This window comes from Nostoc sp. DedSLP03, assembly GCF_034530815.1.
Classification (GTDB): Bacteria; Cyanobacteriota; Cyanobacteriia; order Cyanobacteriales; family Nostocaceae; genus Nostoc.
This window is the reverse complement of sequence record NZ_JAVRCK010000015.1, coordinates 1-57,671: the sequence shown is the minus strand read 5'-3', so window position 1 is coordinate 57,671 and position 57,671 is coordinate 1. Positions and strand designations below refer to the sequence as shown.

The following is a 57,671-nucleotide window of genomic DNA, read 5'->3' as shown; positions in this document are numbered from 1 at the left end:
TCAAACAGTCGTTTGTTGAATTCGGGCGATCGTTTGTTGAATTCGGGCGGTCGTTGATTGAATTCGGGCGATCGTTGATTGAATTGTTCCTCATCTGGTGATTCAGCTAATTTCACTTTCACCATGCCAATCTGCTCGACTCAGGCAATAAACAAAGCACTCATCGTCACCAAACCGTCGATACTCGATAAATTTGAAGCCAAAGCGTTCATAGAAGCGGTGAGCGCGGGTATTACTGGCTAGCGGATCGATAAGTACAGCTGTCACTTGGGGATCGGCAAAACATCGAGCAAGTGCAAGCCGCATCATTTGTGTTCCATAGCCTTTACCCAAATCAGTTTCTTCCCCAATCCAGATATCAATGGCACGAAGATTCGCCGTCACATCACCCCAGTAATGGCTATCCTCATCTGCTGGATCGATAATCTGAATAAATCCGATGGGACGACCATCAATTTCAGCAATCAATTGCTCTCTCCATTCGGGAGTGCATTCAAGTTGTACTTCCCAGCCCCAGTCATCGTTAGGATCGGAGTTAACTACATGAGGTTGCTCATCCCAGTGGCGCAATAAATCCAAATCAGCAAAGCTAGCAGGGCGGAGGTTTATCCTTATCGCAGGTGGTGGGGCATAGTTCATACTGTTTCTCCTATGTTTTCGGCGATTCACGGGATGAGTTGAATCACGACATCGTTGGGGTCTGTGACTTGAAAGAACCTTTCACCCCAAGGTTCACTCTCGATCTCCGTTGTAATTTTCACATCTTACTGATTGAATTCGCGCGTCAAAAATCTCAAAGTAATGAATGGCAGTAAGAAAAGCCTAAAGGCTTGTGTTGTCTTGTTCCCAGCCTGGAGTCTGGGAATGTATCTAAAAAAGGCTCTGCCTCTTGTCAAGCTACTGGAGGCAGAGTCTCCCAGAATGGGTTCCCAGCCTCCAGGCTGGGAATCAGTGATTTAGTAATGGACGTAATTGAGCGCGTACCAAAATTGGGATATAGGGCAGCTTATGTCAAGCAGCATTTGCAAGACAAATTGATCGAACATAAGCAATATATTGATAAGTACGGCGATGATATGCCGGAAATTCGGGACTGGAAGTGGCCGTATTAATAGGAAGACAGGCTTTTTCAGTTGAAGAGAATATACAACTTTGCTAACTCCCTGACTTTGTAGGAAAGGGAGTTTTCGTCTATCATCAGTGAACCAAGTACAGTTCTCAAAACTATAGCAGGTAACAAAGAATAGGCAACAGGCTTAAAAGTCTTTTGCTATCGGGGTTTGACGTTCAGTTTCTCTACTAACCTACCTGGCAACTGCTATAACTACTACTTTCCCCGTGAGGCTTTTTCCCTCTTTCTTCTCTGCTCTATTGTATTTACGTTCTCTTGCTGCTGTTTGCGGTATTCTTTGAATCCATCACTGTTTTCATATTTTTCAATCCATTTGTTACCTTGCATATCCCCCAAATCTCTTGTATGTACCATATAAGTTTTGGGGTTTACACCTAATTTTTCCAAATGTTTTAAAGTCGTATACATCTGATGCATGTTAGGCTTATAGTGACCGCTTTTATCTGCGATCGCTTCTAGTTTGCCATCTATAACCATAATGGCACCAGCACCTTTGATTGGGATGCCAGCTAAAGCACTTGAATGATGATACTCCCCTTCCTTATGGGCATCAGCATAGAACTTTCCATCAGGGCTAAGAACAAAAATCATCCAATCATTTCCATTATTTGGTGCACCAAGAGCTATCATACCTTTTGAGCTAAGGTCATCTCCAAAGGTATCTATCCATTTACCTCCGCTAATCGTGACTCCTCTTGGTCTGCGCTCTGCTTCCGACTCCAGGTATTTGACTCCTGGAATCTCGATTTTTTTTCGATCTAGGTAATCCCAGAAAGACTCTGTAGTGGGAGGTGGTGAAGATTTCCCAGCATACTTTGATTTTGCTTTCCACTCCCAAAAATTTGTTTCGCCATCCTCTAGTTGTTTTTGCTCTTCAAAAGCTGTTCTCATCTGTTTGTCTTTTTCGTCTTGCTCATTCAGCCATTCAATGATTCCAGTCTCTTTCATCCAGTTGTGATAATGTTCTTTTCCTAATTTAAAAGCAGGTCGATGCAGTGCATCCCACGCCTCTAACCAATAATTTTCCTCGTGGTCGAGTCTCATAAAATTTAAACTTTTAGATTTACCTTTTATTTGAGGTAAAGATGAATCTGTTCTTACTATCTTCTTCAGTTTATTCCAGCGTTCCTTCCCGGTTGTCTTTGGTTTAGTTTGCTCTTCTACTTTGCTTTCTGGTATCTCTGGTTTAGTTTGCTCTTCTACTTTGCTTTTTGGTATGTTTATGTTCGTTGACTTCTTGAGATGCTGCGATAGAAACTTTTGCATGAGACCTCGAACCTCATCATCACTCAAGCGAGAGACAACCTTATTAGGGTTTTGCAGCAAATCAGGTATTTTTTTTCGTGCTTCTGTAATATCTCCACGCTCAAGAATATCTTGAGTTTCTTTTAGATGATCTTTTAGAGTTAGTTTAGGAGATTTTTTATCATTATGATATACAGTAAATAAATTAAATTTAATATTGTTTATGAAATTTTCATGATCTTTTCTTAACTGTTCATTTTCTTTTTCTAACTTAATTTTTTCCTTAGTTTCTTCTATAATTTTTATGATTTCTTCATCGCTTAAAGGAGTAATTTTAGTGATTCCATCTTGGATTTTACTTGACAGTAAATCAGTTAATAATTTTCGTGAGAATTGCATTATATCGTCGTACTCAAGTTGAAAATCCTGTTTTGATCTAAAATTATCTGGATTCTCTTCTTTTTCTTTTTTATATTCAGAAAAAAGATAGTCTGCTATTTTATTTAAATTTTTCTCAACCTCTCGATTGATATCGAATAAGGTTGTTTCTGATTCAGAAGAGGTGCTTGGTATTTCATCTTCTGACTTCACCTCTTCCTTCGATTCTTGAGGTCGAAAATCTGAGGCTTGTGAATTTGTATAAATGCTCGATCCAGACTCGGATTCTAACTGTTGCGCCTCTTCCTCTGCTTTGATAGACTTATTCGCTATCCGATCTGTTGTTGGTTTTCTCTTATCACTCAGCCACGGTTGTGAGTCAGTTGAATCTTTATTTTCTTGTGCTATCTGTTCAAACTTTTTAATTATATCTTGAACGCCAAAAAGCTGGATCACATCTCCATCTGTCTGAGTTATCTTACACTGTATCCCATCTACTGTATTCACTACATTACTCGATTCACTTGAAGCTGTTCTCTTATCGCTTACACCAACCTGATGCTTTAGTTTAGAAGCTGTCTGAATGGGAATATCCTTACTCTGCGGTTGATGCATTTGGCTTACGACATCTGTGGCTACCCTATTTGCTTCCTGCTCATACTTATCTCCAGGTTGCCCAATTGTAAGTTGTGGCTGAATTTGTTGTGCTAAACGTGTTTCACGCCTTGTAAATAAATTAGGGATTTCTAACAGGTTAGGCTGACCCTTAGTATTTTCTTTTCTCTGCATCCAGAAGTTATTCATCTTAGCTTGCAATACACCCAAGCGTTCCTGTCCTTCTAGCGTTATCGTGCCATGTTTTGCCTGGATTTCTAATTTTGTAGCCTCCATTTTTTGAATTTGAAAGGCTTGATTATCTATTTGTTCTTGGGTGAGAGGCTTCTTTGATGTCTCTTTACTCTGGATACGAAAGTATTGAGGTGTCAATTTGGATATTTCTTGGGGTCTTGGGTGACTTTGTAAGGTAGCTTTGTGGAGTCTTTGAAATTTCATTTATGATTTTTTTGTCACTCAGATCGAACGTATTGTAACACCAGAAGTGTTTGCATAATTTTTTAACTTTCTACGGATAAGTAATTTTAGCTAACTTAATGCATCGACCGCTACTCATTTTCATGGTTAGCGCTAGGATAGCTATGTATTTTATTAGAGTATAAATATGGCTCAAACTTTTTACGTAAATCCAGTATCAGGTAGCAATACCAACCCAGGTACTCAACAAGCCCCTTTCAAAACTATTACGCAAGCCCTGAAGGTAGCTACTGTTAATACCAAAATTCAACTAGCAGATGGTAATTACAATGCTGCTAGCGGTGAAGTCTTTCCGTTAACGGTTCCATCTGGTGTGACAGTGGTGGGTAATGAAACCAATAAAGGTAATGGCATTTTGATTGAAGGAAGTGGTACCTATCTGAGCCGTACTTTTGCGGGTCAGAATGTCACATTTGTACTGCTGGATAAAGCTGAACTCCGAGGAGTAACTGTAACAAATTTGGCTAGCCGTGGTAGTGGTGTTTGGATTGAATCAACTGCCCCTACTGTTGCTAATAGCACCTTCATCAACAATAAGCGGGAGGGAGTATTTGCTACAGGCGATGCTAACCCAGTAATTCTAGGTAATGTGTTCAGTGAGAATGCAGCTAATGGAATTGCGATCGCTAAAAATTCCAAAGGTCAAATCGAAAATAACACTTACTCTAAAACAGGTTTTGGCATTGCCATTAGTGATACTGCATCACCCATCCTTCGAGATAATAGAATTTATGAAAACCGTTCTGGGATTGTCATCTCTGGTAGCGCTCGTCCCGTATTACGTAATAATGTCTGTGAAAATAACACTGATGATGGGATCACAGTAATTGGAACTGCTCTACCGGATATCGGCAGTAACAATAATCCAGGGGGCAATACTCTACGCAATAACGGTAAATTTGATTTGCAAAATGTTAGTTCCAACAAGCTGATTTCTCTAGGAAATAAAATAGATGCGTCTAAAGTTACCGGAAACATAGAGTTTGCAGATAGTTCAGTTCCAACCCCGACTCCAACGCCAACGCCAACGCCAACACCAACGCCAACGCCAACTCCAACACCAACTCCAACCCCAACGCCAACACCAACGCCAACTCCAACACCTACTCCAACACCTACTCCAACTCCAACACCAACACCAACACCTACTCCAACACCTGCTATTGAATTAACCGATATTGCGAATCATTGGGCAGGTGGGTTTATTCGGGAATTAGTCAAATTGGGGATAGTTAATGGTTTTCCCGATCGCACATTTAAACCCGATGCGACGATGACACGGGCACAATTCGCGGCAATACTGGTAAAAGCTTTCAACCCATCGCCAAACCGTGCAGCGATCAAATTCAAAGATGTACTAGCAGACTTCTGGGCATCCAAGGTAATTCAGCAGGCATATCAGGGTTTATTTCTCTCTGGTTTTCCCGACAATACCTTTAGTCCGAACAAAAATATCCAGCGCGTGCAAGTGATTGTCTCTTTGGTGAATGGATTGGGGTTATCTAGTGATGGTACGGCAACTATCAAAGTTTTCGATGACCAAGCCAAGATTCCTGAATATGCCAAGGATGAAGTAGTAAAAGCTATAGACAAGAAAATTATCGTCAATTACCCAAACCTGAAACAACTCAATCCTACCCGCGATGCTACACGCGGTGAGGTAGCGGCGATAGTGTATCAAGCTTTGGTAGATGCAGGGCGTGTAGCAGCGATCGATTCGTCTTATATAGTGACTGCTTGAGGGGGCAGGGGAGACAAGGGGACAAGGGGGAATTATTGAACAACTCTCTCCCAAGTCTCCCCCCTCTCTTCTTCGTCTACCTTGTCTCTTCTCCATGCCCTCTGCATACCTCTACCTCTGGAGCATCCTTATGCTACCTACCCTTCAGTTTAACAAGCGTGCTATTCAAACTACGGGTGTTGGTGAAAAGTTAAAAGCGAACGCTGGGAAAATCGTTCGCTTAACTCTACTTGCCGAACATAGTGGTTAGTTGCTTGTTACTAGCATACTATAGACTGTGAATTTCAGAGCATTTGATAAAGATTTTGGTGCTAATGCCGATGAATTCGATCTAGTTGCTTCGCCTTCTAATACGCCCCCAGTGGCCCCACTTTCTTGGAAACCTAAATTAAATCAGGCTTTCTTGATTTTGAATTTTGAATTGGTATTATTACCATGTTCCAGTAATAGAATTGAGAGCGAAGGCTTGATAAAGTCTTCAACTATCAAAAGATAGATGCTTTAGTAGCAGATTTTACCTGTAAAAAAACAAAAGTCTGTATTCAAAGTAAGCTTGTAGCATATAAAACGCTTGTAAGATTTTTATGACTTCCCGGATTCGCTTTTTAATGTGCCCTCCTGACCACTACGATGTGGACTATGTGATTAATCCTTGGATGGAAGGGAATATTCACAAGTCATCGCGCGATCGCGCCGTGGAACAGTGGCAGGGACTACATCAAATCCTCAAAGAACACGCCATTGTCGATTTAGTACCACCGGAAAAAGGCTGGCCTGATTTGGTTTTTACCGCCAATGCCGGCTTGGTTCTAGGCGATAATGTTGTCCTCAGTCGCTTTTTGCACAAAGAGCGTCAGGGAGAGGAGCCTTTCTTCAAACAATGGTTTGAGGCAAATGGTTATACAGTCAATGAACTTCCCAAAGATTTGCCCTTTGAGGGAGCAGGAGACGCACTGCTAGATCGGGAAGGACGCTGGTTATGGGCGGGATACGGTTTCCGCTCGGAATTAGATTCTCACCCTTATCTCGCTAAATGGCTGGATATTGAGGTGCTATCCCTACGATTAATAGACGAACGTTTTTATCACTTAGATACCTGTTTTTGTCCTCTAGCAAATGGCTATTTGCTATACTATCCCGGCGCTTTTGATTCTTACTCCAACCGCTTAATTGAAATGCGAGTCGCACCAGAAAAGCGCATCGCAATTGAAGAAGCTGATGCAGTCAACTTCGCTTGTAATGCGGTGAATGTGGATAGCATCGTCATCATGAACAAGACGAGTGATGCTTTGAAAACCCGGCTTCAGGATGCAGGTTTCCAAGTGCTAGAAACACCGCTTACCGAATTTCTCAAAGCTGGTGGGGCGGCTAAATGCTTAACTTTGCGGGTGACTGAACCAGTTAGAGATGAAATTCATGCCACTGTCTCGGTAGAAAGCCGCGTCATTCGCATGGAAGGACATTTGTTAGATGCTGGCTTAATTAACCGCGCTTTGGATTTGATTATAGATGCCGGGGGAAGTTTCAAAGTCCTGAATTTCAACTTGGGAGAACAACGGCAAAGTACTTCAGCCGCCGAGGTGAGAGTATCAGCACCATCCCATGAGGTGATGGAAGAAATCATTTCCCGATTGATTGATTTGGGTGCTGTAGATTTACCCCATGATGAGCGAGATGCCAAACTAGAGCCAGTAATTCAAGATGGCGTTGCGCCTGATGATTTCTACGTCAGTACAATTTATCCCACTGAAGTACGAATTAATGGTCAGTGGGTGAAGGTAGAAAATCAACGGATGGATGGTGCGATCGCCATTACTGAAACTCCCACAGGTTTAGTTGCTCGGTGTAAAATCCTCCGCGATTTAAAAGTTGGCGAACAGGTAATTGTAGATGTTTTAGGTATCCGCACCATCCGCAAAACTGAATCGCGGGAACTCCGCAGCACTCAAGAATTCAGCTTTATGTCGGCGGGAGTTTCCAGCGAACGGCGCGTCGAATTAGTCGTTGAGCAAGTAGCTTGGGAATTGCGTAAAATCCGCGATGCTGGTGGTAAAGTAGTTGTCACGGCTGGGCCTGTGGTAATTCACACTGGTGGCGGCGAACACCTGGCGCAACTGATTCGAGAAGGATATGTACAAGCACTGCTGGGTGGTAATGCGATCGCAGTTCACGACATCGAGCAGAATATCATGGGCACTTCCTTGGGTGTAGATATGAAGCGGGGTGTCGCCGTACATGGAGGACACCGCCATCACCTCAAGGTAATTAATAGTATCCGTCGCTATGGCAGCATTCCCAAAGCTGTGGAGGCAGGAGCAATTAAAAGTGGCGTCATGTATGAGTGCGTCCACAATCATGTACCTTTTGTGCTTGCAGGTTCCATTCGGGATGACGGGCCTTTGCCTGATACCGTAATGGATTTGATTCAAGCACAAGAGCAATATGCCAAACACCTAGAAGGTGCAGAGATGATTTTAATGCTGTCATCGATGCTGCACTCCATTGGCGTGGGTAATATGACTCCGGCTGGTGTGAAAATGGTATGTGTCGATATTAATCCAGCTGTAGTGACTAAGTTAAGCGATCGCGGTTCTGTAGAATCAGTGGGTGTGGTGACAGATGTAGGATTATTCCTCAGTCTGTTGATTCAGCAGTTGGATAAGTTAACAAGTCCTTATGTAAATAAGGTAGGTTAGGAAAACGAACCGCGAAGACGCGAAGGGCGCGAAGAAAGGAAAATGACAAGAGTAGCTTTCAGTGAATTGCAGGTTAATTGGGTCAGTTTTATAGCTGATTTCTTGTTGGTAGGGATGGTTTTTGGCCCGCCTATCGCTCCCTTTTTGGCTGCGTCTGGAGTGTCTTTGCTTCCTGGGATTGCGGACATCATTTATTTCATGGGTAATCATGTTTGTCCGCAACCAGAGATGGGGTTAGATTTAGCACCACCATTTATTATGGCTGTGTGTATGCGCTGCTACGGCACTGTCACGGGTTTGCTAATTACTCGTCTGTTGTATGGGATAACTGGTGGTAAAGGATTTTACTGGTTAAATCAATATGGCTGGAGTGGTGTAGCGATCGCAAGTGTGCTGATGATGGCTTATCCTTTGGAATTGGCAGCACAGATTTTTGGTTTGTGGAGTTTTAATAACTATCTGGTTACGCCTTTTGGGTTAATTACGGGTTTGGCGTGGGGATTGTTTACTATGCCGATTTTGCACGGGTGGCATGGTGCTAAAACTAGCTTGACCAAATTGTAAGTTTTATTGCACAACTTTATAGAGTGGATTAATTTTTGTAAGTTGAAACAATCGCATTGTAATACCAAAAGAATGCGATAAATAGACCATTTGTAGAGACGCGATTCATCGCGTCTTTACCCAAAGATTCAGAACACCCAAAATTGAGGGCGCAAACGGCGTGTTGTATCTTGGGTAGACATATCAGCATACTGTTGTAAGGTACATCTTTAATATATCCATTGCAACCCTAAAGCTATCAGTAAGGTGAAGTTTTTAAATAAAACAAGGTTAAAGAGAAGGTAAGCTCATTTTTGCAGGTCGATGCAACTTAGTTGCAAGCCGATGCAATAAAGGTGCAGGCCAATGCATCTAAGTTCCGAGTCGATGCAACAAAGTTGTTCTTCAATGCAATTAAGGTGCAAGTCGATGCATCTAAGTTCCGAGTCGATGCAATAAAGATGCTCTTCAATGCAACTAAGGTACAAGTCGATGCAATTTTCAATGCAGGGGAGTGGACAAACATTTGCCCACCCAAAAGACTTAAACAGAAATAAAGTGCGTAGGCGTAAGCCTTGTCGTAGACATCGCTTCAGTGTTTTTCAAGCGACTTCCAAAGAAAAAATATTCCTTTGTAGAGGCGCACAGCTAACTGTGCGCCCCTACAGCGTATTGCATCCAAACGAGAATGCTATATCTAAGTGGCTCAATACCGTTTTGGCAAAGGAAATAATTTATCTTTAAACCTTTTACTTTCTCTGCCTTTGTTCGTTCAACAATTAATTAGGTTTGATTTGTTGCCCTGAGAAGTTAAATGTTCCTACAGGCGGGACATTATTTAACAACGGATTGGCATTGAGGTTGAAAAGGCGTAGTGTGATAGTCCCTTGTACTGTTTGAGTTTGGGGATTAAAGCTGGCTTGGTAGTCGGCACGGCCAAAGCCACCGGCTCCTGCACTTCCAGGGAAAGTAAAGGTGATATATCTAGCACTTACCCCTGCTTTGCCATTACACTTCCAAGCGCCTTGTCCGCTACTAAAGGGATTGAAAACGTTAGTAACGCCACCTTGATTGGAATCAGTGACAAAAAAGTTACCGTCTGTGGTCAGTGTAATAACTCCACGAGAAGCAACGCTCTTATCTGCGTTGAAGATTGTTGTCAAATAAGAACCAGTGACGTTAAGGCGACAACGCGCTGTATTTGCTAGAGTTTCGGGTACGGTGAAGTCATTACTCTTAGCAACATTAGGACTAGCAAGTAAGGTACTTGCTAAAACTGAACTAAACAATAAAGTATTGCCAAACCAGATTTTATTCATTGTCAGGTGAGGTAATTACGTAAATTTTTCTATGGCGAGATGAATTATATAGCGATCGCCTCAATCACCGCATCGAACAAAGATCCAAGTTTTGACTAGGATCTTTGTCCTATATAAGTGTTACTTATGGTTATTTGTAGTGTTAAAATTTTGCTGACGGATGACAAGTAATAAAGAGTTTTGCAGGGTTCTCATTTATGCAAGAAAGCGATCGCACAAATAATGTCAAGTGCGATCGCTCAGTTAAAATGCGTTAATTATACTTAATACTTAGCTTATGATGTAACTGACTTTTTGCGGCTAGGACGCTTGTACTCCGATTTTTTCTTCAATCCTACTGCTTGGGCTTGATCGCTATTTAATCCATATTGTCCGCGCACAACTTCTTTCATTGCTAATACCGTATTGTGAAATTCCCATTCTGCTAATCGTGCAGCATCAGCCGCAGCACGGTATAAAGCTTGTTTTTCGGTTTCCGCTTGTTGCTGGGCTAACATAGCTTGATAAGCTTGCTGTAATTTGGTAGCAGAGGCATCACCACGGTTAGTTTCATAGCTAGTGATGGTTTGTAAACCGTGCCATGAAGTCACATCTTCACTAATTAATTGCGGGCGCAAACGGCGTGTTGTATTTTGGGTTGTCATATTACCATACTTTTATCAGTTATGTATTTAATGTACCCATTGCCACTTTAAAGCTATCAGTAAGGTGAAAGATTTAAGTTTGGTAGGGTGCGTTATGGACGGCAGTGCTAACGCACCGTAAATTGATAACAGATGTAGTTCAAATAAAAGAAAACTACTGTAATACAACAAAGATGCAAATCAAAGCATCAAAGTTGCAAGTCGATGCAACAAAGGTGCAAATCAAAATATCAAAGTTGCAAGTCGATGCAACAAAGGTGCAAATCAAAGCATCAAAGTTGCAAGTCGATGCAACAAAGGTGCAAATCAAAGTATCAAAATTGCAAGTCGATGCAACAAAGGTGTAAATCAAAGCATTTTGTATATGTAGTAGCGTGTCAAGACTATTGAAGTGATATTAGTTATTTATCGCCAGATATAAATCTTTAAGAGAATAAGTAATGACTTTGATTCTAACTGTTCTAAGTATAGTTGCTGGCATTAGCCTATATGTTGGTCTTTTACACTTGCTAATTGCCTTTGTGCGATTAAAATCTGCACTAAACTTCTGTTTTGGGTTAAGCTGCTTAGCCATTGCTGGTTCTATTTTGGCTCTTATAGCTGAATATAAAGCCATGAATGTAGACGATTACATAAATGCCAGAAAACTACTAACTTCTGTCGGATATACTTACGGCATAAGTACTGCTTGGTTTGTGTCTCTTTACACAAATTTCAGACCAGTGCGTTTAATTTTAGTAATCAATACCCTGTACTTTCTCTGCCTGTTAATCAACCAAATTTCTCCTACAGGGATTCTCTACTCTCATATCAGCTACCTATCAAGTATTTCTTTGCCTTGGGGCGAATCGATTCCTTACCCACAAGGTACACTCAATCCCCTATTCAGTTTGCAATTATTAGCTTTCCTCTGTAATACTGTTTTCGTTTTTTTTGCCTGTTACTTTCAATATCGGCGCGGTGAGAAGCAAGCAGCACTCACTCTCGGACTAAGTTTGGCAATTTTAATAGCAACTGTTCAACACGATCGCCTAGTAGACTTGGGAAAGATCCAATTTGTATACCTGGCTGAGTTTGGATTTATGTCCTTTGTGATAATAATGAGTCTACGCTTATCCAAAGATTTAATCCAAGCGGTGAAACTACACGAACAATTGCTAGAAAGCGAACGGCTACGAAAAATTGCGGTGGAAGTCGAGCGAAATCGCCTCGCCCGCGACTTACACGATTCAGTCTCGCAGACATTGTTTACTGTAGCGACAATTGCCGAAGCTTTACCTAGAGTTTGGAAACGCAACCCAGAGATAGCCCAACAAGGATTAGAGGAACTCGCCCAACTCACACAAGGGGCATTAGCAGAGATGCGGAATTTACTAATCGAATTGCGTCCCGATGGTTTGGCAGAGAAAGCATTAGGTGAATTAATACAGCAGTTAACCAAGGCAATTTCTGGACGAGCAAGTTTACAGGTAACAACAATTGTAGAAGCCGATTTACCTTTATCTAGTGAAGTAAAGCTTGTCTTCTACCGGATTACTCAAGAAGCACTGAATAATATTATTAAACACGCCCAAGCAACGCTTGTATCAGTCAGCCTTGACGGCGATTCACAAAAGATAGTCTTGCGTATCAGCGATAATGGCTGTGGTTTTGACCCTAGAGAGATACCATCTGGTCATCTAGGGATAGCAATTATGAAAGAACGGGCTGAGTCTATTGGTGCTACTTTCCATTTGTCAAGCTATCCAGGGGAAGGGACTGAGATTGTTCTGAGTTGGTCAAGCGCTGTAAATAAAAGTATTGGGCATAAATAAAGTTAACTACTAAAATTGTCATTTGTCACTTGTCATTTTTCATTGGTAAGGGTTTTAGATATATTGATTTTTGTAATATAGTGATGTTTATTTTCATTGACTCGCTTAAAAAAGACAGATTTTCATACTGACTGGTGGGAAATAAAAAATTAAAGATTAAGAATTTCACGTATAAATACTGAAAATGGAAGAATAATGTAATGTAAATGTATTAAAAATAGCTTTAATATCCCGGATTTATGTATGGAATATATGCAAAAAGATAAATCATTAAAACCGATTCGGGTGATTACTGTTGACGATCATGAAATCCTGCGGGGAGGTATTAAATTTATCTTGCTGGCGTTTGATGACATTGAATTAGTGGGTGAAGCGCGTAATGCAGATGAAGCAGTACATTTGTGCGAACAGTTGCAGCCAGATGTGGTGCTGATGGATTTGATGATGTCGGGGATGAATGGGGCACAAGCAACAAGAGCTATCCGCAAAAAATACCCAGAAATTCAAGTTTTAATTTTGACGAGTTTTCTAGAGAATGATTTGGTACAGCAAGCAATGCAAGCCGGAGCCATTGGCTACCTGCTCAAAGGTATCTCAATTGATGAGTTAGCGGATGCCATACGAGCTGCTGCGATGGGTCGCTCTATGTTGGCAGCAGAAGTGATTCAGGCTTTGCTGCAACCAAGCAAAGCATCATCCCAATTTGTTTACGAACTAAGCAAGCGACAGCAAGAAGTCTTAGCACTACTGGCTTTAGGATTAAGTAATGAAGCGATCGCTCAACAGATGAAACTGAGTCCTTCTACTATTAGGCATCATGTCAGCCAGGTACTAAATAAATTAGGAGTAACCAACCGCACTGAAGCTGCAACTACAGCAGTGCGAGTCGGATGTCTTTAATATTAGTGAATCAACTTAGTTACTTTTGAATCTTTTATATTGCAAAGTTTTAAGAAAATTGATTTTAACAAGAGTAGTAGCGATACCTACGGTGAACTACGCCAGCGCTACTACTCTTGTGCAGGTCGATGCAACTTAGTTGCGGGTCAATGCATTTAAATTGCAGGTCGATGCATTTAAATTGCAAGTCGATGCAACTAAATTGCAGGTCGATGCATCTAAGTTGTATCGACTTGCATCTAAGGTGCAGCGTGGTAAAGAAAGGAAAAATTCAAAGTTTCATTAACTCACAGCTTCTACTAGCTGCAACTAGGAGAATGCAAGTCGAATGTGTTTAATCATCCTAAAACTCGTTGGTGCAAAAAGTTGCAGTGTTAGCGATCGCTAATACTGTAAATACTAGCGATCGCCATATTTCTTATTGCTGTAGTCTTACACTGGTTGTACCTACCTCCACCTTCTGCGCTCCTTCAACGATTTGGTAAAGTTTGTGTTCAAATTTCTGCATACACGCTGACCAATCAAATTCGAGTATAGAGGGGCGAGCGTGTCTAGTCATATCTGCTTTCAAACCGGGATTTTCCAGAATCGCAATTACCTTTTGGGCGAAGTCTGTAGGATTGTTCGGTTGGGCGAGGAAACCGTTACGACCAGGAAATACTTGTTCTGAGGTTGAAGGTGCAACAACAGCAACCAAAGGAGTTCCAGAGGCTAATGCTTCATTATTTGTCGTGCAGAAGTTCTCGGTGACGGAGGGGTTGACAAAAACATCTGCTCTAGCAAACCAACCTAGAAGTTCTGTACCGTGAGACTCACCCCATACAGTAACACCCGCTCCAAACTTTTTAGCACGCTCGCGGATCTCTTCATCTAGCGGGCCACTACCAACAATTACCAGATGGACATCAAGAATTTTCGCAGCTATGACTGGAAAGATATCAAGCAATTGGTTGACATTCTTTTCCGGTGTAATGCGTCCAACAAACAACAAAGTTGGTCGGTTATCGTTAGGAATTGGATCGTAACAGATGTTTCGCGGGTGAAATTTTTCGCAATCGATACCTTGATAAGCGACGTATTCAGCGCGTTGGCATTTCAGTTCTTCGTATTTAGTCAGTTGTTCTTTAGAAGAGAAGTAATTGAAGTCATAAGACTCACTAAATTGCTTGACCAAAAGGGGAATGATGGGACGAACCAAATTGAAGAATCGCTCTCCAAAGTAATATTTGATATACGCAACAATATCTGTATGGAAGAGTGATATTATTGGCGTGCCTGTTCGTTTTGCGTATTGAGTGCCGATTGGGCGACCATAACCTTGTAAGAAAAATGAGTATAAACCTCTCATTTGGGCTGCTTCTTCAACCACGATAATATCGGGCTGAAATTTCTCCAGCAACTTGGTATCGCTCCAATGTCGATAGTTTAATGGTTGAGGAAGAGACTTATAGAATAGTAGTGGTTCTGTGGGAAATGCGTAAGCAGAAAAATTGGGGAAAGATTGAATTTCTTCTAAACCTGGCATGGGGCGATCGCCAACATTTTTGGGGTAGCGATCGTTGATTTGCGGATGGATTAAAAAAACCTCATGTCCCTGCTCTAGCAACCAACGAACTCGTTGGTGTACTGCAACGGAAACACCAGTTAAGAAAGGAGCGTACAACCCTGTAAACAGTGCAATGCGAAGTTTTTGCTTAGTCATAATAAAGGGGAATATTTCACAAAATTGCTGGTTTTTAACTTAGGATTTACGCAGCAAATGTTTGATTAACATCCTGATTATTTGGCTCAGAAATTCCCGTCAATACAGTTAGACTAAGGATTTACGCATTGTTAAATAGCTGAAACTTTCGATTTTGAATTGGATGTTTGTCAATCTGGATTTAAACTATAGCCGTAATCACATAGGTTAGGACATAATGACAAGCGTGAATGCTAGGAAAAATAATAGCTTTACCTCCTGCCTTCTGCCTTCTGCCTCCTGCCTCCTGCCTTCTGCCTCCTGCTATATCAAAACATCCAAAAGGCTAAGTCAAAATTCCCCTTAATATATTTGTCTAAACCCTTGCCAAAACTGTCAATACGTTTTGGTAATCAACAAGTAAAAACGTATATTTTTACAAGGGTTATAGCTAATATAGTTCTACTAAATATAAGATAATATAATTTGAAGACTAGGGAATGTTTAGTGTAAGAACTTTCATGCCCTAGTTTATATCTAGCAATTTATTTCAGAGAGAAACCTTACTATTAATCGGCTGATCCAACCATTGATAAGGGCGATATTCAACTAGCCGAACATTCCAGGGCCCTTGAATTCGATAGCTGACACCGCGCCAGGTGACTGTTGATGTCCACAGGGTTGATAGCATTGCTAACCCATAAACCCACTGTGTCAACGGAATCCCAATTAACATTTTAATGATTGTAGCAGCTGATAATTTAGCGATCGCTTGGTCATTAGAGCGAACTACTCGCTGTATCTCTAATTCCAACACCAGCATTATCAAGAGTAATGCGACAGTATAGACTCCATAGCAGCCTAACAATAGAGCCGCAGCTTCCCATTTTGCCTCTAACAACGACTCTAGAACTAACACGAACAGTAGAGTCGGAAACAAAATGCTAGAAACAGCTTCACTTACAAGAGCCAACCAACGGGGATGATACAGTCGAGAAAAAAGGATAAGGCGCTTGAGATAGTCTATTAAGTTGAATAAATCAGTCTCTTCACGATTGACTATTAGCAGCGAAGGCACAAACTTTACCTGAAAACCATGTTTTTTCAGGATGTCGTGCATCATAAAATCTTCGCCTAAAGCTTGTCCCCACTTATCTAGCAGTTCTGTTTGGCGAAGCACTTCTGTTTTCACAGCCAAAGTTCCACCCCAAGGAATCTGGAAGATAAACATTTGCACTACTGTAGAGACATTGCCGACGTACCGCACTAAAGAACCCCAATACCTACCTGTTGGTACGTACCACCGATTGCCGGTTGTTGCGCCTACTTTCGCATCGCCTAGAGGACTGACTAATTCTCTGAGCCAATTGAGATGAACTATAGTATCAGCATCGACTAAAGCAACCACCTTGTAGGAGTCGTCCAACTCTCGGATAGCTTGGATTAAAGAACTGCATTTGAGACTACAAGTGTTGCGTACTATTCTCAAAGGGCTGATTTGAACGTTGGTTGCTTCTTGCTCAGTGATAGTTTCACTAGCAATTTTCCAAGCGGGATCTTCGTGACTATCAACGATTAATTTTAAATCATACTGTGGATAGTTTTGATTTAGGAGCGATCGCAAACATCTAGGCAAAAACGGATCGGCTCCGCGTAGGCAAAGAATCACTGCGGTTTTAGGTAACTGATCGTCTGGTAATAAATTTTTTTTAGACGAGCGCAGATACCATATAAAGACAAGCGTGAAACACACCTGAATAACCAGCCAACCCGTCAAAGACTTAGACAGAAATATTGCCAAATCTTCCATTAAATTTTTAGTCTCCGACAGAATAATGGATTGGGGACTGGGGATTGGGGATTAGGAACTGGGGATTGAGAATTAGGAATTGGGGATTGGGGATTGAAAATCAGAAGTATTTCCTAAACAAGGAGTCCCCAGTCCCCAGTCCCCAGTACCCAGTACCCAGTCCCCAATCACCTTTACGAATCAAGCGAATATTTCATGATGATGTTAACTGTTGTATTTTTGTTGACAACAAAACTCGCATCACGAAACTTTGGTGTACCTGTTTGTATGGACACAGTTGGATTTTTAGAAATTCCAAAACCTTCTTTGGGAATACCGAAAAAGTCTTTATTGAGTTTGCGATCGCCATTTTGATCGTCAACTACAGCGACAGCATAAGTTCCAGGCTTCAAACCGAAGAATTCTTTTTTTACAGAAGTGCCAGTAATTTTAGCGCAGCCACTTTGAGCTTCACTAGTACTACTCATTGGAAATCCTTTTTCATTTGCATAAACTCGAAAGCAAATCTCACCTTTTTTGTGATGTATTCCATTTACTACAATATTAAGTGTTGCAGTTGGCTCTGCGTTCACTGTTTTAGCAAAACTGATGCTTACTAAAGTAGCAAGCAAAACATGAGATAGTTGAGATAGTTTCAGCATAATTTTGTAATCAAGATAAGTGATTTTGAGGCTGATAGAAAGGCGTGTTAGTCAGCTTTGATTTGTGAACTGATTCTTTCAAAGAACGACTTGCTCTTCTTTAATGAATGCTGTTTTCCAACCTTTCCAAAGTACTTGCAGCGCATTTAGCAAATCTTTCAGCAAAAGATATTCTGTCCCTTTTAACTGCTGATATAGACTTATATGACAACATAGCCGCTCATATAAACTCAGGGGACAACACCAGATAGAGAATATATACTCCCAAATCATTCTCCAATGTGGCAATAAAATTTTTCCTTTCTTTGCTGAATCAAACCACACTGCATACCCATAAAAATCGGGGAGCATACTCAAGAATGATTTTTGGTTTGTATTTGTTAACAACAAATAATTGGGGAAAAACATACTCATTGATTGTTGCGGATGACTTCTGATAAAAAATAAGTATTCAGGAATTTCATAAAACCTACCGAGAATACCAAGTCTTAACAAGAGAATTCCATCTGCATTACCATAACCACCCATAGGCGGTATCTTTTTCAAAACACTAGCGCGAATTACCCCGTAACATTGATAACATAAATGCTTGGTCAGCAATTCGTGAAAACGCTCCTGTGCTTTTAGTGCATCGGCCTTGACTTTGATATCGTAATTTTGGATAAAATTCCCCTGTTCATCAATGAAATATGCCTGGGAGTGACACAAGATTATAGTAGGATCTTGGTCAAGTACCTCAACACACTTCTTGATAAAATCTGGAGAATGTAAATCGTCATGAGCTGCCCATTTAAAATACTCACCCGAAGACAGTTTCAAGACGCGATTAAAGTTACCAGCACAACCGATATTTGTATCATTACGGTAGTAATAAATACGTTGGTCTTGCTCGGCATAAGCTCTACAAATTTCTTCCGTTTTATCTGTCGAGGCGTTATCTGAAATAATAAGTTCAAAATCTTCAAAGTTCTGACCCAAAAGTGAATCTATGGCTTCTTTGAGAAATTTTTCACCATTGTATACAGGTAATCCGATGCTCAATCGTGGCTGATTGCGACTCATAGAAAACAAGTATTCGGAAAATCTGTGGATTATTTTCTGCTTAATCGTAGTTAGGTAGATGCAACGTAATAATTCAGAATTCAGAATTCAGGAATCAGAATTCAGGAGTCAGAATTAACTAAGCTGAATTATTTCAAGTAAATCAAGTGTCTTCTAGCTTCTTCATTTTGTAATTAATTATTCGGAATTCTGATTCTTGACTCCTGAATTCTCAAAAATATGTAAACTATTTCATCAAGCTTTGAATATCTGTTTTTTGCAGCCATTCATGTGTTTGCTGCATTCCTAATTCTAGGTCAATTGTTGGTTTGTAATTTAACAGATTTTGGGCTTTAGCAATGGAACAAGCATAGGGACGAGTCATAAAATCTATAGACTCTGGTAAAATATCAACTTTTTTCCGAAACAGTTTTTGTCCTTGAACGCGTAGCTTTAGAAACAATTTGATTTCATCTTTCGATAATAAAAGGGGTGCTTGTAAATCTTCCATTGCTGCTAAACGCATAAAATACTCTTTCCAGGAAGTTTCTTGTCCATCAGTGATATTAAATATTTCACCGTAAATTTCTTTTTCCATCGCTAAAAAGATGCCATCAATCAGGTTATCTATATATACATGATTGATTACTCCTTTAGCATCATTGGCGCAAGCAAATAATTTTTGGCGCATCATCAGAATTGGTCTAACTATCCAGGGAATACTTCCAGGGCCATAAATATCTCCGGCTCGAATAATGATGATGCCAAAATCTGACGGATTATTCAGTTCTAAAAGTGCTGTTTCGGCTTCAATTTTCGTTTGACAGTAGGGATTATTTTCGCCAGAAAGTGGGCCGGATTCTGTAACACCATCAGGATAGTTAAAACCGTAAACCATCACACTAGATAAATGCACAAATGTTTTGACACCAGCTTGTTTAGCAGCTTTAGCCATGTTGACAGTACCGCCAACATTCACATCACGAAAATGCTTAATTGCACCAGCTTCTTCAGCAATTTGCTCTGTATGTAAAACGATATCTACTCCCTGACAAGCCTTTTGAGCAATAGTAGAATCGGTGATATTACCAATAATTACCTCTACACCTAAATTCTGTAATTGTTTGTTCTGTTCTGTAGAACTTTGTAGTCCACGAACCTTCATCCCTTGCGCTATGGCTAACTCGGCTGTACGCAAACCGACAAATTCATTAATCCCGGTAATTAGGAGAGTTTTGTCTTTGAGGTTCATAAAATCGAAATTATTGTTAAATAGGTGAATTTGATTTGTTAGATAAAAGATTTTAAGTAATACCAAATTTAAATATTGGTAAATACTTTTAATCTCAAATCTAACTTTGTATAAGAAGAATTTTGTGGAGATGCTGCACTAATACTTAGCTATCAGTTTATATCGTGGCAAAATAATTAAATTATTTTGCTACCAAGTAGCTAGAAAATCTCTCCCGGATCTGCGGAGCGAAGTTTATTGATAGCAAGCGCTCCTGATGTTATACACATTAAGACGGTTGAAGTTAAGACAATCACTGCATTATTAGTGGTCATAACTATTGGTAATTTAGTTGCTTCTGCTGCAAAACTATATAACAAAACCGAAGTAAGAAATCCTGGAATATAACCTAAGATTGCCAAAATCAAAGCTTGCTGAAATACCACATTTAATAAATAGCTATTGGCATAACCTATAGCTTTTAAAGTAGCATAAGCAACAAACTGTGTAGCAATATTGCTGTAAAGAATTTGATAAACAATAACCACACCAACCACCGCAGCCATTGTCAACATCAAGTTAAGAATAAAACCAATGGGTGTTCTAACAGCCCAATAGTTTTTTTCAAAATCAATGAAGCCTTGGCGGGTAAAAACTTGGACATCATTAGGCAAACTTGCTTGTAAATTTTTTAGTACTGTTTCTGCATTAGTACCAGGTTTGAGTGAAATCAAACCGATATCTATCATATCTGCCGGACGAGTATTGGGATTTATCCTCAAAAAAGTTGAGTCACTAACAAGTAAATTTCCGTCTACCCCAAAGGAAGGGCCTAATGTGAATAACCCGCCTATTCTCACTTTATAGCCAATTAATGAATTAAAGGGAAATATTTCAACTGTTTGTTTAGTATCTCCCGCATTAAATTTTTCAGCTATTGGGCCAAACTCTGGGCGAGAACCCCGATCGAAAAGCACAACATCGGGAATTTTGAGTTTATCTAAATTTTTCTCAACTTCTGGAAGATTCATCACAGGTCTACCTGGATCGAAACCAATAACATATATTGAATATTTTTCACTAGTAGCCGGATTTTTCAGTTTGGCAAATTGCAAATACATGGGGCTAACTGACTCTACGCCATCAAACCCCAGAGATTGGTATAAACGAGTCCGCGAAAAACTTTGATTTGAGGTCAAAGATTTATATTGCGAACTAACTAAAAATAAATCTCCTTTGAGATTCTGATGAACTGCGGTTGCACTAGAATAGAGGGCATCTTGAAAACCAAGTTGCACAAACATTAGCAGCACAATAAAGCCAATCCCGGCTACAGCTACTAGTAAACGAACTTTTTGCTGGGCTAGCTGTAGCCATGCTAAAGGAATTTTGAAAATCATGGATTTATTTATTATTTGTCATTTGTCATTTGTCATTTGTCATTTGTCATTTGTGAATGACCTATGCTTTATGACTAAATATGAATGGCGACATCGACTTGTAAGTTAGTGAAACGAGCGACCTTTTCACTGTCGGCGGGATTATCGATGGAGATTTTCACTTCCACTATTCTGCGGTCTGTATCTGAACCAGGGTTGAGGCTAAAGATGCTTTGTTTGTCAACTTGCCAACCAATTTCTTTTACAGTTCCTTTTATTGTTCCAAGAAATGCAGTGCTGGTAATGGTAGCTTTTTGTCCTACACGTACTTTTTGAACATCGGTTTGATACACCTCTGCAATCACATACATTTGAGATGTCTTACCTATCTCAGCAAATCCTCTAGTGGTACTAATTACTTCTCCGGTTTTGGCGTGAATTTTCAAAATTTTGCCATTTATGGGAGACTTAATGTAACTTAAATCCAAGTCGGCTTTTGCTTGTTGAACAGCAGTTGTGGCACTATTGACTTCGGTTTGTGCAACTTGAACATCTACGCTACGCACCTCACTAATACTGGTGAGTTGCGCTTGCGCTTGTTTGCGTTGTTCTTGGTATGTATCTTGAGTTCGCTTGAGGGTGGCTTGAGCTTCTGTTAGCTGCTGTTGTGTAGTCTTTAGTTGCAAAGCTTTGCTATCTGCTACAGAAGCCGCGATCGCACCTTGTCTATATAATTGCTGATAGCGATTATTCTCGGCTTGAGCGTTGTCTACTTCCGCTTGGATGCGGTCAATTGTCGCCTGTTGTGTCGCAACGTCTCCTTTATATTGTGGCTCTAACCGGGCAATTACAGCCTTTTGAGCATCAACATCTCCAGTTTTACCTCCAGATTTCACCTGCGCTAATTTCGCTTTGGCAACTTGGAGTTGGTCTAAAGCCTGTTGCAAAGCTGTTTTAGAACGGCCATAATTTTCGAGATAGGCCAATAATTGCCCTGCTTTAACCGCATCTCCTTCTTTCACCAACAGTCTGTCTACTCGTACCCCATTATTAGAAGTGGGAGCAGTCAAAGTAGTAACTTCGCCTTCTGGCTCTAAACGTCCCAAGGCTGTCACAGCAACTTTCGCAGGCGTGGCAGCTTTGGGAGGATTTGCTGGCGATGTCACAACTTTGGGTTTATACCAATAGGGTGTCAAACTATAGAAAGCGATTAATCCAGCCGCTAAAGTCAGAGAAGCTGCTAAAATTACTTGCGATCGGCCTACAGGTTTTCTGAATAATCTACTTTCTTTATTTACTGCCATATTTTCATTCCAATTCTGCTTTTTTAGAGAATATCCTGGTTATATTTAGTCGATTAAAATAGACTCATCCGCAAATTCCCAAGAGGGCTTTTCCTCTAGGTTTTCTACCTCGTTCGAGTGGATGGTTCTAAATTGGTTTTATATGAATTGTTGTACGCTTTTACCGCCCAAACTTAGTATTGTGGCGTGAAAATTAATGGCGTGTTACTTCAAAGCTTCCTAAGTTATATCCTAATTTGTCATCTAATCCCGTAACGTAAAATACAATAGCGCTAGTCAGCAAACTTAACTCTCAAGAACAACCAAGCGCTAATAAAAATGAGATCAAAACCTGGATAAACTTGTTATCAAGTATGGACTAAAAGTTGATTATTGTCAATTAATTTAATTTGCATAAATTCTGATTCTCTCACTAAAATATTTCATCACAATCAAATGAGGTGTTGAAAAAATGTACAAATTGCTAATCTATTGTCTAGCAATTGAATACGTACAAATAGTTCTTTATTAAGCAGATTTGATATTACTAACAGATTCTTATTATCGCGGTTGTGTAATATAAGACATTCTTGTTGCTTTTCATTCTACTAATTCAATGTATGAAGTGATACCTTTGGTGAGTTAACAAACATTAAAAGGGTGGTTATAAACCGCATCTACACGAGGCAAAACCTTTTAATTGATGCAATCATGATTATGTTTATCAAGTAACATACTAAAAATTAATATTTGCTTTATAAATAACCACTTTGCTTCTTAAGTTGACTTATATTAAAAAATAACCAGCAATTTTGACTCAATTATGATATTTCTCTGAAAAATAATACTTATAGTTATTAGCTTTATCTATGTATTCATTGACTTTTTACTTACTAGACAACAGATTTGTAGTGTTAACTTAACCAAGAGAATATTTATGTTTAACCCGTAGATAACAAAATTTTTCACATATTTATTTAGTTATAAATTATACTTTTATGCTAAATTTATTCAAAACTTCTATCAGTAAGAGTATATGGTTGTTTATAAAATAAGTTTAAAGGAATCATTTAGTTTCTGTAAAGTATGCTAGTGTTTTTATTAATTCAATGCTTTAAAGTGGTTATACAAACTAGTTATTTAATTAATATTTTTAAATTAAAAATAACTAAAAATAACTGCGTTGTCATTACCTATAGATCGTTTAATTACTTTTTCAACTTGCATAAACTCGGATTAAAGGTGGTGTCTTTTCTGTAACGAAATTGTCAACTTTACTGGGTCATATACCATAAAATATATTATCCCGGACGTTAAAACTAGCTATGACATTGATTGAGATACAGAACGTTTTTATTAATACCAGCTATGTTGCTGTGTTTAGGCTAGATAATCAAACGATTTCGAGTGAAAAAAACGTTTCTGTTTCCTTAGCTACTCCTCAGTTTTCCTCGCTCCAGTAGGATACCATTGCTCAAAATTTCTACTATTACAAATGGATTGAATTTACTGGTCAAGCAGCTATTACACTCCAAGACTATTTTACCAGTTTTAACAACGTCATCGACCGATTGCCACAATATCAAGAGTCTAGCGTTGGATAACATTTTTTCGCGATATCTACGACGGGCTACGCCTACGCAGTGTGCCAAAATCGCCTATAAATCAAGGCTTTGTCAAGGCAGTATGTGTCGTGTGGTGTCGATTTGGAGAAAAGCATTTAGCACAGATAGGATAGCTAGCTGCTTACAAGACGAGAGATTTTCATTATTTAGTAGGCAACAGAAATTACTGTAGCTACACAATCCACAGTACTAACTATGCCCTATGTCTGCTTATTCAATTGATACTGCCTTAGCGGAGTTAGAGAGCCTTATCAATAATTGTGAAAAGGCTGTGATGAGGTCTATAGAGGAAAAAAACATGAAGTCAGATAAATCAGATAAATCAGTGTCAATTAACAGAATTAACAGACAATTACAACACAATCCTATTGCCATCGTTGGGATGGCTTCTCTATTGCCTCAAGCTAGAAACTTGCAGGAATACTGGCAAAATATAGTAAACAAAATTGACTGTATTACTGATGTTCCTTCGACTCACTGGAGCGTCGAAGATTATTACGATCCCAATCCTAGAACTACTGAAGATAAAACCTATTGTAAAAGAGGCGGGTTTCTTCCAGAGGTTGATTTTAATCCGATGGAATTCGGTATACCACCTAGCATTTTGGAAGTCACAGATGTATCGCAACTATTAAGTTTAGTAGTTGCGAAAGAAGCGATGGAAGATGCTGGCTATAGTGAACAACGCGAATTTAACCGCGAGATGGTTGGGGTAATCTTAGGCGTGGCGATGGCCAAGCAATTAGGAATGCCACTTTCGGCGAGATTGGAATATCCGATTTGGGAAAAAGCACTTAAAAGCAGTGGTTTATCTGATGAAGATACGCAAAAAATCGTTGATAAAATCAAAAGTGCTTACGTGAAATGGGATGAGAACGCTTTCCCTGGAATGTTAGCTAACGTAGTCGCCGGACGAATTGCCAATCGCCTAAATTTTGGCGGGATGAATTGCGTAGTTGATGCTGCTTGCGCTAGTTCCTTTGGTGCTTTAAAAATGGCAATCAGCGAGCTAGTTGAGCATCGTTCTGACATGATGCTAACTGGTGGTGTTGATACCGACAACACTATCATGGCTTACATATCGTTCAGCAAAACACCGGCGGTTTCTCCTAGTGAAAATGTCAAACCTTTCGATGCTAAATCCGATGGGATGATGCTGGGTGAAGGTATCGCCATGATGGTTCTCAAACGGTTGGAAGATGCGGAACGGGACAACGATAAAATATATGCCGTAATTAAAGGTATTGGTACTTCCAGCGATGGACGTTATAAGAGCATTTATGCTCCTCGCAAAGAAGGTCAAGTTAAAGCCTTAGAACGCGCTTATGAAGATGCCGGCTTCTCTCCTGCTACTGTTGGGTTAATGGAAGCACACGGTACTGGCACAATGGCTGGAGATCCGACAGAATTCGGATCTTTAAAAGACTTCTTTGATGTGCATGATGACAAAAAGCAGCACATCGCTTTGGGTAGTGTGAAATCACAAATCGGACACACAAAAGCGGCTGCGGGTGCGGCGAGTTTGATTAAAACTGCTTTGGCTTTACATCACAAAGTATTACCGCCGACAATTAACATTACTGAGCCGAACCCCAAACTCAACATTAAAAATTCATCCTTTTATTTGAATACTGAAACCAGACCTTGGATTCGTCCAGAAGGGGAAGCACCAAGACGCGCAGGTGTAAGTTCCTTTGGATTTGGTGGAACCAACTATCACGTTGTCTTGGAAGAATATGAAGCCGACCAAAACGCCGCTTACCGCTTACACAGTGGTGCTAGTGAAGTGCTGTTGTTTGCTCCTACAGTAGAGCAACTGTTGAGCAAATCGGAAGAGATTTTAGGGAAGCTGCGATCGCCATCAGCTAACGCACATTATGCACAATTAGTCAATGATTGCAAATTACAACAAATTCCCCTCTCTGCTCCCCGATTCGGGTTTGTCGCTGAGAATCTCGAAGAAGCTTGCAAGTTACTGCAAACTAGCATTGACTGGCTGAAACTCAAAGGAACAGCAGCATCTTGGGAGCATCCCCAAGGAATTTATTACCGTTCCTCTGGTATGGAGTTGGGCGGAAAAGTTGTCTCTCTATTTTCTGGTCAAGGTTCGCAATACCTGGAGATGGGACGCGAACTGGTGATGAATTTCCCCTTGATGCGCCGTCTTCATGGTTATATGGATAGCCTGTTGCTCAAAGATAATTTGCAGCCACTTTCAGAAATCGTTTTTCCTCATCCTGTGTTTGGAGAGGCAGAAAAGAATGTCCAAATTGCTGCCTTACAACGCACAGAATACGCTCAACCAGCCATCGGGGTGTTGAGTGCAGGGATGTACAGCATACTGCAACAAGCTGGGTTTAAGTCAGATTTTGTGGCGGGACATAGCTTTGGTGAATTAACCGCACTATGGGCTGCGGGGGTTTTGAGTACCGAAGATTACTTGTTTCTGGTGAAAGCTAGGGGTCAAGCAATGGCTGCACCCGAAGATCCAGATCATGATGCAGGTAGTATGTTGGCTGTTAAAGAAGATATCAGCAAAGTCGAAGCAGTGCTGAGACATTTTCCGCAAGTTGCGATCGCTAATCAAAATTCTCCAACTCAATTTGTCTTAGCTGGCCCTACCGCAGAAATAGCGAGAATCAAAGAAGCTTTACACGAGAAAGGATATACAGCTGTATTGTTACCTGTATCAGCAGCTTTCCATACACCGCTAATCGCCTTTGCTCAGAAATCCTTTGCGATCGCTACCAAGTCTGTCAAGTTCCAAACTCCGAAAATCCCTGTTTACAGCAACGTTACCAGTAAGCAGTATCCCAAGGAAGCCCAAGGTATTCAAAAAATCCTGGAAACGCACCTTTCTAATTCAGTGCTGTTCAAGCAGGAAATTGAAAATATCTATGCAGCCGGTGGTACTTGCTTTGTGGAATTTGGGCCGAGAAGAATTCTTAGCAACTTGGTGAAAGAGATTCTTGGCGATCGCCCACATATTACCGTATCTCTGAACCCCAGCACTCAAAAGAATAGCGATCGCTCTTTGCGAGAAGCAGTTGTGCAGTTGCGGGTGATAGGTATGGCTTTGAATAACCTCGATCCTTACCAACTTCCCCAAACCATCCCCCCAATTGAGACGAAGAAGACATTAAATGTCCGTTTAAACGGGATAAACTACAGATCCGAAAAAACGAAAAATGCCTTCGCTCAAGCTTTGCAGGATGGGCATCAAGTCACATTACCCACCCCTGAAAATTCTGATGCGGTTCCTTTATTTAGCAGCCCAGGTGTAACTCCACCTCTGGCTGTAATTGAGACTAACGGACATAAAAAATCCGCCCCAGCCATGAACGGTGTGACATCTAATATCATCACCCAGCCAGAGCAACAGATGAATCCTGTTACCCTGTCCCAACCAGCCCAGGAATCTAAGATGCAACCAACACCAGAAAAGCTTACAAATTACGAACAACTTTTAGCAAGTTTAGAATATCTCCTGACACAGTTCCAGGAAAATCAAGCTGAGAATTTACAAGTTCACGGTACTTATCTCAATCATCAAATGGAATACGCTAAAGCGTTTTTCCAACTGATGCAGCAGCAGAATTCCTTGTTGAGTGAAAGTAAATCAACAGCCGAAACTGCCAAAATGAAGCTAGTTGTCATGGAAAGCTTAGAGCGTAGCATGATGCAGTTTCATTCCCAACAAGGTGAAACCCTACGCATCCATGAGCAATATCTTCAAGAGCAACTGGAATATACTAAGAGCTTTTTCCAACTCATCCAGCAAGAGTATTCTCAAATCATTTCTGGTGAGGGAGTAACTCAATTAACAGAGATCAGCAATTTCACTCCGTTCACCACAGAAGCACCAGTACCCGCCACTACCAAGATAGTAGAAAGCCAGCCTTTGCCTGTAACTGAGCCTGTAGCTAAAAATGGCTTAAATGTTACCCAAGAACCTCTCGTGCCTGCTCCACAGGTGGTAGAGCCTGTAGTTGAAACTCCTGTATCCCCCACTGCTAAGAAGGATGAAAATTCTTCTTCTTTGCTCCCTAATCTTTTCTCAACAGAGACAGTAGAGCCTGTAGCGGCATCACCGGTTCCTCCAGTAGTAGAACCTCAAGCTGAAGTTGTAGTCAAAATTAGCTCACCTCCAGTTAACGAAGTTGTTGCATTCACCCCAGAACCAGCACCCACAACTGCTGCACCTGTACCTGGCGCAACCATCGATATTGTTGACTTGGATAAAAACCTCTTAGCCATCACCAGCGATAAGACCGGCTACCCAGTCGAGATGCTGGAAATGGACATGGACATGGAGGCGGATTTAGGAATTGACTCTATCAAACGGGTGGAAATCTTAGGGGCGCTACAAGAGATGTACCCCAATCTACCCAAGCCGAATTTAGAAGAACTGTCAGAAAAACGCACCATCGGTCAAATTGTAGAGTATCTGCAATCCCATGCTTCCAAAAGTGTTTCGGTAGAAATTGCAGTTCACGAAGTACAACAAGCAACTGAGATTGCAGTAGAGGCTGCACCCGTAGTTGAGGTAGTCGCTGCACCGGAACCAAGCGTAGTTGTCGCATTCACCCCGGAACCAGAACCCGCTACAAGTTACTCCAACAAAGAGGAGCTAGTGCTGAAGACGGGTTTCCCGTCGCAGGCGACTGGCGTTGGACTGGCGAACCCGGAGGGTGATGAATTTGCAAACTTAGGTGAAACCCTGTTAGCCATCACCAGCGATAAGACCGGCTATCCAGTGGAGATGCTGGAACTGGAAATGGACATGGAAGCCGACTTAGGGATTGACTCGATTAAACGGGTAGAAATCTTAGGGGCGATGCAAGAAATGTACCCCAACTTACCCAAGCCAAATATCGAAGAACTCGGCGATCTTCGCACCATCGGTCAAATAGTCGATTACCTACAGGAGTTAGCTGGAGGTGAAAAAAAAAAGTCTGAGCCTGAGTTTGTCCAACAGCAGCCACCCCAATTAGAACATGAACTAGAGCATACTATCCAGCGCCATCCGGTCAAACTCAGAAGTCTCGCACAGCCCGATTACTTGGATTTCACGTTACCAGAGGGACACATCGGTTTAATCACTGATGATGGTTCCCTCACCACTTATAAATTAACTGAATCCCTAATCGAGAAAGGCTGGAAAGTAGTAGTTATCAGCTTCCCCCAATCGCTGATCGCCCAGCAAGCGCCTTTACCTACAGGAGTAACCCGCGTCACCTTAGCAAATTTGAGTGAAGAACATCTTCAACAACAATTGCAAGCGATCGCATCTCACTGCGGAACGATTGGGGCTTTCATCCACTTACATCCGATGTTTGTAGGAAATCACACCGGCAGTATTTCTTATAACGAATCAGAAAAGGCGATCGTCAAGCACGTATTTTTGATGGCGAAACACCTCAAACCTTCTCTTAACGAAGCCGCAAAGCATGGACGTAGTTGTTTCTGCACAGTTGCTCACCTGGATGGAGCCTTTGGGTTAGAGTACAAAGTCAACTTCGGTGCGATCGGCGCTGGTTTATTTGGATTAACCAAAACTCTGAGATGGGAATGGCCAAAGGTTTTCACTCGTGCGATCGATTTAAGTCCCAGACTTGATGCTAAACAGTCAGTACAAAACATCATCGCCGAGCTTCACGATCCCAACCTTTATATAAGTGAAGTTGGGTATGGTTCACAGGGACGAGTTACCCTCATCGCCGATTAAAAATCTCTTCTCTCTGCGCTTCTGCGCCTCTGCGTGAGATTTTCCTTTAGTGAGCAACATCTAAGTACGAGTTTCGTAAATTTGGGGACAATTGAGGATTTAAGTTTAAACGCAAAGGGGCGCAGAGTAAAGCGCAGAGGAACGCAAAGTAAGTTTTGAGTCGATTCGCTACGAGCGAGCTGAGGCAAAGAACCGCAAAGGACACAGAGAAAGAGATAAGAAACAACTTGTAACCAGCTTTCGAGAGCATCTCTTAATTACGAATTACGAATTACGAATTACGAATTAATACCAGAGGATTTATGACACAAACAGCCCAGCTTAGTCCATCATCTGTCTTTGTCGTGAGCGGCGGTGCAAAAGGGATTACGGCTGAGTGTACTATCAGATTAGCCCAACAGCAACCCTGCAAATTCATCCTCCTCGGTCGCTCCGAACTATTAGAAACCGAGCCAGATTTCGCTCAAAATTCTGATGAATCCGCATTGAAAAAATGCATCATGGAAAATCTTCTTTCTCAAGGAGAGAAGCCCACACCCATGAATGTGCAAAAAATATATAACAAAATTACCTCCAGCCGCGAAATTAAAAAGACTCTAGCAGCAATTGAAAAAACCGGAGCTAAAGCAGAATATATCAGCGTCGATGTCACAGATACGCCAGCTTTACAAGACAAACTTGCCACTGCTGTACAACATCTTGGGCCAATTACCGGAATCATCCACGGCGCGGGAAACTTAGCTGATAAGTTAATTGAAAAGAAAACAGAAGAGGATTTTGAAAAAGTTTACACCGCTAAAGTTCAGGGTTTAGAAAATCTTCTAGCTTGCGTCAACCCTAGTCAACTTCAGCATTTAGTTTTGTTTTCTTCAGTAACAGGATTTTACGGAAATCCCGGACAATCTGATTATGCGATCGCAAATGAAATTCTGAACAAATCAGCCCATATATTTAAGCAAAGTTATCCCTCGTGTCATGTAGTCGCTATCAACTGGGGCGCTTGGGATAGTGGGATGGTGACAGCAGAATTAAAGAAGATTTTTCAAGAGCGAAAAATCGAGATAATTCCCATTGCAGCCGGGGCACAAATGCTTGTTAAAGAAATGGATAATGCCAACCATACAACTGCACAAGTTGTGATTGGTAGCCCATTAGTTCCAATGGCTACAGAGTTAGATTCAGAACTACGAACTTATCGTATCCGTCGCCAAATGACATTGGAGGCTAATCCATTTTTACACGATCATACCATTGCTGGCTCTCCAGTTTTACCAGCAACTTGTGCAATGACCTGGATTATCAATGCTTCTGAACAATTATATCCCGATTATCGGTTGTTTAATTACCAAGATTTTAAAGTTTTGAAGGGGATTACTTTCAATGAAACATTAGCGAAGGAACATATTTTAGAAATAGAAGAAATTTCTAAGGTTAATCTTGAAAAAATCGAACTTAAAGCCAAAATTTCCAGTAAAAACCCTGAAGGAAGAATCCATTTTCATTTTAGCGCTCAACTCAATCTCCAGCGTGAAATCCCAGATGCACCCATTTATGAATCTCTCAATCTCGAACCAGATAATATTATCACCACTACAGGAAAAGCTTTTTACCAAAATGGTGGGGCTACATTATTTCACGGCCCCGGTTTTCAAGAAGTTAAGAGAGTTTTAAACATTAGTCCTGAAAGAATCACAACAGAATGTCTCTGGCCAGAACTCACTGCAAAGGAACAAGGACAATTCCCCGTCCAATGGGTAAATCCTTACACCACTGACTTGAGTATGCACGCTTTATGGATTTGGACACAACACTTTCATCAAGAAGGTTGTTTACCTGGAAAAGTGGAAAAATTTGAACAGTTTGAAGCGATACCACATAACGAAACATTTTACGTTTCTTGTGAAGTACTATCTAAGACACCAAGTAGTGCGATCGCCAACTTTATCATACACGATCGCCAAGGTAAAATCTATTCACGAATGCTCGGCGCTCATGCCATTATTTGGTCAATGAAAATGCTCAGAAGCTAATAATCCTCCTTTACCACTCAACACCTATAGCAGTCCTAAAATCTCTGTAAAATGCTTTCTTTTCTTCGCGCCCTTCGCGCCTTTGCGGTTCGTTAAAAAAAAGTAATTTTCACAACTCAAATAGGATTGCTATAACTTGCCACTTCAAAGTTTGGGGAACAGCGTAAATCCTGCCTTTTAATTATCTCTTGCTAAATACCCAAACTCGGAGCATATAAATCGTGGAAAAAATAGCCATCATCGCATTATCATGCCTATTCCCCGATGCTAAAAACCCTGAAGAATTCTGGCAAAATATCGTTAATCAAAAAGATTCCACATCCTCTGCAACCGTCGAAGAAATCGGAGTAGATCCGACAATATTTCATAATCCAGTTAAAGGGACACCAGACAAAACCTATTCTCTTAAAGGCGGGTACATCCGCAACTTCCAGTTTAATCCATCTGAATACAATCTACCATCAGAATTTATTGCTGGTTTAGATAACACCTTCAAATGGTCATTGTATGCCGCTAAACAAGCAATTGAACAAAGTGGTTATTGGGATAATCAAACTGTTTTGGCAAAATGTGGCGTAATTTTAGGTAATTTATCATTCCCGACAAAATTATCTAATCAATTATTCTCTCCAATTTACCAGAAAGCTATTAATCCTGCTGTCAGAGAACTTTTGCAGTATGAAGACTTCAATTTAGCTGTACCAAGTGCAACTAAAGCATCTTTATACAATGTGATGATATCTGGTTTACCAGCATCTATCGTAGCTCAAGCTCTATCGCTATCCCAGATTAATTTATGTCTGGATGCTGCTTGTTCGTCATCATTTTATGCGATTAAACTAGCATCTCATTACTTATGGTCACACAAAGCTGATGTGATGTTAGCTGGAGCCATCAGTTGTGCAGATTCTTTATTCGTGCGGATGTTATTTTCCGGTGTTCAAGGGTATGCAGAAAATGGCATTAGCCGCCCCTTAGATAAATCCTCTAGAGGGCTAATCCCCGCCGATGGTGTTGGGATGGTGATGCTGAAGAGATATTCTGATGCCGTTAGAGATGGTGATAATATTCTCGCTACTATCTGCGGTAATGGACTCTCCAATGATGGCAAAGGTAAACATTTACTCAGTCCGAATCCGAAAGGGCAAATCCTAGCTTTTGAACGAGCCTATAATGAGGCAAAAGTTAGCCCAAAAACCATCGATTATCTAGAGTGTCACGCCACCGGCACATTACTAGGAGATACAACCGAATTCAATTCCATCGAAACATTCTTTGGTCAAAATCAAGCTGCGCCTTTGGTAGGTTCTGCTAAGGCAAATACTGGTCACTTGCTAACTGCTGCTGGCATAGTTGGCTTGACTAAGGTGATTTTGAGTATGTCTCATGGAGTAATTCCAGCAACCATGAATGTTTCGGAACCTGTAACATCAGAAAATGGTACAATTTCCGCCGATAAAATTGTTAGAACAGCTACAGCATGGCCTAATAATAATGCATCAATAAAACGGGCAGCTATTAGCGCTTTCGGTTTTGGCGGCACTAATTCTCATCTGATTTTAGAACAAGGAAATACAACAGAATCAGTTGAATCGACTTTGCCTGTTCCACCTACCAAAGTCGCCATTGTCGGCATGGATGCCTTTTTTGGCAACTGCAATGGTTTGGATGCTTTTGAACGCAGTATTTATGATGGCACACAACATTTTACCTCTCTACCACCTCAAAGATGGCATGGTATAGAAAATCAAGAAAGTGTCCTGAAAGAGTACGGTTTAGCAGATGGAAAAGCACCAGTAGGGGCATACATCAAAGATTTTGAAATCGATACTTTATCATGCAAAATCCCACCAAATGAAATCGAGAAGTTAAACCCACAACAATTGTTACTTCTGAAAGTTAGCGATCGCGCCGTCAAAGATGCGAAACTACAGGAGGGTGGCAATGTGGCTGTAATTGTCGCCGCCGAGACAGAATTCTCTGTGCATCAGCTACAGCAAAGATGGAACCTCTCTTGGCAAGTCAAGGATGGCTTACTCAATCAAGGAATTTCTCTACCTGCTGAACAGCTTTCCCAACTGGAAACCATTGTCAAAGATAGCATTCATCAACCAGTAGAAATCGGCGAATATGTCAGTCACATCGCCAACATCATGGCGAGTCGGATTTCAGCTTTATGGAATTTTACTGGCCCTGCATTCACCGTCAGCGCTGGCGAAAATTCTGCCCTCAAAGCGTTGGAAGTTGCCCAAATGCTACTCGCTACGGGAGAAGTAGACGCGGTGGTTGTTGGTGCGGTAGATTTAGCCGGTGGTGTAGAAAATGTCTTATTCCGCAGCCAATTTGCCCCAATTAATACAGGTATCAATACCTTGGGTTATGACCAACAAGCAAATGGCTGGACAGTTGGCGAAGGTGCTGGTGCTGTCGTCCTCAAGCGCTACGAAGCTGCTAAGAAAGATAATGAACGCATCTATGCAGTAATTGATGCCATGAGTTTTGCACAAGGTAATTCTACTTTGAGTGACGCTTTGGTAAAACCTGATGCTTCAGCTATCAGCAATGTCTGCAAACAAGCTTTCCAGATGGCAGAGATTCAACCCACAGAAGTTAACTATGTGGAAGTCTTCGGTAGCGGCGTTCCCCAGGAGGATGAAGCCGAAATCACAGGTTTACTCCAAGCTTATCCAAAAGTGGGCAATGGTCTGCATTGTGCGTTAGGTAGCGTTAAATCTAATATCGGCCACACCTACACAGCATCGGGAATTGCTAGCTTAATTAAAACCGCTCTCTGTCTTTATTACAGATATATTCCCGCCACCCCCAAATGGTCTGGTGTCAAAACACCGCAAGTATGGTCAGGTAGCCCCTTCTATGTGGCGATGGAATCAAGACCTTGGTTTGTCGATAAAGGCGGCACACGCAGAATAGCAGCAATTAATAGCATGGGTATAGATGGCAGCTACGCCCATTTAATCTTATCGGAAGAACCCAGCCAAGAGGAGCGCGACAACAGATATTTGCAACAAATGCCTTTTCATCTGTTCCCTATCGCAGTTAGCGATCGCTCTACTATACCCGATATCTTAAACCATCTTCAAAAATCCATTGAAGCTAGTTCTTCTTTATCAGCTACCGCCAGCGAGACATTTGCTACTTTTCAACAGCATTCTAATCCAAAATACGTCTTATCAATCACAGGACGTAACACCAAAGATTTACTCAAAGAAATTGAATCTGCCCGCAAAGGTGTAAATAATGCCTTTGAAAACGGCACGGATTGGCAAACGCCACTAGGTAGTTATTTCACCGCGAAACCATTGGGTAAAACTGGAGCAGTTGCTTACGTTTATCCTGCCGCAGTCAATTCTTATATTGGGATTGGTCGGACTGTCTTCCGTTTATTTCCGAAAGTCTTCGAGGATTTAAAAAGTAACAATCTCTACAATCGGGCTGCCGATGTTGAAAAGCTGGTTTATCCCAGAAGTTTACCGAAATTGACAACTAGACAACTAGAAACTCTCGAAAAGCAATTGTTAGATGATTCACTGGCAATGTTTGAAAGTGAAATTGCCTTTGCTAGATACATGACAGCAATTTTCCGAGATGATTTTAAAGTCAAGCCGCAATCTGTATTTGGGTATAGCTTGGGTGAAACTAGCATGATGGTTGCCCAAGGGGTTTGGAGTGATTTTGAGGGCGGAAGTAATACCTTAAACTCATCACCTTTATTTGGTGATAAGTTATCTGGGCCGAAAAATGCGGTGCGTGAATATTGGGAATTAACAGATTCACCAAACAACAATTTTTGGAATACTTATGTTCTCATGGCTACTCCATCTCAAGTTAGAGAATGCCTCAAACATGAGAACCACGTCTACTTAACTCAAATCAACACACCAGAAGAAGTATTAATTGCTGGTGAAGATGCCGCCTGTAAGCGAGTGATTGCGACTTTAGGTTGCAATGCCTTCCCTGCTCCCTTCGACCATGTAATACATTGTGAAGCGATGCGATCGCAGTTCGAGGAAATCAAGAAGGTAAACAGCTTACCATCACAAAATCTTCCTGGGATTGTGTTTTATTCTGCCGCAGACTATCAACCGATCGTACTTGAAAGAGATACCATTGCTCACAACATAGCCAAAGGATTGTGCCAAGAACTTGATTTTCCGCAATTAGTTAATCGTGTCTACAGCGATGGGGTCAAAATATTTTTAGAAGCGGGTGCTGGTAATGTCTGTTCGCGATGGATTGATAAAATTCTCGGCAGCAAAGAACATATCACAGTGTCTCTAAATCGTAGAGGCATGGATGACCATGCTTCGATGGTCAAAGCATTAGCAAAATTACTCAGTCATCAGGTGAATGTGGATTTATCACCACTGTATAGCAAAGCCCAAGAAAGCGCTAATTCAAGTAAAGCAACATTGAGAACAGTTACCTTGGGTGGGAAAGCGATCGCTGCTACAATTTTGAGCGAAGAAAATCGTAAACTTGTTGAAAATTTAGTTGAGGATATTAAGTGCGATCGCTTCAAAATACAGCATCCAGATATACCTAATGTCCAACAATCTGAAATCACAGATTTTCTTAACACTTCCAACCATATAACCCAAGAAGAAAGTCATTCCTCTAACATCTTGCCTCTGTCAGAAGAAGTAAAACCGAAAAATATCATTGATAACGTTTTTGAACCGAAAGAACAATTACAATCTTCTGAGTCAAGCGCAATTAGACAGCCAATTTCTCTTTCCTCCTCACCCGTCAGAACTCAAAAAATTAGTAGCATCATCAGCATGTTCGATTTAAATAAGACTCAGTATCAAAAGCTCAATGCTAATAATTCAAAGATAACTAAAGCACACACAGCCTTCTTACAAGCTAGACAAGATTACAGTCAGCAAATGAGCGAAATCATTCAATTGCAACTAGCTTGCGCCCAAAACTTGCTTAACGACGAATCCTAAGAATCCCAAATGTAGACTCCTGTCAATATGATTCGGTTAAGATCCCCCCGCCTACGGCGACCCCCTTAAAAAGGGGGTGAATAAAGAAAATACTCCCCTTTTTAAGGGGGGTTGGGGGGATCTTCAAGTTATAAACAAGCTAACCAAACCGTATTAAAACTTTTTCCAAGAGTTTACATCCTTCAACCTTCAACCTTATCATTCATTATTTGTATAATCCGAGGTATAACTGCCGTGACAACCGTAGATACGGTACTAAGTAAACACGATAATGGTCTTAATTTCTCTACCTGGTCTTATAACAAAAACCAGGTTTGGAAAGGTTCTTTAGAAACTGTATCTTTTGAAAAACAAACTATCAAAGATAAATTGATGGTGTTAAATAAACCCTGCTACATCGTGAAAGTTGCCGGAAAAATCGGTGTCACTAATGAGGGTTATTTATCCCCTGGTGATAATGGCACAACAGCACAAGTAGAACTCTTAACATTTGCAGCCCCAATCCGCATTCAACAATTTGGAGATCCGAATTTTCTCTCCTCTTATGGAGTGAAATATGCCTACGTTACTGGCGCAATGGCTGGCGGAATTGCATCTGAAGAAATGGTCATCGCACTCGGAAAAGAGCAAATTTTGAGTTCCTTTGGTGCAGGTGGTTTAACTCCAGAACGTTTGGAAGCAGCTATCAATCGCATTCAACAAGCTTTACCTCAAGGCCCTTATGCATTTAATTTAATTCACAGTCCTAACGAACCCGCGATTGAACGCCGCGCTGTGGATTTATATCTCAAATATCAAGTGAGAACAGTAGAAGCATCTGCATTTCTCGACTTGACTCCCAACATTGTTTATTACCGTGTTGCTGGATTGGGATTGAATAGCAGCAATCAAATTGAAATCAAAAATAAAATCATTGCGAAAATTTCTCGCCGAGAAGTTGCGACTAAATTTTTGCAACCAGCACCAGCCAGAATCCTCAAAGAACTTCTTCAACAAGGATTAATTACCGAGTTACAAGCAACTCTTGCAGCCAAAGTTCCGATGGCTGATGATATTACCGTCGAGGCTGATTCTGGAGGTCATACAGATAACCGTCCCCTGGTTTGTGTGTTACCTTCTATTATTGCTTTGCGAGATGAAATTCAAGCCCAATATCATTACCAAACACCCATTAGAATCGGCGTTGCAGGGGGAATTGGAACACCACAATCAGCATTAGCAGCTTTCATGATGGGTGCTGCTTATATAATGACCGGTTCCATTAATCAATCATGCGTTGAATCTGGGGCTTGTGAACATACCAAAAAGTTACTAGCTCAAGCAGAAATGGCTGATATGATAATGGCTCCAGCAGCAGATATGTTTGAAATGGGAGTCAAATTGCAAGTTCTCAAACGGGGTACAATGTTCCCCATGCGAGCGCAGAAATTATTTGAACTCTATCGCGCTTATGATTCCATTGAAAGCATCCCCCTTGCAGAAAAAGAGAAATTAGAAAAACAAGTTTTTCGCAAAACTATTGCCGAAGTATGGGAAGGAACTGCGGCTTATTTGTCTCAAAAGAATCCTGAAAAACTTGGGAAAGCAGTTAATAATCCTAAACTAAAAATGGCGTTGATTTTCCGTTGGTATCTAGGATTATCTTCCCGTTGGTCTAGTTCTGGTGAAAAAGGTAGAGAAGTCGATTATCAAATTTGGTGTGGCCCGGCAATGGGCGGTTTCAATGACTGGGTACGCGGTTCCTATTTGTCTGAACCAAATAATCGTGGTGTAGTTGATGTTGCTAATCAAATTATGACTGGTGCAGCCTTTTTGTATCGCGTTCAAAATTTGAAAATTCAAGGGCTGCAAGCTTCCGATTATTACAGTCAATATCACCCTGTTCGTTCTACATCATTGTTGGAGATTTAAAAATGACTATAAAACAGTCTTTCACAGCAGACGATATTCAAATATTTTTGGTATCTAACTTAGCTAAGTTGTTAGGAGTCGCAACTGATGAAATAGATGTCACAGAACATTTAGAAAACTATGGGTTGGATTCAGCCCAAGCAATGATTTTAGTAAGTAACTTAGAAAAGTTACTAGGATTTCAACCATCTCCGTTGCTATTGTGGCATTATCCAAATATTGAAGCTCTTTCACAGCGTTTAGCTGAAGAAGTGCAAGATAGTTCGCCAATTCAAGATACAAAGGTAGTAGCCTCTAATGCCAATACTGCACCCTCTGTTCTAGATTTAAGTGCCGAGGCTGTTCTTGACCCTATCATCCATCCCGGTGCCGCATCGAATGTGCTTGTAGGTGAACCCAAGAATATCTTTTTAACTGGAGGAACCGGCTTTTTAGGAGCTTTTATCATCCGGGAATTGCTACAAGAAACTAATGCGGATATCTATTGCTTAGTGCGTGCTGCTAATGCCGAAGAAGGCAAAAGCAAACTCCAAAATAATTTGCAACAATATGCAATTTGGCAGGAAGAATTTAGCTCCAGAATTATTCCGATTGTTGGCGATTTATCTCTACCATTGTTAGGTGTTGGCTCTGAACAGTTTAAAATTTTAGCTACCAATATTGATACTATCTATCATAGTGGTGCTTTGTTGAATTATGTTTTTCCATACTCAGCCCTGAAAGCAGCCAATGTTTTAGGAACTCAAGAAGTTTTAAGATTGGCTTGTCAAATTAAAGTCAAGCCTGTACATTACGTTTCTAGTGTTGCTGTTTTTGAATCCACTGCTTATGCTGGCAAGGTTGTTAAAGAGCAGGATGAATTCAATCATTGGCAAGGTATTTATCTTGGTTATTCACAAACTAAATGGGTGGCTGAAAAGTTAGTCAAAATTGCTCGTGACCGTGGACTGCCTGTAACTATCCATAGACCACCACTGATTTCTGGTGATAGCAAGACAGGCATTTGCAACACACATGACTTTATTAACTTGATGACCAAAGGCTGTCTACAAATGGGATATTTTCCTGATGTAGATTATATGTTGGATATGTCACCTGTTGACTATGTAAGTAAAGCGATTGTTTATCTATCACGCCAGAAGGAATCCATAGGTAAGGCTTTCAATTTACAACATCCTCAACCTGTTTCTTTGAGAATATTAGTTGAGTGGATACGCTCTTTTGGTTATTCAGTTGAGATGATTCCTTACGAAAAATGGCAATCGGAGTTAATCAATAATGTGTCTTCTGTAGACAACCCTTTGTACACTTTGCGACCATTTTTACTGGAACGTTGGTCTGATGAACAACTGACTATTCCTGATTTGTACTTGCAAGCTAGAAGACCTCATATTAGCTGCCAAGATACTCTCCATGCACTAGCAGGTAGTTCTATTGCTTGTCCTCCAATTAATTCTCAATTGTTTATGACTTATACTGCCTACTTGATTCAAAGCGGCTTCTTGAATCTCGCTTAGGAATTCACAACTTGCGTAAAATGTGTCAAGACTAAATTGTTGCAAAAAAAATTGTAATAGTGTGGCAAGCTGAATTTATTGGGTTGAATAATTCTGGTAATGATTAGATTTTGGTTTTTCTGAGTTTTTTAAACCCAACATTTTAAGCATGTCACGCTAGTAGGTTGGATTGAGAAACGAAACCCAACATTTTCAAGAAGTTGTTGAGTTTCACTTCGTTCAACCTAACCTACAAATCTTCAAAACTTACGCAGTATTGCACTGCCATCTACATTTAATGCACTATTTTAGCCTTGACACGCCACTACAAAATAATTTTCTTTAGTCCATGTTTTTTAAAACTCAGTACTACTGAATAACCAATATTTCAGATGCCAGCAATAATTCATACACTAACAGCGGCAATATAATTGCCCTGTTTTTTTATGCTCAATCATGTAAATTTTTAGTATTCACCTCTTGACATAAGCAATCGAGGATAGAATGGTTAGTGTCTGGCATAAAAGTTTAATTTTACCCGCTTGCTTTTGTGAGTAATCAAAAGTGACAGCTAGCAGTCTTAAATAACCGAGCTTCTTTAATGCCTAGCTTTTTCGATGCATAAGTCCTAAATTTCCGTTTGGACTGCTACATCTATTTAATGAACCACACAAGCATTTGCAAGGGTAATAACTCAAGATATTTCTCGTTGGGTCAGATATTACGCGCACTTAATTGTAGAACGAGAACGACTGTAAATGCAACCCAGCTTCATCAAGTTGAATTCACTAACATTCTTACATGAACACAAAACATCAAGGTCAGAGCAAGAAAACTGCTCTTATTACTGGAGCAGCTGGTGGAATTGGCTACGAATTTGCATGTATTTTTGCTGCTCATGATTACAATTTGGTCTTAGTAGACAGAAATGGGCCAAAGCTAGTAGAAATTGCAGTTAAGTTCCAAGAAAAATTTGGGATTTTTGTCAAACCTCTTGTTAAGGATTTATCTATATCAACTGCTCCTGAAGAAATTTTCACGGAGTTGCAACTCGCCGATATTAATGTTGATGTGCTGGTAAATAATGCCGGATTTGGTATCTATGGATTATTTCACGAAACAGACCTAGCTACTGAACTGGAAATGCTACAGGTAAATTTGGTGTGTCTCACCCATTTAACTAAGCTATTCGTGAAGCACATGGTCAAGCAAGGTGAAGGTAAGATATTAAACGTCGCCTCGGCTGCTGCATTTCAACCTGGGCCTTTGATGGCAGTTTATTTTGCTACTAAAGCTTATATCTTATCTTTTTCAGAAGCGATCGCTAATGAGTTAGAAGGTACAGGTGTCACTGTGACAGTTCTTTGCCCAGGCTCAACAGAATCTGGCTTTCATGAAAGAACCGGGATGGCTGACTCGAAGTTGCTCAAGGGTAAGAGGATGATGGATGCACAAACTGTAGCCGAAATTGGTTTTCACGGCTTAATGAAAAACAAAACCATTGTTATTCCTGGTTTACTCAATAAAATACTTGCAAAATGCGTCAGATTTGTACCTAGAAAGGTGGTGACAAGAATTGTGCGAAATATGCAGGAAGATAAGTAAGTTGTCATTGGTCATTTGTCATTTGTCATTTGTCATTTGTCATTTGTCATTGGTCATTGGTCATTTGTCTGCAATATCTCTCTTGTTTCATTTAGGAGATGAGCTTAGTTAACATCAATATTGCCAGGACTTTAAGTTCCAGCCAAAATTCTCTACAGCAACAGCAGCAACATAATTGTTCGCAGGTATTAGTTCAAAAAGACTCCAGTCTTCAGATATTTGTAACTTAGCTGGTTCTGTGGGAGTTAGTGATACTTCAATTTGCTCTAACTGAGATAATCCGTCTCCAGTTGCTTTTAAATAAGCTTCCTTACAAGTCCAGTAACGGAAAAATATCTCTTGCTGTTGGTTGGGAGATAGCGATCGCAACATATCATATTCTCTCGCTAAAAAGAACCGTTTGGCAAGAGCTTCCAAATCAGACATCGGGCGAATATATTCTAGGTCTACACCAATTGGGCGAGTACAATTCACTGCACATAAACCCAATCCTTGGGAATGAGACAAGTTAAACGCCAGTCCACTATCGGCAAATTTATCTGCTAGTACTGGTTTGCCACGCTGTTGATAATTAAACTCCACTTGTAACGGCTGGATACCCAAGTAGCGCCCTAATATAGTTCGGAGAATACCACGACCTGCGATGAAACGCTGTCGATGTTCCTGAAAATAGAACCGTTCACCACGAGATGTTTCGTCACTGGAAAGGGTTGCTGCTAAATTTTGTAGTTGTGTTTCTGGTTGGTCAAGGTCTATGCGCCAGACATGAATCTCATCTGGTAGCAAAGTTAAATTTGTCGGTGCAGGTAGCCAAATATGATTAGAAGCGGTCATTGAGTCAAAAAGTCAAGAGAGTTGTACTTTAATAGTTTGTTTAATGACGACGATTATTACGGTTGGATCTGGTTTGACGCTTTAGCATTACTATATACAACTGCGCCTGTTTTTCCTAGAATCTGCCATAGGTATTGTTAGATATTAAGTCTAGCTGTAAACATAAATACAAGTAGCCGCGATTGCTTTTGCCAGCTAAATATTATAATTTATTACTCTAGATGTACGCTTCTCAACTCCATATTAAATCCCCTGAGACAGCATACTTTAAAACTCTTAACAGAAAATTGCAAATTTTCTTTTGGCTAGAACATTAGCTATTACAGCATTTCTCAAAGTAACTACAACCAATGTCTGCAAGTGTTCTGAAGTAGATATCTCTTCAGTAGGAAATAGTTTTTCTCAGAAAGTGTTAAATCTAAAACAAAAAACCCTTGCTAAAGCTTGTTAATAAACTATTAGAACTACTTTTTTGTAGAACATAGTGAGGATGAATGATTATTAATTTGGAGTACTTTGCCTTTTTTATACTGCTACTGGCAGCGCTGCTATTAGCAATTAGGCAAATGAGCGTTGCTTTGGATGAGTTAGATATTGCGCGTTTTACTCTCTGGACAGGTATTGCTTCTGTTATTGCTGGTTTACCAATGATATTGTGGTAACTTCGGGGTCAATGCCATCCTCTCTATTTTGGGCTTCCAAGCAATACAACTCCATCCGTCGAGTATCCTCGCAACTAAAATATCGTCTCGCCTATTACTTTGTTCGCTTTTCCTCCAACCATTGTAAAACCCGATTCCATGCCCACCAAAGATCGGGGTCTTGTACTTGACGCTGGCACTCTTTACTACTCAAATAGCCAACATGACCGCCATACTGAGTAAGTAACAAATCTATTGCGGGATTGCGATCGCACGCTTGTTCTAATTCCGGTATGATAGCTGGGTCAAAAAGTGGGTCGTCAGCAGCATATAGAATCAAAGTCGGTTTTGAGATTTGCGGCAATATTTGTAAAGCACTACTAGCTTGGTAATATGCTTCCACAGAAGGAAAACCAAGTCGCTTAATTACCAATTCATTATCAAAACCCCAAATGCTATTCGCCCGTTCAATCGCTGCTGGGTCAAGGCTTCCCGGATGGGCATCATAAATCCGCCATGCCAGTTTTTTTAAATTTTGGGCAATCCCTGCTTCCAAATATCTACCGAAGGGCTTTGTAACCAGATAAGATAGCGATCGCTGTGAATCCAAACTCGGACAAATTACCATACCACCGCCAATATCGCTATCTTCTAATCCTAAATCTCCATGCTCCCTAATCACCTCACCAGCCACCTTCACCGCCCAGAGTGCCAATTGCCCTCCTAAAGAATACCCCGTAAACCAAAATTTCCCCGGACATCCCATTGCCTTCGCAGCGGCGGCGATGCGAACAAAATCTTCCCCTTCATACAAACCATCAGAAGTTAAAGTCGGGGACAAAACGGCCGTTTTGCCGTGGGCCCGCCAATCAAATAACACCACAGCATAGCCTTGAGCGTAGGCCTTACGTCCTAGCACTCTCAAAAACCATTCCGTCTCTAACTCTCCGGTAATACCATAAGTACCGATAATCGTGCTATGAGCATTTTCCGGAATGGCAACCAAGCCAAAAATTGGCACACCTTGGCCACCAATAAAGATTTTTTCGTGATAAGACGGTTCTGGGTCTTTAGTAGTACTTTGCCAGTTACGTTTTCCCCACAAAGCGGTGTATACAGTCATCATCACACCGTTTTGTAAAAACCAAGACGGATTGTAGGGGGGAGTATAACACATCATAGACTATAAGATTTCGTGTAATTGAGTCTTGATTTCACAGTCATTTAATCTTAATATTTATGTAAGATTTAGAAGCTTTTTTAGAATTGATTCAAAAATCTTTGTATCTATCAAAGGTTGTTAATTATCCTTAATAAGTAGTAATAATTTTTTAAGAATGCCGAGGATTCTTGTCATAGACGATGACCCAGCGATTTCAGAACTAGTTGCCGTCAACTTGGAAATGGCTGGCTACGATGTTAGTCAAGCTGAAGACGGCATCAAAGGTCAAGCGCTGGCTCTCCAGCTACAGCCAGACTTGATCATGCTCGATTTAATGTTGCCCAGGGTAGATGGGTTTACCGTTTGTCAACGCCTGCGCCGCGACGATCGCACCTCTGAGATTCCCGTGTTAATGTTGACGGCTTTGAGCCAAACTCAGGACAAGGTGGAAGGCTTCAATGCTGGCGCAGATGACTACCTCACCAAACCTTTTGAAGTTGAAGAACTGCTGGCGCGAGTGCGGGCACTTTTGCGGCGTACTGACCGGATTCCTCAAGCCGCAAAGCATAGTGAAATTCTCAACTATGGCTCATTAACCCTCGTTCCCGAAAGATTTGAGGCAATATGGTTCAATGAGACGGTGAAATTGACTCACTTGGAATTTGAGCTACTTCACTGCTTACTGCAACGCCACGGTCAAACAGTTTCTCCCAGCGAAATCCTCAGAGAAGTTTGGGGCTACGATCCTGATGATGACATAGAAACGATTCGAGTGCATATTCGCCACTTGAGAACCAAGCTAGAACCAGACCCTCGCCATCCCCGCTATATCAAAACAGTGTATGGTGCTGGATACTGTCTGGAATTACCCGCTGTACCTCCATCCAATGAAGGGGCTTCAGTAACAGTCGTTGAATGAAATCACCCAAGCAGCAGTGATTGTCCAAATTAATTATGTGTAAGGTAGGGGCGCACAGCTAGCTAGCCGTGCGCCTTTAAAAATTGGGCGTTGCAGAACAGAGGGATGAATTTAGGCAGGCAGGGGAGGCAGGGGGTGCTGGCGTTGCAGAGGGGAGATTTTATAACTTGCGAAATCATCCCGCAATTATGCAACACCAAAAATTGTATCTACCTTACTTAACTCAAGCGGATGAAGTTTTTGGTCATGGGGATGGTGGGGCCCCCTCTGGGGATAAGGGGTAATGGGGAAGAATTACCAATGCCTAATACTCCAAGCGACGGGGGGAACAACCTTATCCACTCACAAGGGGTTAGAGTTTCCCGCTTACTATAAACATTTATAATAATTCTGTGCAGAAATGGTATAAAATTCCCGGAGGACATTGGTGACTTGCATGATCGGTCAGATTCTCGGTGGACGCTACCAAATTCTGGAACAACTTGGCAAAGGGGGATTTGGAATTACTTTCACAGCTATTGATACAGGACGACCAGGCAATCCCCCTTGTGTTGTCAAGCTGTTTAAACCGATGTCTACTGACCCATACAATTTAGAGGTTGGGAAAAGATTGTTTGTCAGGGAAGCAGAGAAGCTGGAAAAGTTAGGCAAGCATGACCAAATACCGCGTCTTCTGGCATACTTTGAAGAAAACCAAGAATTTTATTTAGTGCAGGAATATATTGAAGGTCACGACCTCAGCCGAGAATTAGTATCGGGCGTGCAACTTAGTGAAGCTTATGTAATTAAACTTTTACAGGATATTCTAGAAGTTTTAGATTTTGTTCATCAACAAAATTTAATTCATCGGGATCTGAAAACCTCAAATATTCGCCGCCGTCAGAGTGATGACAAAATTGTTTTAATTGACTTTGGTGCAGTTAAAGAAGTCAGTACCCAGGTAGTTAATCCTCAAGGACAGGTCAGTTTTCCCACTTGCATTGGTAGTCCTGGTTATATGCCTAGCGAACAAAAAAAAGGCGACCCAAAATTAAGCAGCGACATCTATGCAGTAGGGATCGTTGCTATTCAAGCTTTAACGGGGATAAATCCCGATCCTCGGCTTGGTGCAGGACTACCGACAAACCCACAAACAGGGGAAATTGTTTGGCGCGATGCCTACGGCGGTAAAGTACGCACCCAAGTTAGCGATAAACTAGCAAATATCATCGATAAAATGGTGCGCTATGACTACCGCCAGCGTTACCAGTCAGCAAATGAAGTATTGCAGGCTCTTAAGACATTATCACCGAAAGTGCGATCGGGGAAACTTTGGCTGGGTATCGGTCTAGCAGCCGTAATTACTCCGCTAATTTTCTGGATTTTATCTAAAATTATTCATCCCCAGCCTACTCTTGAAACTTACAACGAACCTAAGTTTGGCATCACAATTAAATATCCCTCAAACGATTGGGAATTCATCGAACCACCAAGCGGTAATTTTGACAATGAGGTAGTTCAATTTAAACGTAAAAATAAAAACCAGGTAGATTCTTGTCCTCTAGTAATAACAATTGATGTAAATCCGAAATTGTTATCTCTAGAAGAATCTAAAAAGGAGGCTGTACAAAACATTAAAAATATTAATCTTAATTCCGAAGTAAAAGATGATTATCCATCAACAACGCTATCAAAGCTCAATGCTTATAAATTAACTTATACTCGTCAAGAAGGACAATGTAAGCTCAAGGCTATGGAAATTGGCACAGTCAGAGATGGCAAAATATATTTTATTACTTATACGGCTGAAGAAAAAGAATATAACAAGTATTTAGAACTAGCAGAAAAAATGATTAATTCATTTGAAATTAAGGTTGAAGAAAACTAGTAAATTCAAGACAAAGTTATGGCAACAGTTTCAATCAAAGATGAATACATAGAAGTTTTAGCTAACAGGATTGAAATGCTGCACAAAAATTAGCTCACGAATTACCGGATATAGCCATTTATCATTAGAGCAATGAATACATTTATTCAGCCAATAAATTTACAGATATCATCTCATTCCTTAAATCAAGGTGAACAGGCTATTCGTCAAGAATTAGCCCTACAGTTATATGCACAGAATATTTTTACTTTTGCTCAAGCGCGTCACTTAGCTAACCTATCTGTCTGGGAATTTCAGCAGATTTTAGGGCAACATAAAATTCAACGTCATTATAATGAAGCAGATTTAGCCCAGGATATTGAAACAATTAATGCAGGTTTTTAGCAATTGTGACAGTTGTTTGTAATGCTACACCTTTGATAAATTTTGCAGCCATTAATTGTCTTGATATCTTAAAAGCTGCATTTGGTCAAATTGTGATTCCTCAAGCTGTCTGTTAGAACTGCTATAAAATTTTAATTATTACTTTGACAACCAAAAAATATTGTTTATGGACTGGCGACAATACATCCATTCTGACCCAAAAATATTATTAGGTAAACCAACGATAAAAGGTACGCGGTTATCTGTGGAATTTATACTTGGTTTATTTGCTAATGGCTGGACGGTAGAGCAAATTTTAGATAATTATCCAACTTTAACACCACAAGCTGTACAAGCTGTGTTTGTGTTTGTTGCTGAGTGTATGCGAGATGAATCTTTGTATATGCTACCGTTTTTATCTGAGTCAGCATGATGCAATTTTTAGCAAATGAAAATTTCCCGATGATGAGTGTACTCAGGCTGCGGGATGCTGGTTATGATGTAGCTTATGGTAGCGAAGATGCTCCGGGTGCTGAAGATTGGCTAGTTTTGGAACGGGCTGTACGTCAAGAAAGAATTATTTTGACTTTTGATCGCGATTATGGTGAATTAATTTATAGGCTGCGGATGCCAGCGCCAAAGGGTGTGGTTTATTTTCGCTATTTTCCTGCAATACCGGAAGAACCTGCACAAGATTTATTACGTTTGTTGAATATTGAAGGATTGGTTTTAGAAGGATATTTTACAGTTTTTGAGCGTACACAATTACGTCAGCGTCCGTTACCTTAAGAGGTTGTTTGAAAAGTGTTTCGCTGTGATTTTGCACACGTTTAGTGAGTGAAGATAGGGAATTAAAGCCTGAAATCAAGCAGCTACTTGATTCGTTACAGCGTATTCGCAGCGAGGAACGTGGTATTCCTGCCCAGGAAGTAGCGAAAAAACTGGGATTAAACTGGTAATGAATTATTAAGTCGAGTTTAAAGCCGAAGCAATTGCTGGTTTAGAAGTACTAACTTCAACAATTCAATAGCGTTTATTACGTAAAATTCGCTACTTATCTGAAAATTTTGATAACCTGACTCTTCAAACTTTGAGTGCTGATTTGAGTGGTATGTTCAAATTGAGAGTAGGAAACTATCGGGTGATTTATTCCTTCGATATTGAAGCTTTATTAATTACGATTCACAAAATTGGACATCGCCGAGATATTTATAATTAATCGCCTGTTATTAAGGGAATAGCAGAAAATAGCTACTCAGACAGCCGCCAAATTTTGATAGTCGCGTCCCAGCTACCACTAGCTAAAGTTTTGCCATCTGGGCTAAAGGCTACTGAATTAACCGGAGCAGAATGACTTTTAAGGGTACTAATTTCTTGCCCAGTGCTGAGGTTCCAGATTTTGATAGTCGCATCCAAACCACCACTAGCTAAGGTTCTGCCATCTGGGCTAAAGGCGACTGACTTACCCCCATAAGAATGACCTTTGAGTGCACGAATTTCTTGTCCAGTGGTGAGGTTCCAGATTTTGATAGTATTGTCGTCACTACCACTAGCTAGAGTTTTGCCATCTGGGCTAATGGCGACTGAATTAACCGCAGTAGAACGACCTTTGAGAGTACGAATTACTTGCCCAGTGGTGAGGTTCCAGATTTTGATAGTTTTGTCCTGACTACCACTAGCTAGAGTTTTGCCATCTGGGCTAAAGGCGACTGAATAAACTGGATCAGAATGACCTTTAAGGGTACTAATTTCTTGCCCAGTGATGAGGTTCCAGATTTTGATACTGTTGTCAGAACTACCACTAGCTAAAGTTCTGCCATCTGGGCTAAAGGCGACTGAATAAACTGGATCAGAATGACCTTTGAGGGTACTAATTTCTTGCCCAGTGATGAGGTTCCAAATTTTGATAGTATTGTCCTCACTACCACTAGCTAAAGTTTTGCCATCTAGGCTAAAGGCGACTGAATTAACCGAATAATAATGACCTTTGAGAATACGAATTTGTTCCCCAGTGGCGAGGTTCCAGATTTTGATAGTATTGTCGTAACTACCACTAGCTAAAGTTTTGCCATCTGGGCTAATAGCGACTGAATTAACTTGTGCTTTTATGTATGATTCGGGCTCGCCGCCAAAACTGAAACGCCCCCCCAAGTAAGATAAAGGTATCACCTTTGTAGAATGTCCAGTCAACGTCTCCACTAGACTAAATTTAGCAGCTACATTTACAGGTGGTGAAGTAATAGCTGATGGTTTTACAGATGGTGCAAGACTTAAATAAGTTTTCAACGGAATCCCATACACAGTAGTAGCATTTGTATCTGGGCGAGTTCTGACGCGTCCGTGAATTCCTACTAATTTACCTTCCTCATCCAGTATCGGCCCCCCACTCATGCCTGGTAAAGGATTCACTGTATAAATAAAAGCGTAACCATTTTTTGGGTTTTGTTCAAGACTAGAAATTTGACCACTCAGAAAGCTGATATTTGATGAGCCTTGAGGATAACCTGCTACATGAATAGTTGTCCCCGGTGTTACTTGTTCAGAACTTCCTTTTTCTGCAACCTGATAATTTTGGTTGCTAGTAAACTGAAATACTGCCAAATCAACATCTTTTGATAATTGTCGCGCTTGGCTATGTTTAAAGGTGTATTGTTTACCATCTGGTGTGTGGACTGTGTAGCTACCTGGTTCTTTTACTACATGCCAATTGGTGAGAATAGTGTAAGTATTAGTATTGCCTTGACGCTCAATAATTACGCCAGAACCCGTACCTGCTCCATCAATACGGACTGTAATTTTTTGAGCTATGGGACTAACTTCTGTGGGTTTCAACGCCGTGGCGATTTGCACCTGTACAGTAATAATTGCTGTACCAAATAATACTGCCGTCAGTCCACCAGCAAACCTCATAATTTATTCTCCCAATGATTTTGTAATACTTCTTTTTTAAGAGGTACAGCCATACTAGAGCGTGTAATTAATTCTTGTAATGACTTATCCGGTTGGGAACCATCCTGATAAACTTCCGGTGTCTCCCAAAGTGGATCTTTATGTAAACTATTTATACCCACAACCTCACCATATACATTTAATAATGGTGCGCCACTCATCCCTTTACGAACATCATTTGTATACCCAATCTGGTAGCCTTGCTCCAAAGCTTTATCTAGCAATAAAGTGACTTTGCCAGAGGTAAATAAAAACTGATTATTAAAGATTTTTGCTGCTTGGGTAGACAGCTTTTGATTAGTCAAATTAGATATAAATCCACCCACAAAAACCTCATCCCCAATTTGCAAGCTAGATGCATCTTTGATATTAGCAACTGTATAAACTACATCAGGACTACGAAACTGCAATACAGCCAAATCTGCCTCTTGAAATTCCGCAGCCTGCAACACAGAAGCTTGATAGACACGCCCATCTGGTGTTTTAATTTCATAAGGAGGTTTAGCTGCTCTCAGGACGTGAGCATTAGTGATTACTATATAAATTTGTCCTTTTCTTTGCAGTAGACTTCCTGAACCTAGTAACTCTTTTGCAGAGATTTTGACAGTGATTGTCTTTGCTAATTGTTGCAATTGCTCTGGTAAAAGGGGAGTTGATGTCCGAGAAAGTTTGTTAACATCACCAGAAATGTTTTGCTGTTTTGGCAACGCTAAGGAAATACCACCAAGACAAATTAGCAAGCAGACTGTGTACCCCAGTCCGTTTCTTAGCCATTGCCAGTTCATGTTAAACTAAACTCCCCAAGTAACTGCAAACTAGAAGCGAGATTATACAGACTATGTTTTAAGAATATTAAAGCTAAAAGTCTATTAACCACACTCCTTGTCATCGACCAGTTGCTTCACATCAAGATACAAATCACCTTCATACTCACTATAAAAGCGACATTTGCCACTGCCACTTAAACCCACAGTCTCACCTTTAGTACCACGCCGGAAATCAAGTATCTGCTTAAGAACCACTCCCGGATCGCTTCCTGGTTTGAGAGTGACTAGTACATTATCTGCCGTACAAGGTACGCCTCTACGATTGGCAATGCACAAAACTGGATAATTGTTAAAGTTAAATTCACTTTTGATGAAAAGTGGACCATTATCGTAATAGCGTTGGAACCTTTGGGAGACAATCTGACAACGCTCTGAGGCTGGGAATTTTTTAAAGTCGTTAAAAACCCAACGGATGAATGTCTCAGGACCCCGCGAGGTGCGTACCTTAGTAACTGGTGTATTACCTTGCTGTGTGCAGAAGAACTTGTTATTTCCAGCATAGCTGGGCTGGTTGCTTGTGGTAGTAGCAACTGCCAAAGCTAAAGCTGAAATCACGGAAGCCGTTGCTACCCCTGGTAATACGCGAGCAAATAACCTCAGTTGCATATATCTAAGTATTAATCACTAAAAATACTTGACACTAATAGAGCAAGCTACAACGTCAAATGAGCAATTTTCGGAATTATGCTCAAATATATCAGTAAAAATTAGGTTTTTTTGATGAAAAATTATCAAGATAACTTGTTTTTTAACGATCGCCCTCAACCCACAAACTTATCCCTGCAAAAACGATCACTTTTCTCCCATCAAAAAAAGTGCGATATTTTTCAAAATACGCTTGACAAGTATAAATTTATACATTAATATTAAAGTATGGTCGAAGCGATCGCCAAATCCCCCAAAGAAGACAGCGATCGCCCCGATCTAAACCCCAAGATCGATAAAGGCGATCGCCTCATCCCGGAAAGAAGTGTGCGATCGCCTTTATAAAAACCCCAGTATCGGAGTATAAATATCATCATGTCACAATTACCAGAATCTGCCCAGTCCAAGTTAAAACAGTTTTTGTCTGGGGAAAATTTCGATACACCCGCCAGCCATCAACCAACCCAACAACCATTACCCCGGCGAGAACCGATAAAACATACATTGATTGGTTCTGCCAAAGCCGTTACCAGCACCATCCACTATTTACAAGTAATTGGCTACGCCAACGTTGGGGACTGGAGTCTACTAGTATCCACTGATAACCCAGATGAGGTAATGAGCATTCTAATCCGTCAGATTCTCATGCAATAATCTAGATGTAGAGACGTTGCATTGCAACGTCTCTACTAATGATTGAAGACTGCGATATCCTATTTTATTTGCATACCAGTAGGAGCAGGTTGACTGAGTTTTCTCTCAAAGAACGTTTCTACTTATTCCCGCATAACAACCCAAACCGAACTAACCCGCGTTCATAACCGCGACGCATCAACCCCAGCGATAATGCCCCTTGAATGGTAGTCCAACCAGCATTGAGTAAGCCCCAAAGTGCTTGGGGAGTGAAGGCCGAATCAATGACTACATTCCAAAAGGGGGCGACGGCGGTTGACCAATCGGCGGTGCGAATATTGTTTAATGGAAGTTGACGTGCGATCGCTTCATACTCTGGTAAGGAAATTACATAAGGCAAACAATACACCCGATAAATATCCTGCAAATGCTTTTCCTCATCCGCCGTCAGTGGTAACTTATCGGTCGGTCGATGACACCAAGTCACCATAATTAACTGTCCGCCAGGTTTCAATACCCGATAACACTCCTGGAGAAACTTAGTTTTATCCGGCATGTGTTCGCCGCTTTCCAGCGACCAAACCAAATCAAAAGAATTATCAGCAAAGGGCATTTCTTGAGCATTGGCGACTTGAAACTGAGTTTTCAGACTCAAATTCGCTTCCATTGCGCGTTCCGTTGCTCTGGCAGCTTGCACAGGACTCAAAGTAATCCCTGTAGCCTTAGCATTAAACTTTTCTGCCAGGTATAAAGAACTGCCACCAATACCACAACCTACATCAAGGATATTTTCTGCTGCTTGTACCCCCGCCCAATTAAGCAGTTCCTCGATTAAATCAATTTGAGCTTGACGGCGGTCTTTTTTCTGGCTGCCATCGACACCATAGTAGCCGTGGTGCATGTGTTCGCCCCAAATCTGTTCCCACAGACCAGAGGAAGCATCGTAGAACTGCTGAATTTGCTGGTAAAGTGTTGCACTCATGAAAAAAGTAGTATTGAGACGAAGGAGAATTCAAAAAAAAACATACTTGTAGGCTACCATGTGTGTTTTTAATTAAATAAGGGTATTTTTGTTCCAAGAAAAGTAAACCAGGATTTTTCCAAGTAGGATAAATCCTGGTTTACCTTAATAAACAGTTATTGCTCGAATTTATACTAAGTAATCCCAAGTATGGCTACAGATTGAAGTATGTGCCAACCCATATTAAATCTGGCTTTTTGAATTTTGAATTTTGAATTTTGAATTAATTATGACCGTTTCTCGCACAGTTTGCCTGGGATTTTTGACTGTCATCGCTATAGGAACCATCTTGCTAATGATGCCTTTCTCGACTAGCGATGGTACATGGAACGACCCTATTGTGGCGCTGTTCACCTCAACATCTGCGGTTTGTGTTACTGGCTTATCAGTGGTCGATCCTGGTACTTATTTTTCTTTTTGGGGTCAGCTGTTTATGACACTGTTGGTTCAGATTGGCGGTTTAGGCTATATGACAAGTACTACCTTTCTGATTCTGCTAATTGGACGCAAGTTTGACCTGCGACAAAAAGTAGCTATTCAACAAGCTTTAGACCGACCAGGAATGAGCGGGAGTGCCCAAGTCATCCGTTCAATTATTGCCACAACTTTAATTTTTGAAATTACAGGAATATTCTTACTTATACCAGCTTTTATTCCAAAATATGGTTGGGATGAAGGACTTTGGTTAGCAATTTTTCATAGTATCAATGCTTGGAATAATGCTGGTTTTAGTTTATTTAAAGATAACTTAATTGGCTATCAGTCATCCTTTTTAGTAGTCTTCACCATTAGTATGTTGATTATTTTTGGGGGAATTGGCTATCAAGTAATTTTGGAAATGTATCTTTGGTTGCGCGATCGCATCCTCAAAAAAACTCAAACCCAAGTCTTTACCCTAGATTTCAAAGTTGCGATTAGTACAACTCTGATATTATTATTAATAGGGATAATAGCCTTTTTCTGTATAGAAATCAGAAACCCTGAAACATTTGGTTATCTAAACTTTCGCGACCAAATATTAGTAGCTTGGTTTCAATCAGTTACTCCCAGAACTGCTGGTTTTAATACCATCGATATTGGCAAAATGACTACTGCCGGTCTATTTATTACAATTGCGCTGATGTTTATTGGTGCAAGTCCAGGTGGTACAGGAGGAGGCATAAAAACAACAACATTGAGAGTTTTGACCAGTTGTACTAAAGCGATTCTTCAGGGTAAAGAAGAAGTTTTGCTGTACGATCGCAAGATAGCAATAACTTTAATTTTGAAAGCTGTAGGTGTGTTAGTAGGATCGGTAGCAACCGTGATTTTCGCCACGATTTTAATTAGCCTCACAGATCCAACATTAGATTTTATTCAAATTTTGTTTGAAGTAGTATCAGCCTTCGCTACCGTGGGGCTTTCTACAGGCATTACAGGAACTATCTCTACAGTAGCAAAGCTGATCTTAATTCTCACTATGTACGTTGGAAGAGTAGGTGTTTTACTGCTGATGTCTGCCGTACTAGGAGATCCCCGCCCTACCAGAATTCACTATCCTGAAGAAAATTTACTTGTGGGATAGTTAGGGAGAGAGAGTAGGAAGTAGAGGATGAGGGAGTAGGAGAAACAGGGGGAAAATAACTAATGACAAATGACAAATGACTAAACTGATAAAATATACATTGGAAGGCAAAAATAAAATTTTTAATTCAAGCGGTATAACCGTTTTTTGCCCTAAATACAGGGAGCCATCATAAGGATAAAAAGGGTGAATCTGTCATCATTAAGTTTTTTTCGCAGTTTACGCAAAGATAACCAGCAATTTGCTGTAATTGGGTTAGGTCGTTTTGGTCGCTCTGTCTGTTCCACACTGCATAATTTTGGTTATCAAGTGCTGGCAACAGATATTGATGAAAAACAAGTTTCAGAGGCATTAACTGAGGGAATAGTTGGTCATGCTTTGCAACTAGACTCTACAGAACCAGCCGCACTCAAAGAAGCTGGAATTTTTGAATTTGATACTGTAATTGTCGCAATTGGCAACTACGTTCAAGAAAGTATCATAACCACCCTCAATGTGAAAGAGGCTGGCGTGCCTCATGTCGTTGCTAAAGCTTCTAGTGAAGTTCACCGTAAACTGTTGCGGCGAGTAGGAGCAGATCATGTTGTTTTTCCTGAGTATGAAGCGGGTTGTGCCCTAGCGCGTACTCTTACTAAACCAGCAATTCTAGATCGGTTTGACCTCGACCCAGATAACAGTATTGTAGAGTTGATTGTGCCTGATGAATTTCACGGTAAAACAATCACTGAGCTTCAACTTCGTAACCGCTACGGTTTAAATTTGCTAGCAGTAAGCCAGGATGGAAAATTTCAAATTAATCCTGACGCTACCAAGCGTTTAGAGCGTGGTTCAGCAATGGTTGTTATTGGTTGCAATAAAGATATTAATCGTTTGCCGATTTAAAAAAGTTAGGAGTTATGCCGTGTGTAACTTTTACTCAAACCTAACTTCCAGTAGAGAATAGACCTATTGCATGAATCAAAATCACTCTCCCAAGCTTGGGAGAGGGACTCTGAAATTGGCTCCTCTTCTCCCAAAATTGGAAGAAGGGGTTGGGGGATGAGGGCAAATTGCCTTAACTTTGAGTTTTGTATTGTCAGGGACTTGTTGAAGTGGATTGTGGTTCAACTGAGACAGGCACATCGCCAGGGTTCGCGGGCATTTCTGGTTGATTTGGCGTCTGTGGCTCAGGTGTTTGTACTGTAGAATCTGAACTCTGAGAAGGAGTAGCTGTTTGACTGGCTTGAGGTTGCTGTTGCCCAGTTTTCTGAGCAATTTGCTGCATTAGCTGCTCAATTTTCTGGGCTTGTTCAATGTTGCCTTGCTCGCGATATTCATTGTGAGCGCGTTTCAAGGCTCCACTGGCTTTTTTAAACTCGCCCTGATTATATAAAGTTACTCCCAAGTTATAGTAAGCTGAGGCACTTTTCGGATTTAGGCGAATCGCTTGCCGATAAACAGAAATAGCCTCAGGAGCTTGACCATGCATTGCTAGCAAATTTGCCATATTGCTGTAGGCTGCGGCATTTTTAGGATCTAGCTTCAAAGCTTGGCGATAATTGGCGATCGCAGGCTCGATTTGACCTTGTTGTTGCAAGGCGATCGCTAAGTTAAGATAAGCATTCGCATTGCTGCTATCTAGATTAATTGCTTTTTGGTATGCAGCGATCGCTTCCTCTAACTTTCCTTGTTCGTATAGCAACAAACCCAGATTATACAGTGCTGCCACCCTTGTGGAATCTATCACCAAGCTCTGGCGATAAGCGGTAATTGCTGCATCTTTTTCTCCTTGTCGGTGCAACACTAACCCTAAGTTGTAATAAGCTTCGCTAGAATTGAGATTAAGTTTTATCGCCTCTGTAAATTCTTGTAAAGCTACATCCAAGCGATTTTGCTCTATAAATATATTACCCAGATAATTTCGTGCTGCCCCAAGGTTAGGATCTCGCTGCAACGCTTGGCGAAAGGCATATTCTGCACCTTGTAAGTCTTGGCGGTTATAGCGCGTAACTCCTTGCTGAAAAAAGCTAGCTGCTTCCAGATTCTGAGAAATTGCAGTTTCTGCCAGCAGCTTGCTAACTGGAAAATTAGTAATTGTCGGTGCAGCCAAGAGCAAAAATGCAGAACAGCCACCGAGTGTTACCTGACAAAATAAATTTAACCAATGAGAAAATAGGTATTTTTCAGACATTAATAGCAGACCTGTACTTATCTTTAACTCCTCATAAGTCAGAGTACCCACCACGAAAGAAAAAATTCCCAATTTTCAACTTTTATCCCACATTCCGCAGGTGCGATCGCAAATGCTGTATTTTTAGAAATGACCTAAATG

The 57,671-nt window shown here is 40.7% G+C and carries 41 protein-coding genes and 2 pseudogenes (1 of these 43 running past the window's edge); 24 read left to right on the top strand and 19 right to left on the bottom strand.

What is annotated here, in order from left to right; translation table 11 throughout:
- Together RM368_RS09905 and RM368_RS09900 are read right to left on the bottom strand one after the other, a co-directional pair.
- A protein-coding gene (locus RM368_RS09905) for a hypothetical protein (protein WP_322693907.1) crosses the window boundary here: on the bottom strand, positions 1 to 125 show its 5' portion. It extends 13 nt beyond the left edge of the window; only the first 125 of its 138 coding nucleotides appear in the window; its start codon is at positions 123 to 125; its stop codon lies off the left edge, out of view.
- Positions 103 to 639: a GNAT family N-acetyltransferase gene (locus RM368_RS09900; protein ID WP_322693906.1), complete on the bottom strand. Its 537-nt coding sequence runs from the start codon at positions 637 to 639 to the stop codon at positions 103 to 105. The genes RM368_RS09905 and RM368_RS09900 overlap by 23 nt, the downstream gene beginning before the upstream one ends.
- A 317-nt stretch (positions 640 to 956) precedes the next feature.
- Between RM368_RS09900 and RM368_RS09895 the strand changes: the two are divergent.
- A pseudogene (locus RM368_RS09895) lies at positions 957 to 1,112 on the top strand (hypothetical protein); the annotation flags it as partial.
- Between the two features lie 215 nt (positions 1,113 to 1,327).
- Here RM368_RS09895 and RM368_RS09890 read toward each other — a convergent pair.
- Positions 1,328 to 3,742: a hypothetical protein gene (locus RM368_RS09890; protein ID WP_322693904.1), complete on the bottom strand. Its 2,415-nt coding sequence runs from the start codon at positions 3,740 to 3,742 to the stop codon at positions 1,328 to 1,330.
- 232 nt (positions 3,743 to 3,974) lie between these two features.
- On the opposite strand from RM368_RS09890, the gene RM368_RS09885 reads away from it, so the two are divergent.
- The 3 genes from RM368_RS09885 (at position 3,975) to RM368_RS09875 (ending at position 8,848) form a co-directional block, all read left to right on the top strand.
- Entirely contained in the window at positions 3,975 to 5,588 is a 1,614-nt protein-coding gene (locus RM368_RS09885) for a DUF1565 domain-containing protein (protein ID WP_322693903.1), read from the top strand.
- A 584-nt stretch (positions 5,589 to 6,172) separates the two neighbouring features.
- Positions 6,173 to 8,284 carry a TIGR00300 family protein gene (locus RM368_RS09880; RefSeq protein WP_322693902.1) on the top strand — a complete coding sequence of 704 codons (2,112 nt, stop codon included), beginning with the start codon at positions 6,173 to 6,175 and terminating at the stop codon, positions 8,282 to 8,284.
- Between the two features lie 42 nt (positions 8,285 to 8,326).
- Positions 8,327 to 8,848, top strand: coding sequence for a DUF2085 domain-containing protein (locus tag RM368_RS09875; protein ID WP_322693901.1), 522 nt, complete (start codon positions 8,327 to 8,329; stop codon positions 8,846 to 8,848).
- 758 nt (positions 8,849 to 9,606) lie between these two features.
- Here RM368_RS09875 and RM368_RS09870 read toward each other — a convergent pair.
- Both RM368_RS09870 and RM368_RS09865 read right to left on the bottom strand, forming a co-directional pair.
- Positions 9,607 to 10,146 (bottom strand): hypothetical protein, encoded by a 540-nt coding sequence (locus RM368_RS09870; RefSeq protein ID WP_322693900.1) that lies wholly within the window; start codon positions 10,144 to 10,146, stop codon positions 9,607 to 9,609.
- A gap of 275 nt (positions 10,147 to 10,421) precedes the next feature.
- Positions 10,422 to 10,790, bottom strand: a complete 369-nt coding sequence (locus RM368_RS09865) for a hypothetical protein (RefSeq protein ID WP_322693899.1) — start codon at positions 10,788 to 10,790, stop codon at positions 10,422 to 10,424.
- Between the two features lie 173 nt (positions 10,791 to 10,963).
- Here RM368_RS09865 and RM368_RS09860 point away from each other — a divergent pair, with 173 nt between their 5' ends.
- The 3 genes from RM368_RS09860 (at position 10,964) to RM368_RS09850 (ending at position 13,504) form a co-directional block, all read left to right on the top strand.
- Entirely contained in the window at positions 10,964 to 11,137 is a 174-nt protein-coding gene (locus RM368_RS09860; RefSeq protein ID WP_322693898.1) for a hypothetical protein, read from the top strand.
- A gap of 93 nt (positions 11,138 to 11,230) precedes the next feature.
- On the top strand, positions 11,231 to 12,604 hold the full coding sequence (locus RM368_RS09855; RefSeq protein WP_322693897.1) for a sensor histidine kinase: 1,374 nt from the start codon (positions 11,231 to 11,233) through the stop codon (positions 12,602 to 12,604).
- 243 nt (positions 12,605 to 12,847) lie between these two features.
- The gene (locus RM368_RS09850) at positions 12,848 to 13,504 is read left to right on the top strand and encodes a response regulator transcription factor (protein ID WP_322693896.1); all 657 of its coding nucleotides are present in this window, start codon (positions 12,848 to 12,850) and stop codon (positions 13,502 to 13,504) included.
- A 418-nt stretch (positions 13,505 to 13,922) separates the two neighbouring features.
- Here RM368_RS09850 and RM368_RS09845 read toward each other — a convergent pair whose 3' ends face one another.
- The 7 genes from RM368_RS09845 to RM368_RS09815 form a co-directional block, all read right to left on the bottom strand.
- Complete coding sequence (locus tag RM368_RS09845) at positions 13,923 to 15,206, bottom strand: glycosyltransferase (RefSeq protein ID WP_322693895.1); 1,284 nt, start codon at positions 15,204 to 15,206, stop codon at positions 13,923 to 13,925.
- Between the two features lie 529 nt (positions 15,207 to 15,735).
- Entirely contained in the window at positions 15,736 to 16,995 is a 1,260-nt protein-coding gene (locus tag RM368_RS09840; protein WP_322693894.1) for a glycosyltransferase family 2 protein, read from the bottom strand.
- 173 nt (positions 16,996 to 17,168) lie between these two features.
- Positions 17,169 to 17,636, bottom strand: coding sequence for a DUF2141 domain-containing protein (locus RM368_RS09835; RefSeq protein ID WP_322693893.1), 468 nt, complete (start codon positions 17,634 to 17,636; stop codon positions 17,169 to 17,171).
- Positions 17,637 to 17,714: 78 nt separating this feature from the next.
- The gene (locus RM368_RS09830) at positions 17,715 to 18,698 is read right to left on the bottom strand and encodes a glycosyltransferase family 2 protein (protein WP_322693892.1); all 984 of its coding nucleotides are present in this window, start codon (positions 18,696 to 18,698) and stop codon (positions 17,715 to 17,717) included.
- Positions 18,699 to 18,924: 226 nt separating this feature from the next.
- On the bottom strand, positions 18,925 to 19,929 hold the full coding sequence (locus tag RM368_RS09825) for an NAD-dependent epimerase/dehydratase family protein (RefSeq protein WP_322693891.1): 1,005 nt from the start codon (positions 19,927 to 19,929) through the stop codon (positions 18,925 to 18,927).
- Between the two features lie 200 nt (positions 19,930 to 20,129).
- Complete coding sequence (devC, locus tag RM368_RS09820) at positions 20,130 to 21,308, bottom strand: ABC transporter permease DevC (RefSeq protein WP_322693890.1); 1,179 nt, start codon at positions 21,306 to 21,308, stop codon at positions 20,130 to 20,132.
- 74 nt (positions 21,309 to 21,382) lie between these two features.
- Entirely contained in the window at positions 21,383 to 22,591 is a 1,209-nt protein-coding gene (locus RM368_RS09815) for an ABC exporter membrane fusion protein (protein WP_322693889.1), read from the bottom strand.
- A gap of 1,304 nt (positions 22,592 to 23,895) precedes the next feature.
- Between RM368_RS09815 and RM368_RS09810 the strand changes: the two are divergent.
- From RM368_RS09810 to RM368_RS09780, 7 genes and pseudogenes are all read left to right on the top strand, one after another.
- Positions 23,896 to 24,174: pseudogene (locus tag RM368_RS09810) on the top strand (hypothetical protein).
- 223 nt (positions 24,175 to 24,397) lie between these two features.
- Positions 24,398 to 29,923: a polyketide synthase gene (locus tag RM368_RS09805; RefSeq protein WP_322693888.1), complete on the top strand. Its 5,526-nt coding sequence runs from the start codon at positions 24,398 to 24,400 to the stop codon at positions 29,921 to 29,923.
- A gap of 302 nt (positions 29,924 to 30,225) precedes the next feature.
- Positions 30,226 to 31,953, top strand: a complete 1,728-nt coding sequence (locus RM368_RS09800) for an SDR family NAD(P)-dependent oxidoreductase (protein WP_322693887.1) — start codon at positions 30,226 to 30,228, stop codon at positions 31,951 to 31,953.
- Positions 31,954 to 32,174: 221 nt separating this feature from the next.
- Positions 32,175 to 36,923 (top strand): PfaB family protein, encoded by a 4,749-nt coding sequence (locus RM368_RS09795; RefSeq protein WP_322693886.1) that lies wholly within the window; start codon positions 32,175 to 32,177, stop codon positions 36,921 to 36,923.
- A gap of 234 nt (positions 36,924 to 37,157) precedes the next feature.
- The gene (locus RM368_RS09790; protein WP_322693885.1) at positions 37,158 to 38,834 is read left to right on the top strand and encodes a PfaD family polyunsaturated fatty acid/polyketide biosynthesis protein; all 1,677 of its coding nucleotides are present in this window, start codon (positions 37,158 to 37,160) and stop codon (positions 38,832 to 38,834) included.
- A 2-nt stretch (positions 38,835 to 38,836) separates the two neighbouring features.
- A complete protein-coding gene (locus RM368_RS09785; RefSeq protein WP_322693884.1) occupies positions 38,837 to 40,351 on the top strand; it encodes a thioester reductase domain-containing protein in 1,515 nt (504 codons plus the stop codon).
- A gap of 780 nt (positions 40,352 to 41,131) precedes the next feature.
- On the top strand, positions 41,132 to 41,935 hold the full coding sequence (locus RM368_RS09780; protein WP_322693883.1) for an SDR family oxidoreductase: 804 nt from the start codon (positions 41,132 to 41,134) through the stop codon (positions 41,933 to 41,935).
- Positions 41,936 to 42,049: 114 nt separating this feature from the next.
- Here RM368_RS09780 and hetI read toward each other — a convergent pair whose 3' ends face one another.
- Positions 42,050 to 42,769 (bottom strand): 4'-phosphopantetheinyl transferase HetI, encoded by a 720-nt coding sequence (gene hetI / locus RM368_RS09775; protein ID WP_322693882.1) that lies wholly within the window; start codon positions 42,767 to 42,769, stop codon positions 42,050 to 42,052.
- 494 nt (positions 42,770 to 43,263) lie between these two features.
- Between hetI and RM368_RS09770 the strand changes: the two genes are divergently transcribed.
- On the top strand, positions 43,264 to 43,431 hold the full coding sequence (locus RM368_RS09770) for a hypothetical protein (RefSeq protein ID WP_181929464.1): 168 nt from the start codon (positions 43,264 to 43,266) through the stop codon (positions 43,429 to 43,431).
- A 94-nt stretch (positions 43,432 to 43,525) separates the two neighbouring features.
- Here the strand turns inward: RM368_RS09770 and RM368_RS09765 are convergent, their stop codons facing one another.
- Positions 43,526 to 44,590 carry a YheT family hydrolase gene (locus RM368_RS09765; RefSeq protein ID WP_322693881.1) on the bottom strand — a complete coding sequence of 355 codons (1,065 nt, stop codon included), beginning with the start codon at positions 44,588 to 44,590 and terminating at the stop codon, positions 43,526 to 43,528.
- Between the two features lie 157 nt (positions 44,591 to 44,747).
- On the opposite strand from RM368_RS09765, the gene RM368_RS09760 reads away from it, so the two are divergent.
- From RM368_RS09760 to RM368_RS09735, 6 genes are all read left to right on the top strand, one after another.
- A complete protein-coding gene (locus tag RM368_RS09760; RefSeq protein WP_322693880.1) occupies positions 44,748 to 45,491 on the top strand; it encodes a response regulator transcription factor in 744 nt (247 codons plus the stop codon).
- A gap of 436 nt (positions 45,492 to 45,927) precedes the next feature.
- Positions 45,928 to 47,358 carry a protein kinase domain-containing protein gene (locus RM368_RS09755; RefSeq protein ID WP_322693950.1) on the top strand — a complete coding sequence of 477 codons (1,431 nt, stop codon included), beginning with the start codon at positions 45,928 to 45,930 and terminating at the stop codon, positions 47,356 to 47,358.
- Between the two features lie 132 nt (positions 47,359 to 47,490).
- A complete protein-coding gene (locus tag RM368_RS09750; RefSeq protein ID WP_322693879.1) occupies positions 47,491 to 47,742 on the top strand; it encodes a UPF0175 family protein in 252 nt (83 codons plus the stop codon).
- A 166-nt stretch (positions 47,743 to 47,908) separates the two neighbouring features.
- Complete coding sequence (locus RM368_RS09745; protein ID WP_322693878.1) at positions 47,909 to 48,154, top strand: DUF433 domain-containing protein; 246 nt, start codon at positions 47,909 to 47,911, stop codon at positions 48,152 to 48,154.
- The gene (locus RM368_RS09740; protein WP_322693877.1) at positions 48,151 to 48,510 is read left to right on the top strand and encodes a DUF5615 family PIN-like protein; all 360 of its coding nucleotides are present in this window, start codon (positions 48,151 to 48,153) and stop codon (positions 48,508 to 48,510) included. Before RM368_RS09745 ends, RM368_RS09740 begins: the two co-directional genes overlap by 4 nt.
- A gap of 256 nt (positions 48,511 to 48,766) precedes the next feature.
- Positions 48,767 to 48,940: a type II toxin-antitoxin system RelE/ParE family toxin gene (locus RM368_RS09735; protein ID WP_322693949.1), complete on the top strand. Its 174-nt coding sequence runs from the start codon at positions 48,767 to 48,769 to the stop codon at positions 48,938 to 48,940.
- A gap of 32 nt (positions 48,941 to 48,972) precedes the next feature.
- On the opposite strand, the gene RM368_RS09730 is transcribed toward RM368_RS09735, so the two are convergent.
- From RM368_RS09730 to RM368_RS09720, 3 genes are all read right to left on the bottom strand, one after another.
- Complete coding sequence (locus RM368_RS09730; protein WP_322693876.1) at positions 48,973 to 50,631, bottom strand: trypsin-like peptidase domain-containing protein; 1,659 nt, start codon at positions 50,629 to 50,631, stop codon at positions 48,973 to 48,975.
- A complete protein-coding gene (locus RM368_RS09725; protein WP_322693875.1) occupies positions 50,628 to 51,455 on the bottom strand; it encodes a serine protease in 828 nt (275 codons plus the stop codon). The genes RM368_RS09730 and RM368_RS09725 overlap by 4 nt, the downstream gene beginning before the upstream one ends.
- Positions 51,456 to 51,539: 84 nt before the next feature.
- Positions 51,540 to 52,103, bottom strand: coding sequence for a COP23 domain-containing protein (locus RM368_RS09720; protein ID WP_322693874.1), 564 nt, complete (start codon positions 52,101 to 52,103; stop codon positions 51,540 to 51,542).
- 414 nt (positions 52,104 to 52,517) lie between these two features.
- Here RM368_RS09720 and RM368_RS09715 point away from each other — a divergent pair, with 414 nt between their 5' ends.
- Complete coding sequence (locus RM368_RS09715; protein WP_322693873.1) at positions 52,518 to 52,796, top strand: hypothetical protein; 279 nt, start codon at positions 52,518 to 52,520, stop codon at positions 52,794 to 52,796.
- Between the two features lie 118 nt (positions 52,797 to 52,914).
- Here the strand turns inward: RM368_RS09715 and RM368_RS09710 are convergent, their stop codons facing one another.
- Positions 52,915 to 53,757, bottom strand: coding sequence for a methyltransferase domain-containing protein (locus RM368_RS09710; RefSeq protein WP_322693872.1), 843 nt, complete (start codon positions 53,755 to 53,757; stop codon positions 52,915 to 52,917).
- Between the two features lie 268 nt (positions 53,758 to 54,025).
- On the opposite strand from RM368_RS09710, the gene RM368_RS09705 reads away from it, so the two are divergent.
- Positions 54,026 to 55,360, top strand: a complete 1,335-nt coding sequence (locus tag RM368_RS09705; RefSeq protein ID WP_322693871.1) for a TrkH family potassium uptake protein — start codon at positions 54,026 to 54,028, stop codon at positions 55,358 to 55,360.
- Between the two features lie 186 nt (positions 55,361 to 55,546).
- The gene (locus RM368_RS09700) at positions 55,547 to 56,242 is read left to right on the top strand and encodes a TrkA family potassium uptake protein (protein WP_322693870.1); all 696 of its coding nucleotides are present in this window, start codon (positions 55,547 to 55,549) and stop codon (positions 56,240 to 56,242) included.
- A gap of 193 nt (positions 56,243 to 56,435) precedes the next feature.
- Here RM368_RS09700 and RM368_RS09695 read toward each other — a convergent pair whose 3' ends face one another.
- A complete protein-coding gene (locus RM368_RS09695; RefSeq protein WP_322693869.1) occupies positions 56,436 to 57,530 on the bottom strand; it encodes a tetratricopeptide repeat protein in 1,095 nt (364 codons plus the stop codon).
- Positions 57,531 to 57,671: the final 141 nt, after the last annotated feature.

Bases quoted from the DNA above. Each gene is read 5' to 3' on its own strand.
- RM368_RS09860 (WP_322693898.1), top strand. From the start codon at position 10,964: ATGCAAATCAAAGCATCAAAGTTGCAAGTCGATGCAACAAAGGTGCAA.
- RM368_RS09870 (WP_322693900.1), bottom strand. From the start codon at position 10,146: ATGAATAAAATCTGGTTTGGCAATACTTTATTGTTTAGTTCAGTTTTA.
- RM368_RS09830 (WP_322693892.1), bottom strand. From the start codon at position 18,698: ATGAGTCGCAATCAGCCACGATTGAGCATCGGATTACCTGTATACAAT.
- RM368_RS09730 (WP_322693876.1), bottom strand. From the start codon at position 50,631: ATGAGGTTTGCTGGTGGACTGACGGCAGTATTATTTGGTACAGCAATT.
- RM368_RS09745 (WP_322693878.1), top strand. From the start codon at position 47,909: ATGGACTGGCGACAATACATCCATTCTGACCCAAAAATATTATTAGGT.
- RM368_RS09765 (WP_322693881.1), bottom strand. From the start codon at position 44,590: ATGATGTGTTATACTCCCCCCTACAATCCGTCTTGGTTTTTACAAAAC.
- RM368_RS09750 (WP_322693879.1), top strand. From the start codon at position 47,491: ATGAATACATTTATTCAGCCAATAAATTTACAGATATCATCTCATTCC.
- RM368_RS09710 (WP_322693872.1), bottom strand. From the start codon at position 53,757: ATGAGTGCAACACTTTACCAGCAAATTCAGCAGTTCTACGATGCTTCC.
- RM368_RS09805 (WP_322693888.1), top strand. From the start codon at position 24,398: ATGTCTGCTTATTCAATTGATACTGCCTTAGCGGAGTTAGAGAGCCTT.
- RM368_RS09740 (WP_322693877.1), top strand. From the start codon at position 48,151: ATGATGCAATTTTTAGCAAATGAAAATTTCCCGATGATGAGTGTACTC.
- RM368_RS09825 (WP_322693891.1), bottom strand. From the start codon at position 19,929: ATGAACCTCAAAGACAAAACTCTCCTAATTACCGGGATTAATGAATTT.
- RM368_RS09705 (WP_322693871.1), top strand. From the start codon at position 54,026: ATGACCGTTTCTCGCACAGTTTGCCTGGGATTTTTGACTGTCATCGCT.
- RM368_RS09695 (WP_322693869.1), bottom strand. From the start codon at position 57,530: ATGTCTGAAAAATACCTATTTTCTCATTGGTTAAATTTATTTTGTCAG.
- RM368_RS09785 (WP_322693884.1), top strand. From the start codon at position 38,837: ATGACTATAAAACAGTCTTTCACAGCAGACGATATTCAAATATTTTTG.
- RM368_RS09845 (WP_322693895.1), bottom strand. From the start codon at position 15,206: ATGACTAAGCAAAAACTTCGCATTGCACTGTTTACAGGGTTGTACGCT.
- RM368_RS09850 (WP_322693896.1), top strand. From the start codon at position 12,848: ATGGAATATATGCAAAAAGATAAATCATTAAAACCGATTCGGGTGATT.
- RM368_RS09760 (WP_322693880.1), top strand. From the start codon at position 44,748: ATGCCGAGGATTCTTGTCATAGACGATGACCCAGCGATTTCAGAACTA.
- RM368_RS09715 (WP_322693873.1), top strand. From the start codon at position 52,518: ATGTCACAATTACCAGAATCTGCCCAGTCCAAGTTAAAACAGTTTTTG.
- RM368_RS09880 (WP_322693902.1), top strand. From the start codon at position 6,173: ATGACTTCCCGGATTCGCTTTTTAATGTGCCCTCCTGACCACTACGAT.
- RM368_RS09725 (WP_322693875.1), bottom strand. From the start codon at position 51,455: ATGAACTGGCAATGGCTAAGAAACGGACTGGGGTACACAGTCTGCTTG.
- RM368_RS09770 (WP_181929464.1), top strand. From the start codon at position 43,264: ATGATTATTAATTTGGAGTACTTTGCCTTTTTTATACTGCTACTGGCA.
- RM368_RS09900 (WP_322693906.1), bottom strand. From the start codon at position 639: ATGAACTATGCCCCACCACCTGCGATAAGGATAAACCTCCGCCCTGCT.
- RM368_RS09865 (WP_322693899.1), bottom strand. From the start codon at position 10,790: ATGACAACCCAAAATACAACACGCCGTTTGCGCCCGCAATTAATTAGT.
- RM368_RS09780 (WP_322693883.1), top strand. From the start codon at position 41,132: ATGAACACAAAACATCAAGGTCAGAGCAAGAAAACTGCTCTTATTACT.
- RM368_RS09840 (WP_322693894.1), bottom strand. From the start codon at position 16,995: ATGGAAGATTTGGCAATATTTCTGTCTAAGTCTTTGACGGGTTGGCTG.
- RM368_RS09835 (WP_322693893.1), bottom strand. From the start codon at position 17,636: ATGCTGAAACTATCTCAACTATCTCATGTTTTGCTTGCTACTTTAGTA.
- RM368_RS09800 (WP_322693887.1), top strand. From the start codon at position 30,226: ATGACACAAACAGCCCAGCTTAGTCCATCATCTGTCTTTGTCGTGAGC.
- RM368_RS09755 (WP_322693950.1), top strand. From the start codon at position 45,928: ATGATCGGTCAGATTCTCGGTGGACGCTACCAAATTCTGGAACAACTT.
- RM368_RS09885 (WP_322693903.1), top strand. From the start codon at position 3,975: ATGGCTCAAACTTTTTACGTAAATCCAGTATCAGGTAGCAATACCAAC.
- RM368_RS09855 (WP_322693897.1), top strand. From the start codon at position 11,231: ATGACTTTGATTCTAACTGTTCTAAGTATAGTTGCTGGCATTAGCCTA.
- RM368_RS09720 (WP_322693874.1), bottom strand. From the start codon at position 52,103: ATGCAACTGAGGTTATTTGCTCGCGTATTACCAGGGGTAGCAACGGCT.
- hetI (WP_322693882.1), bottom strand. From the start codon at position 42,769: ATGACCGCTTCTAATCATATTTGGCTACCTGCACCGACAAATTTAACT.
- devC (WP_322693890.1), bottom strand. From the start codon at position 21,308: ATGATTTTCAAAATTCCTTTAGCATGGCTACAGCTAGCCCAGCAAAAA.
- RM368_RS09815 (WP_322693889.1), bottom strand. From the start codon at position 22,591: ATGGCAGTAAATAAAGAAAGTAGATTATTCAGAAAACCTGTAGGCCGA.
- RM368_RS09875 (WP_322693901.1), top strand. From the start codon at position 8,327: ATGACAAGAGTAGCTTTCAGTGAATTGCAGGTTAATTGGGTCAGTTTT.